The 57,671-nt window shown below is 63.1% G+C and carries 50 protein-coding genes and 1 pseudogene (2 of these 51 cut by a window edge); 38 read left to right on the top strand and 13 right to left on the bottom strand.

Annotation, left to right across the window (positions count from 1 at the left end; genetic code table 11):
* From tssF (ACTHN9_RS22260) to ACTHN9_RS22180, 17 genes are all read left to right on the top strand, one after another.
* Positions 1-570 carry the final stretch of a type VI secretion system baseplate subunit TssF gene (gene tssF / locus ACTHN9_RS22260; protein ID WP_440538943.1) on the top strand. Its footprint begins 1,194 nt before the window's first position, so the window shows 570 of its 1,764 coding nt (coding positions 1,195-1,764); its start codon lies off the left edge, out of view; it ends in the stop codon at positions 568-570.
* Positions 525-1,667, top strand: a complete 1,143-nt coding sequence (gene tssG, locus ACTHN9_RS22255) for a type VI secretion system baseplate subunit TssG (protein WP_440538942.1) — start codon at positions 525-527, stop codon at positions 1,665-1,667. The genes tssF (ACTHN9_RS22260) and tssG overlap by 46 nt, the downstream gene beginning before the upstream one ends.
* Before the next feature lie 13 nt (positions 1,668-1,680).
* Complete coding sequence (gene tssH / locus ACTHN9_RS22250) at positions 1,681-4,416, top strand: type VI secretion system ATPase TssH (RefSeq protein ID WP_440538941.1); 2,736 nt, start codon at positions 1,681-1,683, stop codon at positions 4,414-4,416.
* A 1-nt stretch (position 4,417) separates the two neighbouring features.
* Positions 4,418-6,343: a type VI secretion system tip protein TssI/VgrG gene (gene tssI, locus ACTHN9_RS22245; RefSeq protein WP_440538940.1), complete on the top strand. Its 1,926-nt coding sequence runs from the start codon at positions 4,418-4,420 to the stop codon at positions 6,341-6,343.
* Between the two features lie 29 nt (positions 6,344-6,372).
* Complete coding sequence (locus tag ACTHN9_RS22240; RefSeq protein WP_440538939.1) at positions 6,373-7,101, top strand: toxin-antitoxin system YwqK family antitoxin; 729 nt, start codon at positions 6,373-6,375, stop codon at positions 7,099-7,101.
* Between the two features lie 3 nt (positions 7,102-7,104).
* Entirely contained in the window at positions 7,105-7,491 is a 387-nt protein-coding gene (locus ACTHN9_RS22235; RefSeq protein ID WP_440538938.1) for a DUF4280 domain-containing protein, read from the top strand.
* Between the two features lie 12 nt (positions 7,492-7,503).
* Positions 7,504-7,788, top strand: coding sequence for a hypothetical protein (locus ACTHN9_RS22230; RefSeq protein WP_440538937.1), 285 nt, complete (start codon positions 7,504-7,506; stop codon positions 7,786-7,788).
* A gap of 20 nt (positions 7,789-7,808) precedes the next feature.
* On the top strand, positions 7,809-8,783 hold the full coding sequence (locus ACTHN9_RS22225) for a substrate-binding periplasmic protein (protein WP_440538936.1): 975 nt from the start codon (positions 7,809-7,811) through the stop codon (positions 8,781-8,783).
* Positions 8,784-8,831: 48 nt separating this feature from the next.
* Positions 8,832-10,109: a dicarboxylate/amino acid:cation symporter gene (locus tag ACTHN9_RS22220; RefSeq protein ID WP_440538935.1), complete on the top strand. Its 1,278-nt coding sequence runs from the start codon at positions 8,832-8,834 to the stop codon at positions 10,107-10,109.
* Positions 10,110-10,117: 8 nt separating this feature from the next.
* Positions 10,118-10,828, top strand: a complete 711-nt coding sequence (locus tag ACTHN9_RS22215; RefSeq protein ID WP_440538934.1) for an aspartate/glutamate racemase family protein — start codon at positions 10,118-10,120, stop codon at positions 10,826-10,828.
* The gene (locus tag ACTHN9_RS22210) at positions 10,825-12,252 is read left to right on the top strand and encodes a dicarboxylate/amino acid:cation symporter (protein ID WP_440538933.1); all 1,428 of its coding nucleotides are present in this window, start codon (positions 10,825-10,827) and stop codon (positions 12,250-12,252) included. Before ACTHN9_RS22215 ends, ACTHN9_RS22210 begins: the two co-directional genes overlap by 4 nt.
* Before the next feature lie 173 nt (positions 12,253-12,425).
* A complete protein-coding gene (locus tag ACTHN9_RS22205; protein ID WP_440538932.1) occupies positions 12,426-12,827 on the top strand; it encodes a hypothetical protein in 402 nt (133 codons plus the stop codon).
* Positions 12,828-12,896: 69 nt separating this feature from the next.
* A complete protein-coding gene (tssK, locus tag ACTHN9_RS22200) occupies positions 12,897-14,228 on the top strand; it encodes a type VI secretion system baseplate subunit TssK (protein WP_440538931.1) in 1,332 nt (443 codons plus the stop codon).
* A gap of 15 nt (positions 14,229-14,243) precedes the next feature.
* Positions 14,244-15,002: a DotU family type IV/VI secretion system protein gene (locus ACTHN9_RS22195; RefSeq protein WP_440538930.1), complete on the top strand. Its 759-nt coding sequence runs from the start codon at positions 14,244-14,246 to the stop codon at positions 15,000-15,002.
* A 37-nt stretch (positions 15,003-15,039) separates the two neighbouring features.
* The gene (locus ACTHN9_RS22190) at positions 15,040-19,197 is read left to right on the top strand and encodes a type VI secretion protein IcmF/TssM N-terminal domain-containing protein (RefSeq protein ID WP_440538929.1); all 4,158 of its coding nucleotides are present in this window, start codon (positions 15,040-15,042) and stop codon (positions 19,195-19,197) included.
* Positions 19,194-20,306 (top strand): type VI secretion system protein TssA, encoded by a 1,113-nt coding sequence (gene tssA / locus ACTHN9_RS22185; protein ID WP_440538928.1) that lies wholly within the window; start codon positions 19,194-19,196, stop codon positions 20,304-20,306. Before ACTHN9_RS22190 ends, tssA begins: the two co-directional genes overlap by 4 nt.
* Positions 20,307-20,820: 514 nt before the next feature.
* Positions 20,821-21,471, top strand: coding sequence for a hypothetical protein (locus ACTHN9_RS22180; protein ID WP_440538927.1), 651 nt, complete (start codon positions 20,821-20,823; stop codon positions 21,469-21,471).
* Between the two features lie 87 nt (positions 21,472-21,558).
* Here ACTHN9_RS22180 and ACTHN9_RS22175 read toward each other — a convergent pair.
* Positions 21,559-21,801, bottom strand: a pseudogene (locus tag ACTHN9_RS22175) (LysR family transcriptional regulator); the annotation flags it as partial.
* 335 nt (positions 21,802-22,136) lie between these two features.
* Here ACTHN9_RS22175 and ACTHN9_RS22170 point away from each other — a divergent pair.
* Together ACTHN9_RS22170 and ACTHN9_RS22165 are read left to right on the top strand one after the other, a co-directional pair.
* Positions 22,137-22,391 (top strand): AbrB/MazE/SpoVT family DNA-binding domain-containing protein, encoded by a 255-nt coding sequence (locus tag ACTHN9_RS22170; RefSeq protein WP_440538926.1) that lies wholly within the window; start codon positions 22,137-22,139, stop codon positions 22,389-22,391.
* Positions 22,391-22,753: a type II toxin-antitoxin system PemK/MazF family toxin gene (locus ACTHN9_RS22165; protein WP_440538925.1), complete on the top strand. Its 363-nt coding sequence runs from the start codon at positions 22,391-22,393 to the stop codon at positions 22,751-22,753. Before ACTHN9_RS22170 ends, ACTHN9_RS22165 begins: the two co-directional genes overlap by 1 nt.
* 106 nt (positions 22,754-22,859) lie before the next feature.
* Here the strand turns inward: ACTHN9_RS22165 and ACTHN9_RS22160 are convergent, their stop codons facing one another.
* Positions 22,860-23,720, bottom strand: a complete 861-nt coding sequence (locus ACTHN9_RS22160) for a LysR family transcriptional regulator (RefSeq protein WP_440538924.1) — start codon at positions 23,718-23,720, stop codon at positions 22,860-22,862.
* A 149-nt stretch (positions 23,721-23,869) separates the two neighbouring features.
* On the opposite strand from ACTHN9_RS22160, the gene mdtD reads away from it, so the two are divergent.
* A complete protein-coding gene (mdtD, locus tag ACTHN9_RS22155) occupies positions 23,870-25,294 on the top strand; it encodes a multidrug transporter subunit MdtD (protein ID WP_440538923.1) in 1,425 nt (474 codons plus the stop codon).
* Here the strand turns inward: mdtD and ACTHN9_RS22150 are convergent.
* Positions 25,265-27,220: a putative bifunctional diguanylate cyclase/phosphodiesterase gene (locus ACTHN9_RS22150; RefSeq protein WP_440538922.1), complete on the bottom strand. Its 1,956-nt coding sequence runs from the start codon at positions 27,218-27,220 to the stop codon at positions 25,265-25,267. The two genes, mdtD and ACTHN9_RS22150, sit on opposite strands and share 30 nt — an antisense overlap.
* A gap of 162 nt (positions 27,221-27,382) precedes the next feature.
* Between ACTHN9_RS22150 and ACTHN9_RS22145 the strand changes: the two genes are divergently transcribed.
* The 8 genes from ACTHN9_RS22145 (at position 27,383) to ACTHN9_RS22110 (ending at position 36,416) form a co-directional block, all read left to right on the top strand.
* The gene (locus ACTHN9_RS22145; RefSeq protein WP_440538921.1) at positions 27,383-27,901 is read left to right on the top strand and encodes a metal-dependent hydrolase; all 519 of its coding nucleotides are present in this window, start codon (positions 27,383-27,385) and stop codon (positions 27,899-27,901) included.
* A gap of 214 nt (positions 27,902-28,115) precedes the next feature.
* Positions 28,116-29,396, top strand: a complete 1,281-nt coding sequence (locus ACTHN9_RS22140; RefSeq protein WP_440538920.1) for a dicarboxylate/amino acid:cation symporter — start codon at positions 28,116-28,118, stop codon at positions 29,394-29,396.
* Positions 29,397-29,404: 8 nt separating this feature from the next.
* The gene (locus ACTHN9_RS22135) at positions 29,405-30,931 is read left to right on the top strand and encodes an amino acid racemase (protein ID WP_440539048.1); all 1,527 of its coding nucleotides are present in this window, start codon (positions 29,405-29,407) and stop codon (positions 30,929-30,931) included.
* 6 nt (positions 30,932-30,937) lie between these two features.
* Positions 30,938-32,365 (top strand): aspartate ammonia-lyase, encoded by a 1,428-nt coding sequence (locus tag ACTHN9_RS22130; RefSeq protein ID WP_440538919.1) that lies wholly within the window; start codon positions 30,938-30,940, stop codon positions 32,363-32,365.
* 105 nt (positions 32,366-32,470) lie between these two features.
* Entirely contained in the window at positions 32,471-34,078 is a 1,608-nt protein-coding gene (locus ACTHN9_RS22125) for a methyl-accepting chemotaxis protein (protein WP_440538918.1), read from the top strand.
* A gap of 21 nt (positions 34,079-34,099) precedes the next feature.
* Complete coding sequence (locus tag ACTHN9_RS22120) at positions 34,100-35,017, top strand: LysR substrate-binding domain-containing protein (RefSeq protein ID WP_440538917.1); 918 nt, start codon at positions 34,100-34,102, stop codon at positions 35,015-35,017.
* Positions 35,018-35,297: 280 nt separating this feature from the next.
* Positions 35,298-35,675, top strand: a complete 378-nt coding sequence (locus tag ACTHN9_RS22115; protein ID WP_440538916.1) for a YunG family protein — start codon at positions 35,298-35,300, stop codon at positions 35,673-35,675.
* Between the two features lie 99 nt (positions 35,676-35,774).
* Positions 35,775-36,416: a peroxiredoxin gene (locus ACTHN9_RS22110; RefSeq protein WP_440538915.1), complete on the top strand. Its 642-nt coding sequence runs from the start codon at positions 35,775-35,777 to the stop codon at positions 36,414-36,416.
* 379 nt (positions 36,417-36,795) lie between these two features.
* On the opposite strand, the gene ACTHN9_RS22105 is transcribed toward ACTHN9_RS22110, so the two are convergent.
* Complete coding sequence (locus ACTHN9_RS22105; protein ID WP_440538914.1) at positions 36,796-37,419, bottom strand: LysE family translocator; 624 nt, start codon at positions 37,417-37,419, stop codon at positions 36,796-36,798.
* 191 nt (positions 37,420-37,610) lie between these two features.
* Here ACTHN9_RS22105 and ACTHN9_RS22100 point away from each other — a divergent pair, with 191 nt between their 5' ends.
* Positions 37,611-38,531, top strand: coding sequence for a LysR substrate-binding domain-containing protein (locus tag ACTHN9_RS22100; protein ID WP_440538913.1), 921 nt, complete (start codon positions 37,611-37,613; stop codon positions 38,529-38,531).
* Positions 38,532-39,573: 1,042 nt separating this feature from the next.
* Here the strand turns inward: ACTHN9_RS22100 and ACTHN9_RS22095 are convergent.
* Together ACTHN9_RS22095 and ACTHN9_RS22090 are read right to left on the bottom strand one after the other, a co-directional pair.
* Positions 39,574-40,008, bottom strand: a complete 435-nt coding sequence (locus ACTHN9_RS22095) for a PaaI family thioesterase (RefSeq protein WP_440538912.1) — start codon at positions 40,006-40,008, stop codon at positions 39,574-39,576.
* Between the two features lie 15 nt (positions 40,009-40,023).
* A complete protein-coding gene (locus ACTHN9_RS22090) occupies positions 40,024-40,641 on the bottom strand; it encodes a TetR family transcriptional regulator C-terminal domain-containing protein (protein WP_440538911.1) in 618 nt (205 codons plus the stop codon).
* Positions 40,642-41,001: 360 nt separating this feature from the next.
* On the opposite strand from ACTHN9_RS22090, the gene ACTHN9_RS22085 reads away from it, so the two are divergent.
* Positions 41,002-42,111: an alkene reductase gene (locus tag ACTHN9_RS22085; protein WP_440538910.1), complete on the top strand. Its 1,110-nt coding sequence runs from the start codon at positions 41,002-41,004 to the stop codon at positions 42,109-42,111.
* Positions 42,112-42,194: 83 nt separating this feature from the next.
* Positions 42,195-42,845, top strand: a complete 651-nt coding sequence (locus ACTHN9_RS22080) for an NAD(P)-dependent oxidoreductase (RefSeq protein WP_440538909.1) — start codon at positions 42,195-42,197, stop codon at positions 42,843-42,845.
* Positions 42,846-43,358: 513 nt separating this feature from the next.
* On the opposite strand, the gene ACTHN9_RS22075 is transcribed toward ACTHN9_RS22080, so the two are convergent.
* The 3 genes from ACTHN9_RS22075 to ACTHN9_RS22065 all read right to left on the bottom strand — a co-directional run bounded on the left by ACTHN9_RS22075 (position 43,359) and on the right by ACTHN9_RS22065 (position 46,985).
* On the bottom strand, positions 43,359-44,354 hold the full coding sequence (locus tag ACTHN9_RS22075; RefSeq protein WP_440538908.1) for an asparaginase: 996 nt from the start codon (positions 44,352-44,354) through the stop codon (positions 43,359-43,361).
* 72 nt (positions 44,355-44,426) lie between these two features.
* Positions 44,427-45,797, bottom strand: coding sequence for a D-amino acid dehydrogenase (locus tag ACTHN9_RS22070; protein WP_440538907.1), 1,371 nt, complete (start codon positions 45,795-45,797; stop codon positions 44,427-44,429).
* A gap of 105 nt (positions 45,798-45,902) precedes the next feature.
* On the bottom strand, positions 45,903-46,985 hold the full coding sequence (locus ACTHN9_RS22065) for a GlxA family transcriptional regulator (protein WP_440538906.1): 1,083 nt from the start codon (positions 46,983-46,985) through the stop codon (positions 45,903-45,905).
* Positions 46,986-47,288: 303 nt separating this feature from the next.
* Between ACTHN9_RS22065 and ACTHN9_RS22060 the strand changes: the two genes are divergently transcribed.
* A complete protein-coding gene (locus ACTHN9_RS22060) occupies positions 47,289-48,413 on the top strand; it encodes a branched-chain amino acid ABC transporter substrate-binding protein (RefSeq protein WP_440539047.1) in 1,125 nt (374 codons plus the stop codon).
* 87 nt (positions 48,414-48,500) lie between these two features.
* On the opposite strand, the gene ACTHN9_RS22055 is transcribed toward ACTHN9_RS22060, so the two are convergent.
* Entirely contained in the window at positions 48,501-49,145 is a 645-nt protein-coding gene (locus ACTHN9_RS22055; protein WP_440538905.1) for a LysE family translocator, read from the bottom strand.
* A 120-nt stretch (positions 49,146-49,265) separates the two neighbouring features.
* On the opposite strand from ACTHN9_RS22055, the gene ACTHN9_RS22050 reads away from it, so the two are divergent.
* The 5 genes from ACTHN9_RS22050 to ACTHN9_RS22030 all read left to right on the top strand — a co-directional run bounded on the left by ACTHN9_RS22050 (position 49,266) and on the right by ACTHN9_RS22030 (position 53,151).
* Positions 49,266-49,724, top strand: coding sequence for an Lrp/AsnC family transcriptional regulator (locus ACTHN9_RS22050; protein WP_440538904.1), 459 nt, complete (start codon positions 49,266-49,268; stop codon positions 49,722-49,724).
* A gap of 107 nt (positions 49,725-49,831) precedes the next feature.
* The gene (locus ACTHN9_RS22045; RefSeq protein WP_440538903.1) at positions 49,832-50,212 is read left to right on the top strand and encodes a thioredoxin domain-containing protein; all 381 of its coding nucleotides are present in this window, start codon (positions 49,832-49,834) and stop codon (positions 50,210-50,212) included.
* A 30-nt stretch (positions 50,213-50,242) separates the two neighbouring features.
* On the top strand, positions 50,243-50,971 hold the full coding sequence (locus tag ACTHN9_RS22040; protein WP_440538902.1) for a cytochrome c biogenesis CcdA family protein: 729 nt from the start codon (positions 50,243-50,245) through the stop codon (positions 50,969-50,971).
* A 108-nt stretch (positions 50,972-51,079) separates the two neighbouring features.
* Complete coding sequence (locus tag ACTHN9_RS22035; protein WP_440538901.1) at positions 51,080-51,766, top strand: response regulator transcription factor; 687 nt, start codon at positions 51,080-51,082, stop codon at positions 51,764-51,766.
* On the top strand, positions 51,763-53,151 hold the full coding sequence (locus tag ACTHN9_RS22030) for a sensor histidine kinase (RefSeq protein ID WP_440538900.1): 1,389 nt from the start codon (positions 51,763-51,765) through the stop codon (positions 53,149-53,151). The genes ACTHN9_RS22035 and ACTHN9_RS22030 overlap by 4 nt, the downstream gene beginning before the upstream one ends.
* A gap of 95 nt (positions 53,152-53,246) precedes the next feature.
* Here ACTHN9_RS22030 and ACTHN9_RS22025 read toward each other — a convergent pair whose 3' ends face one another.
* Both ACTHN9_RS22025 and ACTHN9_RS22020 read right to left on the bottom strand, forming a co-directional pair.
* Complete coding sequence (locus ACTHN9_RS22025) at positions 53,247-54,653, bottom strand: sensor domain-containing diguanylate cyclase (RefSeq protein ID WP_440538899.1); 1,407 nt, start codon at positions 54,651-54,653, stop codon at positions 53,247-53,249.
* 383 nt (positions 54,654-55,036) lie between these two features.
* Positions 55,037-56,395 carry an NAD(P)/FAD-dependent oxidoreductase gene (locus ACTHN9_RS22020; protein WP_440538898.1) on the bottom strand — a complete coding sequence of 453 codons (1,359 nt, stop codon included), beginning with the start codon at positions 56,393-56,395 and terminating at the stop codon, positions 55,037-55,039.
* A gap of 101 nt (positions 56,396-56,496) precedes the next feature.
* Between ACTHN9_RS22020 and ACTHN9_RS22015 the strand changes: the two genes are divergently transcribed.
* Positions 56,497-57,450: a LysR family transcriptional regulator gene (locus ACTHN9_RS22015; RefSeq protein ID WP_440538897.1), complete on the top strand. Its 954-nt coding sequence runs from the start codon at positions 56,497-56,499 to the stop codon at positions 57,448-57,450.
* Positions 57,451-57,498: 48 nt separating this feature from the next.
* Here the strand turns inward: ACTHN9_RS22015 and tssF (ACTHN9_RS22010) are convergent, their stop codons facing one another.
* Positions 57,499-57,671: the 3' portion of a type VI secretion system baseplate subunit TssF gene (gene tssF / locus ACTHN9_RS22010; protein ID WP_440538896.1), read on the bottom strand. 1,666 nt of this gene lie beyond the right edge of the window; 173 of the gene's 1,839 nt are visible here — the last part of the coding sequence; the start codon falls outside the window, past its right edge; the stop codon is at positions 57,499-57,501.

Genomic DNA, 57,671 nt, shown 5'->3' with positions numbered 1-57,671 from the left:
GCCGATCCGGTATCGCCCGTGGTCTATGCGAACGTGCTCTGCACCAATCGGCGCTTGGCCGAACATGTCCCGATCGGTGCGCGCATGCTCGTCGAACGCGTGTCGCGCAATGCCCGCGTGCGTTGCCTGTACGAGCCGACGGCCCAGCGCGATCCGCCGCTCGGGAGCGAGACGCTTTGGCGGCTCGTGTCGCTGCTCACGCGCAACTATCACTCGCTTGTCAGCGGGCCGAACGGGCGGCGCGAACTGCAGGAGATGCTGTCGCTGTTCGCCTCCGACGGCCTACGCGAACAGGACCAGATTCGCGGGATCGGCCGCGTCGGCGCGCGGCATGTCACTGCGCACGTCGGCACCGATGCGTGGCGCGGCTATTGTCGCGGCACCGAGGTGAACATCGAGTTCGATGCGGATACGTTCGTCGGCGGTTCGCCGCTATTGATGGCCGCGGTGCTCGCGCGTTTCTTCGCGATGTGCACCTCGGTCAACTCCTTTGTGCGGCTCGTGGTTTGCCGTGGAGACGAGATATGGAAGCAATGGGAACCGATGACCGGTTACCAACCGCTGCTCTGATCGCCCGGCTCCTCGCTCGTCCCCACGACTTCGACTTGTTCCAAGCGATTCATTTGCTGGAGCAAGCCGAGGCGTGGGCGCGACCGCTCGGCACGGGCGATGGGACCGACGAGGCCGTGCGTTTCGCCGGTCACGTCTCGCTGGCTTTCGAGCCGAGCGATATTCGCGGCATCGGCTCGCAAGCGGTGGACGGCGAGCGCACGCGCTATACCGTGAGCACGGCCGCGATGACGCTCGCCGGCGCGGGCGGGCCGCTGCCGTTGGCGTTCACGGAATGGCTGCTCGCACGGCGAGCGGCGCGCGAGACGGCGATGTCGGATTTCCTCGACATCTTCAATCATCGCTTCCTCTCGTTCCTCTATCGCAGCCGCCAAAAGCACGCCCCTGGATTGAACGGGCGCACGCCCGACGAGGCGGCGTTGACGGCTTGCCTGGACGCGCTCGGCAACTTGGGTCTGCGCGCCGGCGAGCGCGGGCCGGGCGGCGCGCGGCGCTGGCTGCGTCATGCCGGGCTGCTGGGCGGTGCGCCGCGTTCCATGGCGGGTCTGCTGGCCATGTTGTCGGATCGGCTCGGTGTGGCGGTGCGCGGCGGCCAGTTCGTCGGCGGCTGGCGCGCGCTCGACGCGCGCGATTCGGTGCGTCTGTCGAGCGGCGGGCGCGGCGCCTCGCGTCTGAACGGTCGCGCGGTGGTCGGGCGGCAGTGCTGGGATCAAGCGGCCGGCATTCGGATCGAGTTCGTCGAGCTGCCGCCCGAACGATTCGAGGCTCTCTTGCCCGGCGGCCGGTTGCACGAGCTGACGGCCTGGCTCGTGCAGTCGTATCTGGAACTCGATCTCGAGGTGCATGTCGTGTTGCGGCCCGTACCCGGAGAAGCGGCCTGCGCGGTCGGCGGCGCGCGCGCGGCGCGGCTCGGCTGGACGTCGTGGCTCGGCCCGCTGGGTGCGGGCGCCGCAAGCGAGCGCGCGGATGGGGCCGCGGCAGGGAACGCAACAGCAAGCGCCGCCGCAAGCGCGGTCGCGCCCAAACCGCGTGCGCCCGCCCGATTCACCTTGCGCATGCCGCCGTCTTCGGCCGCATGGCGCTCATCGACCGCCTAGCCACCGAGCCATTATGGAAATCGACATTCGCACTCTGGTGAGCCGGCTCGATCCGGCCTGCAAGCATGCCATGGAGCTTGCCGCGCAACTCTGCGTGCGGCAGACGCACTACAACGTCGACGTCGAGCACTTCCTGCTGCAACTGCTCGAATCCGACGCGCCGGACTGGAGGGCGATTCTCGAGCACTTCGAGGTGGCGCCTGCGGAAGTGGGCGCGCAGCTTCAAAAAGCCGTCGACCAATTCAAGCGCGGTAACGGCCGCACGCCCGCGCTTTCGCCGAACTTTTCGCGGCTGTTTCAAGAGGCTTGGCTATTGAGTTCGATGCTGCTCGGGCAGCAACAGATTCGCTCGGGCACGGTGCTGCTCGCGCTGCTGGAGGTCGACAGTTTGCGCGGGTTGCTGATCGACACGGCGCCCTCGTTGCTGAAGATTCCGCGTGCGACGCTGCGCGAATCGCTGGCGGCCGTGCTCGCTGCGTCGAACGAAGACGGCGGGCCGGCCGCCGCGCCCGCCGCAGGCGCATCGCCAGGGGAGGCGCGCTCGGGACAGGCGCCGCTGGCGGCGATGCCGTCGGCCGTCGGCAGCGGGCCGGGCGGATCGGCGCTCGCGCAGTACACGGTCGATCTGACCGAACTGGCTCGGGAAGGGGCGATCGATCCCATCTACGGTCGAGATTTGGAGATCCGCCAACTGATCGACGTGCTGCTGCGGCGGCGTCAAAACAATCCGATCCTGACGGGCGAAGCCGGCGTCGGCAAGACCGCGGTCGTCGAAGGCTTCGCCCAGCGCATCGTGCAACGCCAGGTGCCGCCGGCGCTGCTGAACGTGTGCGTGCGCTCGCTCGATCTCGCGCTGCTGCAAGCCGGCGCGGGCGTGAAGGGCGAGTTCGAGAATCGGCTCAAATCCGTCATTGCCGAAGTGAAGGCGTCGCCCGTTCCGGTGGTGCTGTTCATCGACGAAGCCCATCAACTGATCGGTGCCGGCGGCAGCGAGGGTCAGGGCGATGCGGCCAATTTGCTCAAGCCCGCGCTTGCGCGCGGCGAGTTGCGCACGATCGCCGCCACGACCTGGGCCGAGTACAAGAAGTACGTGGAGCGCGATCCCGCGCTGGCGCGCCGCTTTCAAGTGGTCAAGGTCGACGAGCCCAGCGAGGCCGTCGCCATCGAAATGCTGCGGGGCATGGTGCCTAAGCTCGCGCATCATCACGGCGTCGAGATCATCGACGAGGCGGTGCGCGATGCGGTCAAGCTATCGCATCGCTATATCTCGGGGCGCCAACTGCCGGACAAGGCGATCAGCGTGCTCGATACGGCGTGCGCGCGCGTGGCGATCGGGCAAAGCGGCGTGCCGGAGGATATCGAAGCGCTCGGGCGCTCGCTCGAATCGGGCGAAAACCAACTGCGTATTTTGCGTCTCGAGGCGGCGACGGGCGCCGATCATGCCGACGCGATCGTCGCGTTGACGAAGCAGCTCGAGGAACTTCGCGCGAAGCATGCACGCTTGACGGAAAAGCTTTCCACCGAACAGCGCGCGGTGGAAGAGATCTTGGTTTGGCGGCGCAAGATCGCGCGGCAAGTGGATGCGCAAGAGGCAAAGACGGACGGGACGCAAGACGCACAAGCACCGGCCGAGGACGGCGAGGATGCGCAATCGCTGCTCGCCAATCTCGGCCGCCTAGAGAAAGGTCTCGAGGCTGTGCAGAACGACGAGCCGATGGTGCCGGTCTATGTCGATTCGGCGATGGTCGCCGAGGTGATCTCGGGTTGGACCGGTATTCCCGTCGGCCGCATGTTGGCGGACGAACTGCATACGGTGCTGTACCTGCACGATAAGCTGGCCGAGCGTGTCGTCGGGCAGGACGAAGCGCTCGACGCGATCGCGCGGCGCGTGCGGACGTTCCGCGCCGATCTCGACGATCCCGGTAAGCCCGTCGGCGTGTTCTTGCTCGTCGGCCCGAGCGGCGTCGGTAAGACCGAAACGGCCGCCGCGCTCGCCGATACGCTCTACGGCGGCGAGCGCAACATGATCACGGTGAACATGTCGGAGTTCCAAGAGGCGCACAGCGTCTCGGGGCTCAAAGGCGCGCCGCCCGGCTACGTCGGTTACGGACGCGGCGGCGTATTGACCGAAGCGGTGCGCCGCCGTCCCTACAGTGTCGTGTTGCTCGACGAAATGGAGAAGGCTCACCCGGACGTGCTCGAGCTGTTTTTCCAAGTGTTCGACAAGGGCGTGATGGAAGACGGCGAAGGCGTGCCGATCGATTTCAAGAACACGCTGATCCTGCTGACGTCGAACGCGGCGCAGGAAGTCATCACCGAGGCGTCGCTTGGAGGACGGCGGCCGCCGCCCGAGGAATTGATCGAGCGGTTGCGCCCGGCGCTGCTGCGCCAGTTCAGCCCGGCCTTTCTCGGCCGGCTCGTTCTCGTGCCGTATTACCACCTCGGCGATGCGCAGATCGCGGCGATCGTCGACTTGAAGCTCAATCGCCTCGCGGAACGCTTCGCGCGCAACCATCACGCCAAGTTGACCTGGGACGACGCGTTCGCGCGCGTCATCACCGAGCGTTGCAAGGAGGTGGACAGCGGCGCGCGCAACGTGGATCACATCCTCACGCAAATCGTGCTGCCGGAGCTTGCGCGCGAGGTGCTCGAGCGCATTTCGGTGGCCGAGCCGTTCGATGCCGTGCATTTGGCATTCACCGCCACGGGCGGCCTCGCGTTCAGCTTTACGGCGGAGGGCGGAGTTTGATATGCCGGGCGCGACGACGGTCCAAACAGGCAGCTTTCTCTCGGTGAGTACGCCCTTCGGGGCGGACGTGCTGTTGCTCGAGGGTTTTTCGGGGCGCGAGGCGATCTCCGAGCTGTTCCATTTCGAGCTGCGCATGCGTTCGACGAACACCGCGCTTTCGGCCGCCTCCATCGTCGGCAAAAGCGCGACCGTGACGCTGCAGACGCAAGGCGGCTCGCCGCGGTACTTTAACGGCATCGTGACGCGGTTCGCGCAGGTCGGGGCGGACGCCGCCCACGGATACTATTCGGCCGCGCTCGCGCCGACCCTGTGGCTCGCCACACTCGGCAGCGACCGAACGATCTATCAAAACCTGAGCGTGCTGGACATCGTCCAGCAAGCGCTGGCACCGTTCAACGTCACGATCAAGCAAAGCACGACGGGCACGTACGCGGCGCGCGAGTACTGCGTGCAGTACGACGAGAGCCCGTTCCATTTCGTGTCGCGGCTGATGGAAGAAGAGGGCATCTTCTACTTTTTCGCATTCGCCGACGGTAGCCATACGATGGTGCTCGCGGACAGTCCGTCCGCGCACGAGCCGACCGCCAACGCCTCGCAATTGTGGTTCTCGAGCGATTCGGTCGCGCACAGTCCCTCGGAGCGCGTGAGCGAATTCGAACTCGTGACGGGATTGACCGAGCGCACGCATATCGTCGCCGATTACGACTACACGTCGGCCGCGGTTTCCACGGCGACATCGTCGGCCTCGGGCGGCACGACCAACGGCACGCGCTACACGTTTCCCGGACGTTACGCGCAGGCGTCGGACAGTACCCGTACCGCCGATTTGCGGCTAGCGGCGCATCAGATCGGACAGCAAACCGGCAAGGGCGCGAGCGTGTGCTTCGCCCTGACGGCCGGCTCGAGCTTCACGCTGGGCGGGCATGCCAACAGCGCGGTCAATACGACCTATGTCGTGCGTGCCGTCGAGCACAGTTCGACGAACGACTACTACACGAACGAATTCGTCGTGTTTCCTTCGGCGGTGCCGTTCCGTCCGCCGCTCGTGACGCCGAGGCCCGTTGTCGCCGGCAATCATACGGCGACGGTGTCGGGTTCGTCGGGCGAGGAGATCTGGACCGATGCGTATGGACGTATCAAGGTCAAATTCCATTGGGACCGCTCGGACACTCAGAACGAGAACACATCGTGCTGGGTGCGCGTTGCGCAGACCGTGGCGGGCAACGGCTGGGGGCATTTCTTCCTGCCGCGCGTGGGTCAAGAAGTGATTGTGAGCTATGTCGACGGCGACCCCGACCGGCCGCTCGTGACCGGCAGCGTCTACAACCAATCGAGCACGCTGCCCTACGAGATGCCGTCGATGCAGACGCGCAGCACGATCATGTCGCGTTCGTCGAAAGGGGGCAGCGCCGGCAACGAAATCCGCATGGAAGACAAGACCGGTAGCGAGGAGTTGTTCGTGCACGCCCAGAAAGACATGAATGTGTCGATCGAGAACGCGCTGGCGACGACCGTGATCGCCGGTAACGAGACGCATACGGTGCAAAAGGGCGATCGGACCGTCGACGTGCAGACGGGCAAGGAAACGCATACGGTCAAGGGCACGCGCTCGCTCGATGTGACGGGCGACGAGACGCACACGAACCACGCGAAGTTTACGCACAACGTGACAGGGGATTACACGCTCAAGGTGAGCGGGACCTTGACGATCGACGTGAGCGGTTCGATCACGTTCAAATCGGGCACGTCATTCGCGAGCCAGGCCGGAACGTCGCTGTCCAATCAGGCGGGCACGACGCTCGAGAACAAGGCCGGTACGACGCTCACGATCCAGGGGCTGGAGGTGCAGGCCAAGGCATCGGCCACGGCGACGGTCGACGGCGGCGGCATGCTGGCCCTGAAGGGCGGCCTCGTCAAACTCAACTGACCCTGACGTATTTCGCTAAGCGCCACGCCATGTCCGATCTCGAATTCATGCGTTCACCGCGTTCTCCCGCCGCCCAGCCGGCGGCGGACGTGCGCGAGGTGGCCGAGCAGCGCGATGCGAGCGGCGCCGTGGTCGCACGCACGTCGCTGCTGAACGGGGTGCCGCACGGGCCGATGACGCGATGCACGCCGGACGGCACGCCCACGTTCGATGCGCACTACGCGCATGGGGTCTTGTCCGGGCCGATGCATGCATTCGATCCGCCCGGCGTGCTCGTCAAAGAAGCGCATTACGCGGACGGCAAGGAGCATGGCGTGACGACGTTGTACCAAGACGGACGAGTGGCCTTGAAACAAGGATTCGTGGCCGGGGTGCTGCACGGCGAAAGCGTGTCGTACGCGCCGTCGGGGCAAGTGACCTCGCGCCTTCCGTACCTGGCGGGAAAGCCGGAAGGCGAAGCGGTTTATTTGCACGAAGGCGTGGCGGTGCGCCGCGCGCGCTATCGAGCGGGCGTGCTCGAAGGCGAAACGCGCGAGTACGCGGCCGACGGCACCTTGGTCCAAAGCCTGCCGTATCGCGACGGCCTGCTGCACGGGACGGCGCGGCGCTTCGATCCGGACGGCCGGGCGATGGCGGAGCGCCGCTACGCAAGCGGCAAGCCGCAGGAAGCGTGGCGCAGCCTCGCTGCGCCGGTTGCCGGTGCCGCGGGCGGCTTGCCGAAGATCGTCTCGAACTTCGAAAAATGGGTGAAGGGCTGATCGATGAGCATCCTGGTCACTACCGGCACCATGCTTCAGTGCAGCTTCGGCGTGGCGCCTTCGTCTTTGAACGTACTGCCCACGCCATGCGTCATGGCGGGTGCGCCCGCCGCGACGATCATGGACAACGCGCCCATGGTCAACGTCATGCCGTTCGGCATGTGCAATTGCCCGGCGAATCCGACGGTAGCGGCGGCGACCGCGGCGGCGCTCGGCGTATTGACGCCGATGCCCTGCATACCGGCCACGGCGGCACCTTGGGCGCCAGGTTCGCCGACGGTGTTGATCGGCGGCCAGCCGGCACTGCAAAACAGCTCGAAATTGATGTGCAACTGGGGGGGCGTCATTCAAATCGTCGCCACAGCGCAATTCACCACCATGGTTCCTTAAGGACGATCGGCGATGCCCTATGTGTTCTCGATGACTGCGCGGATGGCGACGATCGCGGCGTGCTGCGTCTTGCTGCTATGCGTGCTGCTGTTCCTGCTCGGTGTCGAAATCGGCGCGCGTTACGCCGCGCCTGCCGCTGCGGCCGGTGCTGCCTCGAGCACAACCGGCGCGACCGACGCAACCGGCACAACCGCCGCCGCCGGCGCAATCGGCGGCTCGGTCGCGAGCGAACGTGGGTCCACGCCGGCGAGTGCGGACGCCGCGGCGTCTGCGGCGCCGGCTTCCAACGCTTCTTGAAACTGCAAACGGTAATCGCTATGCCTACGCTTCACTTTTACGGTCCCGCGTCGCACGGACGTTCGATTGCGGTACGGCCGCTGCGCGCGCTGGCCGCGCGTGTCGCTGCCGTTGCCTTGGCGACGAGCATCGGGCTTTTCGCCGGTGGGCATGCCGCGCATGCGGCCAATGCGGCCGCCCCCGCGCCGGCGGTGGCTCAGCCGGCCAGCGCCCCGCTCGCGACGACCTCGACCGGGCTCGTGCGTATGCCCGACGGACGCTTGCTGGCCCCCGAATTTGCCCGCATCGTGAACCGGGGCGAACTCGTGGTCGCGATGTTGGGCGTCGATCAACCGCCGTTCTTCGAAACGCGCAACGGCCGGCTGCAAGGCATCGACGTCGATATCGCCGATGAGCTTGCCGCCAAGCTCGGCGTCAAAGTGCGCTTCAACCGCGATGCGAAGACGTTCGACGGGGTCGTGAGCGAACTCGCCAACGGCGATGCCGATCTGGCGATCAGCAAATTGTCGCGCACGTTGGCACGCGCCGAACTGATCAGCTTCAGCACGCCCTACGTTCGCTTGCACCGAGCGCTGCTGCTCAATCGCTTGAACTTCGCTCAAGTCGCGCACGGCCGCCCGGCACCGGAGGTGATCCGCGCATACGACAGCACGATCGGCGTGGTGATGAACTCGTCCTATTCGCAGTACGTGCAGACCAACTTTCCGAATGCGAAAGTCAAGGCGTATCCGAGCTGGGACGCGCTGCTGGGCGGGCTCGACAAGGGCGAAGTGACGGCCGCGTACCGCGACGAATTCGAAGTCAAGCACGTACTCAAAAGCGACCCGACGGCGTCGCTGAAGCTGCGCGTCGTGACGCTGGACGATCTGGACGATCCGATCGCGATCGGGGTCAATGTGTCCACGCCCGCGCTGCTTGCGTTCGTCAATCAATTTCTTGCCGAACGCAGCAAGAAGCTCGACGTGAAGACGTTGCTGGAAGCGACCGATCACTAAAACACCCGCATAACGATAAAGACCCAAGCGCATTTCGGAGACCGAACGATGGATATGAACAAGCTTTACGCCGTGGCCGTCAATCCATGGGTGGTGATCGGCAGCCTCGCGCTCGGCAGCGCGTTCGGCTTATGGGCGCCGTTGCTCGCGCAACGACTCGACGTGATCGGCGATCTGTACGTCAACTTGCTGAAGATGACGACGCTGCCGTTCATGGTATCGGCCGTGATATTCAGTCTGCAGCGTTTGTTTCGCGACGGCGGGACGTCGCGTCTGCTTTTGCGCGTGGTGATCGTGATCCTCGGCGCGTCGGCGACCGTGGCGGTGGTCGGCGCGATCGTGCTGCTGACGATGCGACCCGGCGCGAACTTGTCGACGGCAACGATGCACACGTTCGGCGCGATGGTCGGCAGCGACGCGACAGGCACGAACGAGACGGTGATGAGCTTATACGGCACGGACACCGTGCCGAAGACGATCGGCTTCACCGATATGCTGAAGAGCCTTGTCCCTAGCAATATTTTTGCGGCGCTCGCGAGCGGCGACGCGCTCAAGGCGCTGGTGTTCGCGCTGCTGTTCGGCCTGGCCGTGGGCCGGGTGCCCGAACGCATTTCGGTGGGACTGAGCCAAGCGCTCGAGACGGTCTACCATGCTTGCCAGAAGCTCATGCATTGGCTCAGCTACCCGCTGCCGCTGATTCTGTTCTGCATGAGCGCGGCTCAGCTCGGTAAATCCGGGGTGGGGCCGCTGCACGCGATGCTGCAGTTCGTCGTGGCTTTCTTCGTCGTTGCGTTGCTGCTGCTCGTGCTGGCGGCCACGATCATCTGGAAGCGTTCGGCCAATTCGCTCGGCGGCACGCTCGACGCCTTGCGTGCGCCGTTCGCACTCGCGCTGGCCACGCGCAATAGCGCCGCTTGCATGCCGAGCATGATCGAGAGCCTGGTCGATCGCCTTGGCTTCGCCCGCTCCCGGGTGGAGTTAATGGTGCCGCTGACGGTTTCGCTGCTGCGCGTCGGACCGATGGTCTACTACGTGTGCGCGACGCTCTTCATTGCCCAGCTTTACGGCCGTCACCTCGGCGTGGTGGAGGTCAGCACGGTGTTGCTCGCGTCGGTGCTCGCGGGCTTCGCGTCGGCCGGGATGACCGGGCTCGTGACGGTGTCGCTGATCGGCATGACCTGCGTTTATTTGAGCTTGCCGTTCGAGGCCGCCTTCATTCTGTTCCTCGCGGTCGATCCGCTGTGCGACATGCTGCGCACGCTGATCCTCGTCATCGGCAACACGGCGGCCGTGTCGATCATTTGCCCTCGTCCGCTCAAGCTTTAAAGATCGCCATGGCGCTGATAGGCATCCTGGGCGGCATGGGGCCGCTAGCCACCGTCGATTTCATGGAGCGGGTGATCTCGTTGACGAGTTCGGCCGGGGCTTCGCGCGATCAACAGCATCTGGAACTGCTAGTCGCGCATTTGCCGCATATTCCAGACCGTTCGGAAGCCTTGCTAGGGACGGGCGAAAGCCCGTTGCCGGCGCTGCTGCGCGGCATCGACATGCTCAACCGCAACGAGGTGGCGCTGATCGTCATTCCGTGCAATTCGGCGCATCACTGGTACGACGCGATGCGCGAGCATAGCCGGGCGCCGATCATTCACATCGCCGAAGCGAGCGTGGCGGCGCTGCCGCCGGAGCGCCGGCGCGTGGCTGTCTTGGCGACGGGGGGCACATTTCATTCGGGACTCTATCAACGGATGCTCGCCGCACGCGGGTTCGAATCGGTCGAGCCCGACATCGCCACGCAGCGGCAGATCGATACCTGCATCGGCGAAGTGAAGGCGGGACGGATCGACGCATCGACCGAACACCTCGCGCGGGCGCTCGATTGGCTCGTGCGGCAAGGCGCGCAGGCGGCGGTCCTGGGCTGCACGGAGCTGCCGCTGGCCGCACGCCAGATGGGTGCCCCGGCGATTCCGACGATCGACAGCACGTTCGAACTCGCGCGAGCGACGGTGTCCTACGGCCTCGCGCGCGGCTGGAACATGGCGCTATGAACACGCTGCGACAACTGCCCAATTCCGCGCCGGTGCTGGTGCTGTGCATCGTGCTCGGCTGCGTGGCCGGCGCATTCGCCGAACCGCTAGGCGAAGCCGCGTATGCGATCGGCCAGGTTTACGTCTCGCTTGTGACGATGGCGGCTGTGCCCTTGCTGGTGGTCGCGATGTTCTTCGGGCTGCGCCAGCTTTTGGCGCTGCCGCGTCCGGGGCTGCGCATCGGCACCATGCTGCTGCTGGCGATCGCGCTCGTCGCGGCAGGCGGTTTCGCCGGTACGGCGGTAGGCTTCGCGACGGCGCCCGGGCTGCACTTGTCGGCTGCCGCGCATGCGCAACTCGGCCGGCTGATCCTCGCGAGCGGCGGCAATGCCGGCGAGGTGCGCATGACGTTGTTCGCGCAGGCCGGATCGGGCGCGACAGATGGCGCCTTTGCGCTGACCGATGTCGTGCCCGATAACTTTTACGGCGCGCTCGCAAGCGGCCGGGCACTCGGCATTTTGACCTGCACGATCTTGTTCGGCATGGCGTTCGCCGCGCTGTCCAGCGAGCAGACGAAGGTGCTCAACGGCATCTTCGAAAGCATCTATCGCACGCTCGAAGCACTGATCGACTACGCCAATTTGCTGTTGCCGGTGTTGGTGTTCGGCACGGCGGCTCATCTGGTGGCGCACACGCCGCGCGAGACGCTTTCCGCGATGAGCGGATTCATCTCGGTGTTTCTCGCCTCCGCGGCGGCGCTCTCGTGCGTCGCCCTCGCCGCGATCGCGCTTCGCACGCGCGTGTCCTTCGTTCGCACGATCGGATGTTTGCGCGCCCCTATGCTGGTTGCGTTGACGTCCGGCACGGCGACCGCCGCGATTCCGCACACCATCGAAGCGATGAGCGCGAAGCTCGGTTGCAGCCGGGGTGTCGCCGAACTCGTCGTGCCGTTCGGCGCGGTGTTTGTCCGCGCGGGCTCTGCGCTGTATTTCGCGCTTCTTGCTTCGTTCGTTGCGAACCTTTACGGGCATTTTCTGGACCTCGGCGACTGTGCGATGATCGGCGCCGCCGCCACCGTAGCCGCGTTCGCTTCGGCGGGCCGCAACGGTATCGGCGGCATCGCTGCGGCGGGGATCGCCTTGTCGTTGCTTCGGCTGCCCGTAGAGGCCGCTTTGGTGGCATTCGTCGCCATCGATCTGATCTGCGATGGACCGCGCAACCTGCTGAGCCTGCTGTCCACGTGTACCGTTGTCGCGCTGGTCTCGGCGGGTGTGCAGACCGACCGAGCCACCGCCACCGTGGCGACGCAGCCCGCGACGCGATATGGCGATTCGGCGATCGTGCGCCTAGCATTTACGCGAGGGCAGCTCGCAGTGGTGGCAGGCTGCGCGCTCGTGGCGGCTTCTTTGATCGTAGTCATGGGGATAGGAGTGGGGGCAAGATGATCGACTGGCGACGCTTCACGCGGCGGCCTGGTTTCGAACGAGGCGGCGCGCCGCTCGGTGGACCTGCGCGCGCGGGGACGGCAAGGCTGCGGCGGTGGGCCGCCGGGTGGTCGACCATGCTCTGCTTGGTGTGTCTCGCGGGCCTCCCGGGTCTTACGCTTACCGGCTGCTCGATGCTGTTCCCATCGGGCGACAAAGTGAAGTGGGACCAGCTCACGCTAGCGGCTAGCGAAGAAGCCAACAACGACAGCCCCATCGCGGTCGACGTCGTATTCGTTGCGGACAAGACGCTGCTTGCGCGGGTCGCCGAGCTGCCGGCGTCGAAGTGGTTCGCCGTGCGCGACGATCTGACGGGCACGTTCCCCGATGCGATCCGCTACCAGAGCTGGGAACTCGTGCCGGGCCAGCGGGTGGTGGTGCCCGGAGACAAGCTGCGCGGGCCGCGCGTGGCAGGCGTGTTCGTGTTCGCGGATTACCCCGGCCCAGGTGCCCATCGCGTGCGAGTCGAGCGATTCGATGGCCGTCTCGTCGTGCAACTGGGCGACAACGCCTTTTCCATTTCGAGTGTGAAATGACCGAGCTTCGCTGTTTTTCCGATAGTCGCCGCACCGGTTTTTGCGGTTTCCTCGTGGTGAGGTGCGTTCATGCCTGATCGACTCGTCCCCGTCGTCGAGCGCGTCGAGTGGTTCGAGGGCATGCTGCTCGCGCCGCAACACTTTCAGCTTCTCTCTGCACGGGTCGATTCGCTCGTCGCGTGGCAGAGCTTGGCCGCCGCGCCATTCAGTTGGGGCGTGCGGCGCCTCGTGTTCGACGAAGGCCTGCTGAGCGCGGGCGTCGTGCGCGTACTGGCGCTCGACGCCATCATGCCGGACGGCACCGCTGTGTCCTATTCCGCCGAATCGGTTCAGCAGGGCCGGCTGGAACTGTCGCTCGCGCCTTTCGCGGAACGGCTTGCTACCACGCAGCTCGAGATCTACCTCACGTTGCCCGTCGCCGAATCGATGCGCGGCGAGGCGCAGATGCGGCGTTTCCGGTCGGTCGCGGGCGAGCCCGTCGAGGACACCACCTCGGGCGCGCCGCCGGCCGACATTGCGCGCCTCTTGCCGAATCTCGGCCTGGAGGCGGGCGAGATTCCGTCTGCGCGCTTCGTTTCGCTGTGCCTCGGCACCGTCTACAAAGACAACGAAGTGGTCAAGCTTGGGGATCGGCAACCCCCGCTGCTCGAAGTGGCTCGCGACAACCCGCTTTGGGTGGCGGTTTCCGCGCTGCTCGGCCAGGTGCGCGGCAAGGCTGCTTTCGTCGCACGCCAGACGGCGATTCCCTCGTCGAAGGCGGACGATCGCCTGACCCAGCTCGAATTGAAGGATCGGTTGCGCAGCCTGCTCGCGGCGTTGCCGCTTGCGGAGGCGGTATTGCGCACGCCGCATCTGCATCCGCTGGCGCTCTACCATGCGCTCGCCGCGCTGCACGGTTCGCTGTCGATGCTCGCGCCGGGCGGCTTGCCGCCCGTTCCGCCGGACTACGACCATGCCGATCCGCTCGCCGTTTTCACGCCGCTGCTCGGTTCGCTGCGCGAGGCGATCGCGGAGGTGAGCGAAGGGTACCGGGAGCGCAAGTTCCGCTACGGTAACGATAGGTTCGATATCGGTTTGCAAGCCCAGTGGGTGCAGGGGCGCCTCGTGATCGGCCTGCGCGGCCAATCCGATCGCGATTTGCTGGCTTGGATGGAGGGCGCGGTGATCGGCTCCGAGTCGGTGTACCCGTCGCTGCGCAGCCGGCGCGTGCTCGGTGCCGCGCGACGCTCGGTGGAGTATGCCGAGGAGTTGGGCATCCGCTCGGGTTCCGGCTATCTGCTGTTCGAGGTCGAAGCCGATCCGTCGCTCGTTCGCGCGGGCGAAGCGCTGGTCATCGGCAATCCGAACGAAGGGGCGAGCGCGCAGCGGCCCCAGGAAATGCTGCTGTTCACGAAAGACTGACGACTCGACACGACGATGGCACGCACCCGTATTGAAACCGAAGAGCACGACCTCGCGATGGAGCAGTTTCGCGCGTTCTTCGACGAACTCGTCAAGGCGCAAAGGCGAGTCTCCGATGTGCCCGATACCGACCCGGACGAGGCCGCGCAGGGTATGTCGCGGCATCTGCTGAACGTGCTCGAGATTCAGACGCTGCAATCGCGCCGCGACAGCACGCGCTTCGATATCGAGAACGTGGCCGACGCGCGCTATCTGAAGGCCGTTCTCGCCGACGAACTGCTGCTCAACACCCAATGGGCCGGGCGCGAGCGCTGGACCTCGTACTTGCTCGAATCGGCGCTGTTTCGCACGAACATCGCGGGCGATCTCGTCTTCAAGAAGATCGAGGCGCTGCTCTCGGATCGCGAGCCGTCGCGGCGGGAAATCGCGCGCCTGTATCTGTTCGCGCTCGCAATGGGGTTCCAGGGGCGCTTTCGCGGGGCGGGCGAGCAGGCCGATGCGCGTTTGCGCAGCTACCGGGAAGAGCTGTACGAGTTCATCTATCAACGCCGTGCCGACCTGGGCGGACGCGATCGCGTCGTGTCCGAATCGGCCTATACGAATACCCTTTCCCATATCGCCCCGCGCAAGCTGCCGACCGTGAGCCGCTGGAGCGTCATGGCGCTGCTCGTGGTGGCGGCGTTGCTCGCGATATCGGAGATCTTGTGGCTGTGGCAGTCCTGGCCGGTGCGCCAAGCCTTGCACGGCGACACCGTCGTGGGAGTGAGTTCATGAGCGCCATGCATCGTGTGGCCGTTGCCGGGGTGACGCCATGTTGACGAGCAACCTGTTTCTGCTGTCGGTCGCCGTGCTGATCGCCGTCGTATTGATCGTGCTTGGCGCGGTGCTTTGGATCGCGGCGCAGAGCGCGCAGAACAAGCCGGCCGCCGAGCGCAAGATCGTCCGGTTGCGCACCGATTCGCTACGCAACGCATTTCGCCAAGCCGTCGAGCTGATCGAAGGCAACATCGCCTCGCGCAGCGAGCGCTACAACGTGCCGTGGGTCATCGTCCTCAATGAAGGGGACGACCCGCGGCCGTTGCCGATCGCGCAAGCGGGCGTGGCGAGCGTCTTGAGTTCGGAAGCGGCCAACCCGGCCGCGATCCAGGGCATCTCGTGGAACTTCTTCGATCGCGGCATCGCCATCGATATCAAAGCCGCTTACCTCGGCTCGCCCGACGACGACAGCCAGGAAAAGCCTTGGGACGAATTTCTGAGCCTGTGCCGCAACTACCGGCCGCAGCGGCCGTTCGATTCGGTGGTAGTGACGGTGCCGGCGTCGATGCTGCTGGCCGATCATCCCGACGCGCGCCTCGAACTCGAGCGCCATGCGAAGCTTGCGCACCGTCGGCTGTGGCTCGCGCAAAATCGCTTCGCGATGCGATTCGCCGTGTACGTGGTCGTGACGGGCTGCGAAGCGCTGTCCGGATTCGCCGCATTCGCGCGGGCGCTCCCCGAACCGCTGCGCGCGAGCATGCTCGGCTGGTCCTCGCCGTTCGATCTGTCGACGACCTACCAGTCGACCTGGGTCGATACGGCCATGGGCAGCATCGAGCGCGCCGTGTCGGATGCGAGCGCGGAACTGTTCACGCTCGACACGGGGATGATCGACGTTCAGGGATGTCTGTTGTTGCCTGCACGCGTCGATGCGATGCGTGCGCAGTTGCAGCTCTATGTCGACGAATTGATGCGGCCTAGCGCCTATCACGAGCCGTTTTTCTTCCGCGGGATCTATCTCACGGGCGACAGCGGCGAGTTCGCGCAGCGCGAGCAAAGCCGCCGCGCTCGCGAAGCAGGCGACGCGGCAATGCCGGAATCGCCCGACGCTTTCGATCCCTACGGCGAGCGGGCCGAGCCTCGCTTCGCGCCGGAGCCCGGCGCGGATTCGGCCGAAGACGGCGCGCGGGAGGGCAGCGGCGCGTTGAACGACCTCATGCTGCAGCCGGCATTCCTGCGCGATCTGTTCGAGAAAAAGATTTTCCTCGAATACGGATTGACGCGGCCGTCGCGCTCTCAGCATCTGTCTCGGCCCATGCTGCACCGGGCGGTGCGCTGGGGCGGCATTGTCTTGCTGGGCGGTTGGACGATCGGCCTTGCGGGCGCCACCATCGCGCTGAGCCATCGCAATCCGCGGCTCGTCGCCGCGTTGAACGAGTTGCATGCCGATTCGCAGGAGCGCGATGCGGCTGCGCGCGGCGGCGAATCGTTACCGTCGGATTGGTATCGTCGTAAGACGCTCTCGCTGATCGGCTTGAACGGCGAGCATATCGGCACGTTCTGGACCGTCTTTATGCCCGGCTCGTGGAGCATCGTCGACGATCTGGACGAGCGCGTGCGGGCGCGCTTCGAACGCGAGTTCGGCGAGATCGCGCTGACCGCGCTCGAACGCGAGATGCTCGCGCACGTGAGCCGGATGACCGGCGTGGCGAACGATCCGAGCACGGGACAACTGATTGTCGGCGACGATTGCGCGGCCCCCGCATTGGACGGCGACGCGTCGGTCGTGAGCAGCTTGGCCGTCGACGATTTGCCCGCGATGCATGCCATGCAGCGCTACGTGGGCGCAGTCGATCAACTCGATGCGGCGCTCGCCGCGATGCAGCGCTTGCAGCAGCCCTCGACGGGTAATGAAGAGGCGCTGCGGCTCGTGGTGCGTTATGCCTTCGGCACCGAGCTTCAAGGCAACGTAGCCGGCAGCCTGCGTTACTTCTATCGCGATGCTTCGCGCCGCGGCGATGCCTATGCGGCGGACCGCACCGGCGGATTGAACGTACCGGTGATCCAGCAGGCCGTGCGTTGTACGTTCGACAAAGGCGCACAGCAGCTCGACGCACAAATGTTCACGTCGAACCCGCTGCTCGCCGCGGAGCGCACGGTGACCGGGCAAATCGACGCGTTGTCGGTCGGCAGCATCGGGCTCGGCGATTTCGCCCAGACGAGTACGAGCTATCGAGCGATCGTCTCCGGCATCGACACCCAGCAAAGCCTACTGGCCGCGGGCAAGGCGGGTTGGATGCACCAGGCGCAGTTCAATCCGGGGCCCGTATGGGAGCGCACGTTCGTGCGCGCGGCGGGCAACCGCTTGCTCGGGGCGGATATCGTCGCGCGCTCGCGCGAGCGGTCCAGCACTGCGTTCCAAACGTTCGTGGCGGAAATGGCGCAACGCTTCGGCGGCCCCGACGGTGGCGTACTCTGGGTCGACAAGGATGCGCGCTACGTCGTGTCGCCCGCGCGGCTCGCGTTGCGCGATGGCCTGGCGAAGCTCTTGTCGCAACCGTTCATGGTGGCGCCGCGCCATCTGCCGTTGCCGTCGGTGCCGGACGGTTCGACCGTGACGTGGGATCGAACGCAGCTCGACCAAGCCGTCGCGCTGGGCGACGAACGCAAACACTACCTTGCCGATGGCCTGACGACGCTGCCCGACGCAGTGCGTCCCGCCGTCCAGCAGGCGCTCGACGCGCAGTTCGCGCGGCTCGTGCTCGATCAAGTCGCGTCGGCGGAGGCCGTGTCGCCGGCCGATGGCGACACGGGCAACGCGGCGTTCGATGCGGCCCGCACCCGGCTGGTGAAGATCCGGGCAGCGCTCGTGGAAATGGGCGCGAATGCGCAGGCAGCCGATCTCGATACGCTCGTGTCGAGCGACGCCATGCAACATCTTCGCCTCGTCGACAACGCGCTCGCGCAATCGGATCTGTACGCCACGCGTGCGACCGGTGGCTCCAGTAACGTCAAGCCCGTTCTCGCCGCGTTCGGCGTCAACGATCCGGCCGCGCTCAACGTCTATCTCCAACAGCAGTCGCTGCGCGCGCTCGAACTCGGCAAGCAAGCGAAGACGTACCTATCGGCGCTCGACGCTGCCGATGCCAACTCGCCGCTCGCTCAGCGTTGGCAAGCGATCGTCACCGATCTCGACCGATATCAGCTCAAGAACCCGAACAGCAGCCTGCTGATGCTCGAGCAGTTCTTGCAGACGGTGGCGGCCGATCCGAACGCCGGCGACTGTGTCGACCGCTTCCCTGCACGCCCGGCCGGTGTCGGCGGCGACTACTTCACGACGGTGCACATGCGCTTGTACGACAGCTTGCTGTCGCGCTGCGGCTCCGGTTTGGCGGATACGCTTCGCGGCGAATGGGACGGCTTCGCGCAAATGTTCAATCAAAGCGTGGCTTGGCGCCGGCCGTTCGGCGGACCGTTGCGGCCCGTCAAACTGAACGATGCGCAGGGTACGCCGGCCGACTACGGCGAACTGGGCGTGGCGCTCAAGCGCTACGAACAGGTGGCTTCCGCACTTCGATCGGCGGGCAGCGGTGCCGGCGCGCGGGCGATACGTGCGGATGCCGTGCGGCAATTCGTCGAGCAATTCGATCCGGTCGATGCATTGCTGTCGCCGCTCTATCCGGGGGCCGACGGCACGACGGCGGGCTACGACGTCAATGTCGATTTTCGTGCCGACCGCACGGCCGAGGTGGCCGGCAATCAATTGATCGATTGGACCGTGCGGATCGGCGAGCATAGCCTGTCGATGCAAGACGCGCCGCATTCGCTGCATTGGGAGTACGGCATGCCCGTTTCGCTCGTGCTGCGCTTTGCGAAGAATTCGCCGTTGGCCGCAAAGAACGATCCGGCGCAGCGCAATTTCGTGACGGACGGCAGCACGCTGACTTGGCAATTCGCCGATCCGTGGGCGCTGCTTTCGTTCGTCGCCGAACAACGTGTGGCCGATACGACCGTGCGTGCGAGCGCGGGCGGCTCGCTGTTGAAATTCGAGTTTCCGCTAGAGACGACCAATGTGGCCGATGCGGCGCTGGTCTCGAAGTATCCGCGCGGCCGCGTGTTCGTGCGAGTGCGACTGACCCCGGGCGGCAAGAAGATGCCGCTTGCGTGGCCGAGCAGCTTTCCTACTCATGCCCCGATCTGGAGTGCATCGTGAATCCCTCTGATCTGATCGAAGCCGAGTTGAGTTTTGCCGTCGATCTGCAGCCGCTGCTGAGTCCGTTGCCGGACGGAGACGGCATTGGCGTGTCGTTGCGTACGGATCCCATTTGGCAACAGATCCGCGATGCGCAACACGAGGACGACCCCTCGCTGCCGATGGGCGAATGGGAGCGGCCGCTCGTGAAGGCCGACTGGCGTGCGGTCGCATCCATGAGTGCGGATGCGCTTCGCACGCGGAGCAAGGACTTCCATTTGGCCGTGTGGCTGTGCGAAGCGTGGACTCGGCTGTATCGGCTCGAGGGGCTGATGGCCGGGGTGCAGTTGCTGAACGAGTTCGTCGATCGATTCTGGGATCATGCCTACCCGAAGATCGACGGGCAAGAGACGGACGCCCGCGCGGCGCCGCTTCACTGGATCGGCCGCCGGCTCGAGATCGTGCTGAAACTGCACGTGCCGTTGATCGGCTTGTCGGTCGAACCGGGCTTCATCAATCTCGACGATTGGCAGCGTGTCGTGGCGGCTTCGTTGCAGGACGACGACGCGCCCGCCACGCACTTGCCGCGCGAAATGCTGGATCGCGAGGCTGCACAGGGATCGAATCTGGCTTTGCTGCGGCAACTGGAGCGAACCGCCGGCACGGTGTTGGCCGCTATCGAGGAGCTATCGCGCCGCTTGGATCAGCGGTTGGGCGACGATGCGCCTAGCTTTACGCGCGTTGTCACGACGTTAGGCGAACTGCAGCGCGCGGCGCGTGCGTTGCGTGGCGATCATGCGCTGGACGAGACGGTGGCTGCGGCGTCGCCTGAAGCGGAAGGGGAGGAGATTCGAGTGGCTGGAAGCGACGATGCGCATTTGGAGGTCGATATGCAACCGCGAGCACTACCTATTACACGCGACCATATCGTCGATCGGGCGCATGCGTATCGGTTGATCGAGGATGTCGCGCGATATTTGGCCGAGCACGAGCCGCATAGCCCGACGCCTTATTTGCTGGCGCGTGCCGTTAGCTGGGGGCGCATGCCGCTGCCCGAGCTGATGCGGGATATCGTGAGTCAGGAAGGCGATTTGGGGCGGTATATGGCGATGTTGGGGGTGGAGCCGTAGGGGGCGGGGCGTTCCGATCGGTGGGAGAGGGTGGTTGTCGAGCCGAATGATGGATCTAATTCCAAAAAGTTAGGGGATCACAATGGGTGTGACGAGAGAAGCCCTCGAAAGGGCGCTGGGGGGGGCCGCACGGACGGCACGAGGTGCTCTGCACCCAACCGTTTTGCCGACGCCCATTGTGCGACCGGGACTGCCTGTCGCAACGGCGACTCGATGGTCGCATACGACCGCGGCGAGACCGGCGATTGCTTCTTCCGTATCGAGCAGCACCGCCGAAAAGGTTGAAGCTCAGAAGTCCAAGCTCCTCAGAGCGTCCGCGGAATCGGCTGCGAGATTAAAGATACATTTCGAGGCGCAACACGGCGCCGACTATAGAACAATCGGTAACGGTACTTGGAAAAAGTATTCGCCGATACACCAGAGCGTAATCAATGCTGCAACGATAGCGACTGACGTAGCGTCGAAGATGGAACCCGTAACGGGGCCGCTTCAACTATCCGATACGATCTGGCCCATGGGCGTTCAGCAGCGGGGTACGTTGGGGGCGTCTCTCGCAGGCGCTAAAAAAGGATTGTTCCGCAAACCCGAATCGATCGTGGCCGTAGTGAGCGAGTTCGCCGAACCGCTGGTGCAGGTCTTCTCCCATCAACCACCTCCCCAATGGCGGGTCGCTTTGGAGGGGGGCGCCACTTCCTTTGCCTATCCCTCATTCAACACGATCTGGCACGGTACAACCGTGCACATTAACCAAGATATCTCGAACGCACTCCAGTTACGCCATGCTCGGCAAGACCCTGAGGTTGCGGTAGACGACTGGGTGTCCGGGTGGTGCACTGTGGTCGGTTCAGGCGAACAGACGAGCCAGATCCTCCTTCGAACAAGTGGCCCGACTAGCTGGACTGCCACTGCGCCTTTACTCGACACACGATTAGGTTCTCTGATAAGAGTGACTCGGGACAGACCGTACATCGAGTATGCCAATGCGGAAGGTATCGATCTTAGCGAACACATGGAGTCCCACGCCGTGGGCTTGTTGAAACCGCCGTCAGTTGAGCTAACAGAGGAGTTTCGCAGGATTATTCGCGAGCTGCGCCTCAATGAAGAGTGGTTGGAGGAATATCACAAAATAGAGAGAGAGTTTCGGAGTAATGCCAGGCAGCTCTGACCGCCAACACGGACATATTTTAAACCGCTGCAACGGGTGCGCTGATCGCCGTTAGTCCCGCGTGGCGCATTCGTCGGATTGCCCCCCTCACTCCCCCACCCAAGACCCCCGCAGGTCGCTCTCACCCAGCAACTGTAAGAGCATTTCCGCCGGACGACTGAGCCGCTTCGCCGCCGGAGCGATGAATTCGACATCGGGCAGCGCCGGCAGACTCGCCGCATTCACCGGCTGCGACAGTCCGCGCCCGGACAAATAGTGCGCGCGAACGGTAACCCCGAGGCCGGTGCGCGCCGCCGCGATACAACCCGAGTGACTACTGCCCGTACAAACCGCTGACCGAGCATGAGCGTCATAGTCCGACGCCTTATTTGTTGGCCCGTGCGGTTGGCTGGGGACGCATGCCGCAGCCGGAGCTGATGGGGGATATCGTTAGTCAGGAAGGGGATTTGGGGCGGTATATGGCGATGTTGGGGGTTGAGCCGTAGGGGCTGGGCGTTTCGGCGGGCCGGCGGAGCGTGGTTGCAGCGGCGAATGCGGTCTGCGGCGATGAGGCGACGGAGGTTAGCCATTGGGCGTAGTTGACGCATCGATGGTCAATGTATAAACATGTTGAAACTTCGGAGGAAGTTGTCTATACTTGTTTATACGTTAATGGAGGTTGCATCATGGCAAAGACGGCAACGCTTACGATCCAGCAGTGGGGGAACAGCCTGGCGGTCCGTATCCCGGCTGCCGTTGCTCGCTCGGCTCACTTTGAGGTTGGGCAAGAGGTCGAAGTAACAACCGATGAGGTTGGCGTGACGGTGAAGCCGGTTGGCCCGCGAAAGCTCACACTCGCGGAGAAACTGGCGAAATTCGATCCGGCCATCCACGGCGGTGAGGCGATGGCAACAGGGCATATCGGCGCGGAGGTTTTCTGATGGCGGGCGCTTCGTGGGTGCCCGATCGGCGCGACATTATCTGGATTGATTGCAACCCGCAGGTCGGCCGTGAGATGAAGGATCTGCACCCGATGCTGGTGCTGTCGCCGAAGCTCTTCAATCAGCGCACGGGTATCGTCATTGGACTGCCGATGACGACGGCCCAATACAACGACACTAACCCATTTGCGATCAAGTTCAAGGGGCCCAAAAACGTCACCAGCTACGTGCTTGGACATCAACCCAAGTCATTCGACTGGCGTGCGCGTAACGCAAAGGCGCATCCGTGGAAGCGCGCACCTGACGATGTGTTCGCGGCTGCGTGTGAGCAGTTGAACCAAATCATCGCAATCGGCGACTAGGGAAACGCTGATCAATGAGGTCGTTGCATGCGCCGGCGTTCCACTGGAAGAGCTTAGTCGGCGCTTTCGTCAAATGGGGCACCCACGAAAGATGCCGCCCACCCCCTCACTCCCCCACCCAAGCCCCTCGCAAATCGCTTTCATTCAGCAACTGCAAAAGCGTTTCCGCCGGCCGGCTGAGCCGCTTGGCCGCCAGCGCGATGAATTCGATATCGGGCAGCGCGGGCAAACTCGCCGCATTCACGGGCTGCGACAGCCCGCGCCCGGACAAATATTGCGCGCGAACGGTAATCCCCAACCCCGCGCGCGCCGCCGCGATACAACCCGAGTGGCTACTGCTCGTACACACCACCTGCCAGCGAAAACCCGTTTCAGCGAGCGCATCGAGCACGACCGCGCGCGTGACGCTGGGCTCGGCAACCAGAATCAACGGCAACGGCTGCTCGAGATCGACGAGCGTACCCGTTCGCGCGATCCATTCGAGCCGCCCCGTAAACAAAGGCACACCGCGCTTATCCCCAAGCTTTCGCTTACCGATCATCAAATCGATCGACCCAGCATCGAGCAATTCGTAAAGCCGCCCCGTCATGCCGATGACGATTTCTAGCTCGACATCGGGATGCGCGTCGCGAAACGCAGCCAGCACGGTCGGCAGCGGACCGAGCGCGATATCGTCGGACGACCCCAAACGAACACGGCCCTTTAGCCGGGGCCCTCGGAATTGCGATTCGGCACGATTGAGCGCCTGCAGGATCACGCCCGCATGGGCGAGCATCGCCTCGCCATCGACCGTCATCGCCAGCGAGTGCGTGTCGCGCACGAACAGCCGCCTGCCGACGGCCTCTTCAAGGCGACGGACATGTTCGCTGACGCTCGATTGAGTCAGACCGAGCTGCCGCGCCGCTTCCGTAAAGCTATGGCAGGCCGCGACGGCGGCGAACGATTTCAACCAGACAGGATTGAGCATGAGGCGATTGTTATCGCCAACACCGATAACAGTCAACGCCGTTAGTGGGGTTTTCGATTGAAACCGATTCCAATATCATGATTGGGTTTTCACGGATTGCGTTGTACTGCCGGCTTTCGAACGGCACCGACGCACTCGAGAGACTCATCATGAACAAGGATTCAAGCCATACCGCGCTGTTGTGGATCGTCGCCACGGGATTTTTTATGCAGGCGCTCGATACGACCATCGTCAATACCGCGCTGCCGTCGATTGCGCATAGCCTCGGTGTTCGGCCGCTGGCGATGCAGTGGGCCATCGTGGCCTATACGCTCACGATGGCGACGCTGACGCCCGCTTCGGGCTGGCTTGCCGACCGCTTCGGCACCCGTCGCGTCTACTTTTCCGCCATTTTGATTTTCGTGTTGGGTTCGCTGTGCTGCGCCGGCGCGCATACGCTCGGGCAGCTGGTCGTCGCGCGCGTGGTGCAGGGCATCGGCGGATCGATGCTGTTGCCGGTCGGCCGGCTCGCCGTGTTACGCGCCGTCAGCAGCGAGCAATACGTGGCGGCGCTCGCGCTGATTTCCGTCGCGGGCCAGGTTGGCCCGATCGTAGGCCCGACGCTCGGCGGCTGGTTCGTCGAAGCCGTCTCCTGGCATTGGATCTTCTTGATCAACGTGCCGATCGGCGTAGTGGGGATGATCGCGGTGTACCGTTATTTGCCGTTGGCTTCCGGCAATGGCGCGCCGCGGTTCGACCTGGCCGGTTGCGCGCTGCTCTCGCTGTGCATGATTGCGTTCTCGCTCGCCGTCGACGCGCCGACCTCCTCGCATCGCGCCGCATGGTCGCTCGCTCTGTTCGTGTTCGGGCTCGTTGCGGCGCTAGCCTACGTGCCCCATGCGCGCCGCCGCAGTAATCCGCTCTTCAAGCTCGCGCTATTCGGCGAACCGAACTTCAGCGTGGGCCTGATAGGCAATCTCGTCTGCCGGATCGGATCGAGCGCCGTGCCGTTTCTCGTCCCGCTGCTGCTGCAACTCGAACTCGGCTATACGCCCTTGCATTCGGGTTTGATGATGTTGCCGGCCGCGCTCTCGGGTGCGGTGGCCAAGCGCTGGATCGCGCCGTTGATCCGCCGCTATGGCTACGACACGTTCTTATTGGTCAACACGCTGATCGTCGGCGCGTCGATCGTGGCATTTTCGCTGATCTCGCCGGCCACGCCCACGGTCTTGGCGATCGTCGTCTTGGCGATTTTCGGTGCGGCGAATTCGATGCAGTTCGCCGCAATGAATAGCGTGACCTTGAAAGGCCTGTCGCACGAAGATGCGGGCGGCGGCAACAGTCTCTTTTCGATGGTGCAAATGCTGGCGATGGGATTGGGCGTATCGATCGGCGGTGCGCTGGTGAAGGTGTTCGCCGATCAATCGGGCTCCGCCATCTTCGGTTTCCGCATGAGCTTCGTCTGCGTAGGCGTCATCACGCTCGTGGCCGCGCTGATCTTCCGGCGGATCGAGGAAACACCTATGGTCGTATCGGCCGGTCAGCCGGCTAGCACGACGATCCCTTTAGAAGCCGCACGCAGCAGCGGCCGCTAGAGGCTGCATCCTCTCCGCCTCCATGGCGGCGGGCTTGCCGAAGTAATAGCCCTGCATCAAGGTGCAGCCTAGCTCCGCGAGCACGGCGGCTTGACGTTCGGTTTCCACGCCTTCGATCACGCACCTGAGTTCGAGGTTGCGGCACAGTTCGACGATGCTGCGCACGATCCCCTGCGCGAACGTATCGCGCTCGATGTTGCCGACGAACGTGCGATCGACCTTGACGCTATTGAGCGGCAATTGATGGATGCAGTGCAGGCTGGAATAGCCCGTGCCGAAGTCGTCGAGCGCGATCTTCGCGCCGAGCGCGCTCAATTGCGACAGCGCCGCGCGGCCTTTCGCGAAATCCTCGATCACCGCTGTTTCAGTCACTTCGAACGTGAGCCGGGTAGGGTCGACATTGCTTCGCAGGACGGTTTGGCGAATGCACTCGACAGCTTCGGGCGAGGCGAGGTCGCGCGCCGATAGGTTGAACGAGACGCCGATCGGCGAATCGCTGCTTTCCATGAACGAGAGCGCCTTACGCAGTAACACCGACGTCAATTCGTGGATCAGGTCGCTGCGTTCCGCGATACGAATGAACGTGTCGGGCGGGATCGGTCCCAACGTGGGACTGTGCCAACGAGCGAGCGATTCGTATGAGACGATTTCGCCCGTCGCGAAGTTGAGAATCGGCTGAAAATGCAGCGTCATCTCTTGCACGAGATCGGCTTGTCGCAAGGCTTGCTCGATGCGGCCGTGCTGGCGGATCGTGCTTTCGTGTTGCTCGGAGAAGAGTGTCGCTTGCCCGCGTCGGTTGGCCTTGGCGTGATAGAGCGCGTAATCGGCGCGCTCGAACAATTGTTCGGCGGTGCGGCCGGCTTCTGGGAATAGCGCAATGCCGACCGTGGCGGAAATGCGCACGGTCGCTTGTGCGAGCGCGTACGGTTTGCGCAGCGCGTCGCAAACGGCTGTGCTGATTGCGATGAGTTCTTCGTTGGCTGTCACGCGCCCGAACAGCAATCCGAACTCGTCCCCACCGAGGCGCGCGATCTGCAATTCGTCGTTGGCAAAATCGGCCAGCCGACGTCCGACCTCTTCGAGCAAGCTGTCGCCCGCGCGGTGACCGTGCAAGTCGTTCACCTGTTTAAAACCATCCAGATCGACGATGCCGACGGCGAACCGCTTTTCGTCCGAACCGTCGTGCGCGAAATGTTTGCGTAGGCGGCCGAGAAAATGACGGCGGTTCGGCAGCCCCGTGAGACTGTCGATGTTCGCCAGGCGCTGATTTTCGCTGTTCAGCGCGAGCAACTGTTGCTGCTTGTCTTCCAGTACCTTTTTCGCGTTGACCAGATCGGAGAAGTCGCGCGAGTAGGCGAGCAACACCTGGATCATGGCGATCGCGACGAGCACCACGTTCATCGCAATCGCGACTAGCACGGCGTTACCGGTCAACGCAAAGAACACGACGAACGGACCGAGAACGATGGCGGTGAGCAGCAGTGCGGCGATGCGCACGTGCATCAGGCAAAAGATGCACGCGATCACGCTGATCGACATGTAGAACGCGACGTGTACCTGCTGGTAGGGACCGCCGTACCGGTACAGGCTCAAACCCCAGATCGTAAAGGTGACGCCGAACAGCGCGACTAGGGCGACGGTGTTTCTCATGCGCACGGCGACCTGATCGTCGCTGAGCGTGCGCAGTAGCGAGCGCCGGCGCGACCACACGTAGAGCCGCAGCGTGCAGGCCGCGCAGAGCACGAACGGAATGATCTTGGTCAGCAGAGGCGGGGCGCTATCGACGTGCGTGAACGCCACGGCGATGCTGTTGATCATCAACGTGAAGTAAAGCAGCGGCAGTTGCCGCGAGAACGCTTCGAACTGGCTGCGCAGGAGCGCAATGTTCGTTGCGTCGCTACGCCCGTATTGTCTGATCAGTCGCATTGCGAAGGGAGATTCGATTGGATTCGATGCGGATCCGCTTCAGCGAAACGCTTTCGCTCTTGTTTACGGCACATTTCGCGATTTCTAAAGGATCGACGTGCGATGGGGCGTGCGCGTTCTGCGACAATACTGTCCCTCGATTTTTTGCATTCGAACTAGCGTATGGCATCGAATAGTGCGCACCACGCCACCGGTTGGGCGGCGGGCTTGATCGCGGCCGCGCTCGTGGCCCAGGCGGGCGCGGGCGGGCCGTGGCACCTCGGCAGCCTAACGGCATTCGTGGCCGGCGTCGCGGGAGGGACAGCCCCCGATTGGATGGAGGTGGCATGGTGGAGCCGCGCGAGGCGGCTTTGGATCACGCATCGCACCGTTACCCATTGGGGGCTGGCCTGGGTCGCGGCGCTCGTTTTTGCTTATGGAGCGCTTCATCATGCGCGTCCGTACACCCCGGCACTATTCGGCTTTGCCTGCGGCGGCCTCATGCATCTACTCGCCGATTGGCCCAATCCGCTCGGCGTGCCGTGGATTTGGAAACGGCATTCGCTGAATTTGTGGAAGAGCGGACGATGCGATTTGCTCGTGGTGGCGCTGGCGTGGGTGGGCGCCGGATGGGTTGCTCGGTCGCTGTGGGAACCTAGGGTGGGGGTGTTGGTGCATTGGGTGCGGGCGGTCGCCCGCTGACGAGCAGGGCGCGAGCGACGCGACGCCGACATCCCCCACGAAGCCCACCCGCAAGGCTCTCCGATCGTTATGCGCGGCCCGCATGGGCGAATGCAGCGATCGCATCAACTCGGTTTTTCAGCGCCCTACCATCGCATCACGCTTGCTCGCCGCGACACGCAAAGCCGGCGAGGCACCAAGCCAATGTTCAACGATCGCGATGCTGGAGACCGCCGTGAAAAACCGTCTGACCTATTCCATTTTGGCCGGGATGATCCTCGGCGTTATTGTCGGGTACCTCTGTCATGTGCAGGCGGCCGACGCGGCATCCGCCAAAACGATCGCCGGCTACTTTTCGATCGTGACGGATATCTTCCTGCGTCTGATCAAGATGATCATTTCGCCGCTCGTTTTCTGCACGCTCGTGTCGGGCCTGGCCGGGATGGAAAGCGCGTCCGCGGCGGGACGGATCGGTTCGCGCACGATCGGTTGGTTCTTCTGCGCTTCGCTTGTTTCGCTTACCCTCGGTCTCGCACTTGCGAACCTGCTCCAACCCGGCGCCGGGCTCCACTTGGTTTCGACGGCGGCCGATGCCACGGCCGGGCTCGACACAGGCGGGCTGACGGTGAAGAACATTCTGACGCACGCATTCCCCACGAGCCTCGTCGATGCGATGGCCCGCAACGATATTCTTCAGATCCTCGCGTTCTCCGTGTTCTTCGGTGTCGCGCTGTCGGCGCTCAAATCGGATTCGCGAGTGAAGATCGTGGTGGATGCGATCGACGGCATGGTGCCGGTGATGTTGCGCCTGACGAACTACGTCATGCGCGCTGCGCCGATCGGCGTATTCGGCGCGCTCGCATCGGTGGTGACGATCCGGGGCCTGGATGTGCTCGTGACATACGGCAAGCTGATCGGCGAGTTCTACCTCGGGCTCGTCCTGCTGTGGGCCGTCTTGATCGGCGTGGGTTACGCGTTCTTGGGCAAACGCACCGGCGTGCTGCTGAAGGCCGTGCGCGAACCCGCGTTGCTCGCGTTTTCCACGGCGAGCAGCGAGGCGGCTTACCCGCGCCTGACCGAACAGCTCGAAGCGTTCGGCGTCGACAAGAAGGTGGTGGGCTTTACCTTGCCGCTTGGCTACGCGTTTAACCTCGACGGTTCGATGATGTATCAGTCGTTTGCGGCCATTTTCATTGCGCAGGCGTTCGGCGTGGACATGCCGCTTTCGCAGCAAATCCTCATGCTGCTCGTGCTGATGTTGAGCAGCAAAGGCATGGCGAGCGTGCCGCGTGGGTCTGTCGTTGTCGTGGCTGCCGTCGCGCCGATGTTTCACCTTCCGGTGGCGGGCGTGGCCCTCGTGCTCGCCATCGACCAGATTCTCGATATGGGCCGCACGATGACGAATGTGATCGGTAACAGCGTCGCCACCGCCGTGATCGCGAAGTGGGAAACGGCGCGCGCTAGCCGGCTCGTGCACAAAGCATCGTTCGAATCCTTGCAAGGCGAAGCGCAGTGAGTGTCGACATGCTTGCGGTCAATCGCTCGTTCGGTGTCGTCGGAGGGCTCGATGGGCTTGGCGGTGCCGATGTCTTGTTGAAACTGATCAAAGCGTCCGTGTCGCAGTCGGCGGATAGGCGCGAGCCTATCGACGTGTCGTACGAACAACGTCCGATGAAGCGCAGCGCCGACGACGCGGTAGGAAGCCCGCACTATAAGCTGCATCTCTACGATACGATCCGCGCATTCGAGAAGCGTGGCGTGACGACGGTCGTCCTTCCCAGTTTCGCGAGCCATCTGTACCTCGACGAATTGCGGGAGAACGCGACGATCGAGATCGTCGATAGGGTCGATGGGTTGCGTGCGCATGTACGCGATCGATTCCCTGGCGTTCGGCGCATTGGCGTATTGACGTCGGATTTCGTGGCGGGCAGCGGCCTGTTCGAGCGGTATTTTGCGGCCCCGGAGTTCGAGATCTTGTATCCGCGGATCGGCGAAGGCGAACACGCGAACGCGGTGACGCGGGCAGTCTACGGCCCGCAGAGCATCGGAGCCGGCAACTGGGAGGGCCGCCCCATCGATCTGCTGCGCGAGGCGTGTGCGGATTTGATCGACCAAGGCGCCGGCTTGCTGCTGACGGGGCTGAGCGAACTCGGGACGGTGGCGGATCGTCTCGGCCCGCTTCAGGCGCCGCTCGTCGATTCGAACCTGGCCTATGCGCAATACGTGGCGAACGGGCAATACGCGGCTCCGATGCGTACCTTCAAGGTCGGCGTGGTGGGCGGCGTAGGCCCCGCCGCTACCGTCGATTTCATGCAGAAGGTGGTCCGCAATACGCCTGCGCTACGCGATCAGGACCATATCAAGGTGCTGGTCGAGCAGAACCCGCAGATCCCCGATCGCACCGAAAACCTCGTCGGTCACGGGGCGGACCCGACGGTTTCGCTTTACGCCACCTGCAAGCGACTCGAGGAGGGCGATGCGGACATCATCGCGATTCCCTGCAATACCGCGCACGCATTCGTCGAGCGGATTCAGCCGTATCTGAAGGTACCGATCGTCAACATGTTGACGGTAACGGTCGACTATTTGCGCGAGACGTTTCCGACGCTGCGCGAAGTCGGATTGCTCGCTACGACCGGCACGATCGCAAGCGGTGTGTACGAGCGGTCGTTGACCGCGGCGGGACTGGAGCAGGTGACACCGTCGCCGCGATTGCAAGCGCGTGTCATGCGAGCGATCTATGGGCCCAGAGGGGTTAAGGCTGGCTATTCGAGCGGCGAATGCATGGACGATATCGTCGCGGCTTGCGATGCGCTGATGGAGCGTGGGTGCCAAGTGATCGTGCTCGGCTGCACCGAACTTCCGCTGTTGTTGCCGCAAGGGCAGCGCGTGAGCGGCAGTGGGAGAGTCGCATGGCTCGCCGATCCCACGGAGATTCTTGCGAAACGGTGCGTCGCCTACGCGCGCGGCGAACTCGCCCTCGCTGGCGGGTGCGGAGCGCGCGAGACGCCCGAAACATCCGAAACAACCGAACTATTCACGAACCTTTGAGACAACATGGCAGAACGTATCGAACACGATTTGCTTGGGGACCGCGCTGTGCCCGATCACGTCCTCTACGGCGTGCACACGTTGCGCGCCGTCGAAAATTTCCCGATTACCGGCACGCCCATCTCGCGGTGTCCGGCGTTGATCGGAGCGCTGGCCCGGGTGAAACACGCCGCGGCGCTGGCGAACAAGGAGCTTGGACTGCTCGATGCGAGCAAGGCCGACGCGATCGTCGATGCCTGCCTGCGAATCGCGGGCGGAGAGGCGCACGAGCACTTTGTGGTCGACGTGATCCAAGGCGGCGCGGGTACGTCGACGAACATGAACGCCAACGAGGTGATCGCCAATCTCGGCTTGGCGTTCCTCGGACGGACGCGCGGAGACTATCGATACTTGCATCCGAACGATGACGTCAATCTGAGCCAAAGCACGAACGATGTCTACCCAACGGCTTTGCGTCTCGCCGGCTACCAAGAGTTGATGGAACTCATCGGCACGATGGCCGAACTCGAAGCGGCGTTCGACGAAAAGGCCCGCGAATTCGCGGATGTGTTGAAAATGGGCCGCACGCAATTGCAAGATGCGGTGCCGATGACGCTCGGGCAGGAGTTCGGTGCCTACGCCGAAACGATTGCCGAGGACCGCAGGGCGTTACTCGAAGCGTCGCGCTCGCTTTGTGCGATCAACCTCGGCGCGACGGCGATCGGCACGGGAATCAACACGCATCCCGATTACGCCTCGACCGTATGCCGCCACCTCCGGCTGTTGACGGGTATCGCGCTGACGACCTCTCCCAATTTAATCGAAGCGACGCAGGACGTGGGTACGTTTCTGCATGTTTCGGGGGCGCTCAAGCGGACCGCCGTCAGGCTTTCCAAAATCTGTAACGATTTGCGCTTGCTGTCGAGCGGCCCGCAGGCAGGCCTCGGTGAGATCAACTTGCCGCCGATGCAAGCCGGTTCGAGCATTATGCCGGGCAAAGTGAATCCCGTGATACCGGAAGTCGTGAATCAGATTGCCTTCGAAGTGATCGGCAACGATATGACGATCACGATGGCGGCGGAGGCGGGGCAATTGCAGCTCAACGCATTCGAGCCGATCATCGCTTATAGCCTACATAAGAGTATTCGCCATTTAATCGGTGGCTGCCGTGTGTTGAACGCGCGCTGCATCGCGGGAATTTCGGCTAACCGTGGGCGGCTGCAGGGGATCGTAGAAGGCGCGGTGGGTATTGTGACGGCGCTCAATCCGTATATCGGCTATGCCAACGCGGTATCGGTCGCGCAAGAAGCCCTTGCCACGGGCCGCGGCGTGCGCGCGATCGTGCTCGAACGTGCGTTGCTCGACGAAACACAGTTGCTGACGGTTCTTCAGCCCGAAAAGCTGACGCGCCCGTTTCTGCCTTCCGTGCGCGTCGGCGACGCCGTTGGGGCTTAGCGCCGGCGCGGCCGTGCGCGCGCAGCGTTCGGTGAGGCGCCGCGCGGCCTGCGTCGAACGTCGTTTCCTTCTTGCGCCGACTCGTTCGGCTTTTCGGTGGCTCTCATGTTCCGCAAGGTCAAGCTCGCTTCGGGACTGCTAGCGGTTTTAGCGGCCTTTTGTCTATTGCAACTGGTAACGGGCGGGATCGGTTTTTGGGCGCTCGCTCGATCGCATCGCGATGTGACTGCACTGGCGAACGTGGCGCTGGCGCAGGTCAACGCCGTGGACACAGCCACCCGGCAATTGATGGATGCGCGCATCAACTTGGCGCGCGCCGCGACTCGGATGGTACGCGGCGGCGCAGAACCGCTCGCTATCGTGGAGCACGCGCGCGATCAACTGGCGTTGGCCGATCGATCGTTTGCGCTCTTTTCCGATGCGTCCAAGACGCGCGAGCCGCACCGTCAGCTTGCGGCAGCGCTCGCCGACAGTTACCGGAAGCTTCACGGAGCGCTTGTCGAGCTATCGCAAGATCTCGATGCGAATCAGGTCGATGCCTATTTGAACCAACCGACCCAGTCGTTCCAGGATGTCTATCTGGCCCGGCAACGGGCGTTCGTCCAATATGCCGATGAGCAAGGCCGCTTATCGCTCGATTCGATCGATGAAAGGCTTTTGTGGTTTCGCGGCGTGAGTCTCGCTATCCTTGCGGTGCTGCTCGCGGGCACGGCCGCGGTCTATCTCACCGCCAGGCGAGCGGTTGTCGCACCGCTCGACGAAGCACGACACCACTTCGAGCGGATCGCGCGCGGAAACTTGGCCGGGCCTATCCCCGCGCGCGGCATGGCCGAGATCGCCAACGTGTTCGACGCGCTATCGAACATGCAGACGAGCGTCGCGCGCACCGTCTTGACCGTGCACGATGCGGCCGATTCGATTCATGCCGGCGCCGAGGCAATCGCTGGCGGCAACGCGGCGCTATCGGCCCGAACCGAAAGCCAAGCCGCCGCGCTCGAGCAGACGGCATCGAACATGGACGAATTGACGGCGACGGTTCGCCAAAGTGCCGAGCAGACTCAGGAGGCCAATCGTTTGTCCGAGTCGGCGCTCCGTGCGACTCAGGAAGCGGCGCAAGTCGTGAAGGGCGTGGTCGACAAGATGCGCGGCATCGCGCTGAGCGCGGAGCGGATCTCGCAGATTCTATCGGTGATCGACGGCATTGCGTTTCAAACGAATATATTGGCGCTCAATGCGGCCGTCGAGGCTGCGCGCGCGGGCGAGCAGGGCCGTGGTTTCGCGGTAGTGGCCGCCGAGGTGCGTGCGCTCGCTCAACGCAGTGCGCAATCGGCGAAGGAGATCAACGCGCTTATCGGCGAATCGAATTTGCAGATCGAAGGTGGGTCGGAGCTAGTTGCGCGCGCGGGCGATGCCATGCATAGTGTTTCGATGTCGATTTCACGTGTCGCCAACATGATGGCCGATATCAGTACCTCGTCGCGGGAGCAAAGCGCCGGCATCGAGCAGATCAATGCGGCCGTTGCCCAGATGGATCGTACGACGCAGCAAAATGCGGCGATGGTCGAACAGGCGGCTGCGTCCGCTGCGTTGCTGCTCGGACAAGCCCGCCAACTCACCGAGGCCGTCGCACGCTTCGAGATGGGGAGCGTGCCAGGCGAAGTCATCCCCGGCTCGACAGTGCCGCATCGGCTGCCTGTCGGCGCCGCGACTTGACGACCTACGGATGGAGCCGATATGGAAGTCGAGTGGATCGAAGACCTGGTGGTGCTCGCGCAATATAAGAGCTTCTCGCGTGCCGCCGAGGCGCGCAATGTGACGCAATCGGGTTTTAGCCGGCGCATCCAGTCGCTGGAGCATTGGGTCGGCGCGGAATTGGTCGATCGCAGCAGTTATCCGCTATCGCTGACGCCGGCTGGCCTGTTGTTCAAAGAGGCGGCGGAAGACATTCTTCGAAAGCTTTTCGATACGCGTTCGATTATTCGTAACGACGCGCGTATTCACGGGCCCGGGCTCAAAATTGCAGCAGGCCACACGCTCTCGGTCAGTTTTTTGCCCGGGTGGTTGAACGATCTGAGCCAGCGTTTGGGCGGCGTGCGAGCGCGGGTGGTGCCGACGAACGTGCACGATTCGATCCTGATGCTCGTCAACGGCAACTGCGAGCTGATGCTCGCTTACCATCATCCCGATCTGCCCTTGCATTTGGATCCGACACGCTATGAGTACCTGACCGTCGGGCGCGACGTGTTTATGCCGGTGCGCCGCGCCAGCGGCCGTGCCAGCGGGCAAGCGAGATTGCCCGGTACAGTGCGACAGCCTGTGCAGCTGATCGGTTATGCGCCGACAACCTATTTCGGCCGTTGCCTCGCGCTCGTATTGCGCCGGCAGGACAATGCCGCGGTGTTGCAGCCTTATTTCGAATCGGATATGGCGGAAGTGCTCAAGCAAATGGTGCTCGCGAGCGACGGCATTGCGTGGTTACCGCGTAGCCTGATCGAAGGCGAACTCGCGAGCGGCGCGTTGACGAGCGCGGGGGAGCGGCGCTGGATGCTCGATTTGGAATTGCGGCTCTATCGAGACCGCAACAATACTTCGCCGCTGCTCTCGCAGGTGTGGGGCTGTCTCGGCGAGGCGCCGGCTCGTTCCGGCGATTGAATTTGCCCTAGCGCACTTGTCGCACCTGCTTCGAGATCGCTTCGAGATTGCTTGTTGACGCCCGTGCCTTTTATCGGCAAACTCATTCGCATGCTCGCTTTTTCCATTACGTCGCCGCGCCATCATCATCCGCATACCCATCGGGGTCTGCGGCGAGGAACGTGCGTGCGCTAGAAATTCGAGCAACGTATCCCACGAAGCCCCGCCGATAGCGACGGGGCTTTTTTCGTTTTGTGGGCCCGTCCTGTACGTTGTCGGCTCAATCAGAGCGGAAACCAAGATGACTGCGACTACACCGAATACGTTTGCGACACCCCTCGACTTGTACCGAGCCATTTCACGCGTTTGGTCCGGCGCTACATCGAGTCCCACTCATGCTTGGTCGCCTTCCACGCCAGCGAAGAACCATTGCAGTATCACGTCGTTGATCGTCCAGGATTATTTCGGCGGTGAGATTCTTCGCACGAGGACATCGGGTGGGACGCACTTCTATAACGCCGTCGACGGTAGAAAATGGGATCTCACGGTGAGTCAATTCGATGAGCCGATCCCCTACGACGATACGGCATCTACGCGCGAGGAGGCCATGGCCGATACCTCGCCCGAAAAATATGCGCTCCTTGCGGCGAGGCTGAGAGAAGTCATCGCTAAGAGCTGACGTCTTCCGTAATCCGCACGAACCATATTGGAACAATGCTTCCGGGCCGGCGACCTTGCTGCATTCCGCGGTGCCGTCGGCTCGGCAATGGAGCCGAATGTGAATGATCCGATGTCTATCGATTGGTCGACGATGCCCGTTCCACAGGACGACGGGGGAGTAAAGCACTTGAAGGGGCAGCCGTTGTCTGCGATCGCTTTGCCCTCGACCGACGGAACGACCGTCGACTTGAGCCGCAAAGCTGGCCGAGTGGTGATTTACGCCTACCCTTGGAAAAAGCATCCCGACGGGGCATTGCCGGAAGGGTGGTTGTCGATTCCTGGGGCCGCGGGCTGCACGCCGCAATCTTGCGCCTTCCGCGATCATGCGGAGCAAATCAAGGCCGCGGGCGTAAGCGAGATCTTTGGGCTGTCCACGCAAGACACGGCATATCAGCGCGATGCGGTCGACCGGCTGCATCTTCCGTACGCGCTGTTGTCGGACGAGCATTTGGCGTTGGCCGACGCCCTTGCATTGCCGACGTTTACCGCCGGCGGGATGACACTATTCAAGCGTTTCACCATGATCGTTCATGATGGTGTTATCGAACATGTCTTTTACCCGGTATTTCCCCCGCATCGAAATGCCAGCGATGTGCTCGCATGGCTCGAGCAGAATCGCGGTACGAGCGTGACCGCGGCTGCGAGGCGGCATGAGCATTCGATGGACGGGCCACCAATCACGCTCGCGGTACGAGCGTGACGTGACCGCGGCTGCGAGGCGGCATGAGCATTCGATGGACGGGCCACCAATCACGCCAGGCCACGTGGGTGCATCCGTTCTATTAGCAGGTGGGGAGAGAACCGACTCCTAAAGATGGGCAAACTCGTCCCAGTGCAATGACCTGTAGAAGTCTGGACGTGATTTGACAGACGGTGACAGTCGTCGGTCTCAGTTCGGCCATGAACGGTCATCCAATCAAAGTCGGAAAGGGAAAAACGAGCGTCCGCACCACGTCTGTGAAGCGACGCACGCAGTCGCCGCTGGCGCTGTCCGCCCGGCCTGTCTGCGCAATGCTCCCGGCTCGTCACTTGCCGGCGCCCCGCGGGTTAGTGATCGTGCACGTCAAAGCAGTCTGATGTTACACATCACCGCTGACAGTTCCGGCCAGCCCGGCGATCGCGAGCACGAGCAGGAATCCCGCTGACGACGCAGTGATCCACCGCTGCCGACTCTGAATCATCGGGTGTCTGCACGCGAGAATGTAGCCGCTCAGAATCGTGAAATCAACAGCGATCCAGAGTGCTGCCAGAATCGCCAGGCTCGCACGTGAATTCGATGTGATCCCAACGAACTGCGGAAAAAACGCGACGAAGAACAGAACGTCCTTGGGATTGGCAATGCCGACAAAGAAGCCTCGAAAAACAGCTGGCAATCGCTGGGATGCTGGCGTCGCGGCGTACGGTCTTTGATCGCCGGAAATACGAGTGTCGCGCCATTCGCCATACAGCGTCCGGATCGCCAGCAGCGAAACAAAAATGCACCCCGATATTTGCAGCCAGACGAGCAGGTGATCGCTGACCAGCACCACGCCGAATACCATGAGCGTCGCCAAAGTAATCAACAGCAGGCTTGCCACATTCGCACCCACTGCGGCCAAGATGCCTTGAGAGATACCCCGTCGCGCTGCTGTGCCGACCACGAGCATGACGACCGGTCCCGGCGTGGCGATGAGCAGAACGATCGCAGCAAAATAGGCGAGCAAGAGTGGACAATGGAGGTGCATGAGAGAAAGTTGATATCTGTGCTGAAATAGCGCCGTAGCAAGCCCCGCCAACGTGCGGGCTGAAATCGTGAAAGCTGCTGCAATAGGCGTAGTATTGCTGCCCTGTGCCACAGGTGAAAAACGGAAATTACTGCGCGCTTACATGACTTTTTCTCATGCGGATGTCGACGTTGAAGACGAAACCCCTTCCCCCTCTTTATGCATTGCGCGCGTTTGAGAGCGCTGCCAGGACTGGCTCGTTTACGCTGGCGGCGGAGGAGCTGAGCCTCACGCAGAGCGCTGTGAGCAAGCACGTAAAGACGCTTGAGGAGTATTTCGGCCGCAAACTGTTTGTCCGGCAAGGGCCGAAATTGAATGTCACGGCGCAAGGGCTGATGTTTGCCTCGGGGCTGAGGCGGGGATTTCGGCAAATCGAGGAAGCCTGTACGCTGTTTCGCGCTCGTCACGACGTCCTGCGACTTAAGGCGCCCTCAACGTTGACGATGCGCTGGCTACTTGATGTGCTCGCGGCATTCCGCAAGACGCAACCCGGATTCGAGGTGCAGATCACCAGCGTATGGATGGATGTCGACACCGTCGATTTCTTCAGCGAACCCTACGATTGCGCGATCCTGCTCGGTACCGGCAGGTTTGGCGAAGAGGCGCACTGTGTAAAGCTTTTCGATGAATGGTTGATCCCGATCTGTTCGCGCGCGCTCGCACCAGCGGCCCGTGCCGATCTTGCAGCGTGCGATCTCATTCATCCGTCACCCGACCGCCGCGACTGGCGCCGTTGGCTGAAAGCCAGTGGGTACCACGCCAACGTGGACACCACCCGTGGCCAGGTCTTCGACATGCTCGAGCAGGGCATCGCGGCGGCCGCTGCTGGGCACGGTATCTCGATAGGCGATCTGGCGCTCTGCGGCAACGCGATCGACGCGCGGCAACTCGTGCTGCCGTTTAAAACGGCCGTTGGAAGTGGCGACGCGTATTACCTCATCAGGCCCGAGGATTCCGACAAAGCGGCGCAGGTGGAGGAACTCCACGCGTTCCTGGAAAGCAGAATGCCAAAACTCACCTGGCCGGGTATCCAGTTCAAGACATTGAGCTAGCGCCCGAGTATTCGGTTGACTCATCGAGGCAATCGGGAAGGGGCGATTCTCGTTACGCGGATCGGGCGGCACCCGAGGGGTGACTGGCAAGCAATGCCGCGCAGCGCTCGCGCAGGAATACAGTCAATGCGCTGATTGTCGGTGTCATTTGTACACGGTGGGCACAAATCAGGTGTAGCGGTGCCGGCTCGCAGTACGCCGGGGTAGACCCATATAAGTAGCCGCCACCAGCCTCCGGTTCAGGTTACTGTCGGTCAGGCTTGACGGCCATCCAAGCACGACGTTCAACGGACGCGAGTTACCTATGCGGATCGTAAGCGTTGCCTCACCACCGTCTGTTCAAGGCTTCCGGCGTCGGCAATCTGATTCCCACCAGATCTGAACTGAACCCCATGTCAACTTCCGGCATAAAGGAGCCGGGTATTTCCGGCATATAGGCGCCAGTAGACGTGGGTAGAAACGAGCATCTTGGTGGGTTCAGGAATGGGCGTCGTTCCCACCCTGCGAAACAACGCACAGTAGGCGGGAGTCGCGAGCAGCGGCGATCCATGTCGACAGGATCAGAAATTGGCGAACGGGTTGCCGCCGCCGCCGAACCTGTCCGCCAGCAAGCGGGCCCAACTGATCACCGAAGCACTGGCACTGGACGTCGCAACGGACGCGATCGCTCGAACGGCCGTTGTCCCTTGGAAGCCGCCGTAAAAGGTACGCGTGATTGAAGGACGGCTGTGGGGCGAGATGCGCCGCCCGGACGTCGCCGGCTCGCCCGAGCGGCGCGACGGCATCGTACGGCGCAGTTCGGCCAGGAAGGGACCTTCGTTTGATCCATCGCTAAGACGTTCAGACGGCCGCGCCACTCCGCAAACGGTCATCCGGTCGCCCTCTGCCCTGTTCGCATCATCGGCAAGAGCCGGCGGTCACCTTTCAGCCGCCCTGCGGCCGGAGCACGCCGCTTTGCTGCCATTAGCGATGCGATGCGGTCGAATGCCCGCTTACAGAAACGGCGAACGAGTCTTTCCGACCTTGACCGGCCCAACGGCTCCTATCCTCTCTTCAAAAAGCAGGTTGCGGTCGCAGTCGCGAGCAGCTTTCCGTCGGAAGATTTTAATGTGCCCTCCGAGGTCGCGATGTTTCTCGAGACGTGGACCGATCGAGCCTCTGCCACCACATCCTGATCAAGCGGCACAGGACGCAACATCTTCACCTGGAGATCGATCGTGCCGTATCCAACACCAGCTTCCAGTTGCGAATGAACCGCGCAGCCGGTCGCAGAGTCGAGCACCGTCGCGGCAAAACCGCCGTGGACGCCACCAAGCGGATTGAGATGCTGTTTTCCTGCGCGGGCTAAGAGCTTTACGTACCCTAGATCGGCTTTCAGAAACGTCATGGGCACGGTCTCTGCCATCGGCGAGGGCGGCAACTCGCCTGTCACAACCGCACGCAGCAGCTCAAGACCACTCATTTCAAGTGGGTTCATTTACCTGTTCCCTTTTCAGGCTAGTACCGATCGAAAGACGACTTCCGTGAACTCATATAACGGGGCGTCGCTCTTCTCCGCGCGCATCCGCAACAGCGCACCTTCCCAACTGTTCAAAATGAATTGGGCGAGCAACGGCGCTGGCAGTCGGGTGCCGATCGCCCCCGTCGCCTGAGCTTCCGCAATGCAATCCTCGAAGAGAGCGGCCCAAGCCTTGAAATGCGTTGCGAGCCCTTCGCGGATCACCGCGCTGTGATCCGCGACTTCGAGGCTAAGGTTTCCCATCAGGCAACCTCGCAGATAGCCACCCGCCCGATAGCCGCGAATCCGCTCGTTGAAATAGGTATGCAACCGCACCAGCGGCGGCATGCTCTCGTTGGTCAGGAGCGCGCGTAGTTCGCCGACGCCCTGCGCGAAATAGACGTCGACCACTGCTTTCCCGAAGTCCTCCTTACTCGCGAAGTGGTTGTAGAAGGACCCTTTGGGCACCTCGGCTGTCTCGACAATTTCCTTGACGCCGGTTGCGGCATAGCCGGAGTCGTGCAGCAATCGGACCCCTGCACGAAGCAGGTCGTCGCGTGTATGCAAGTTTGGCTTGGGGCCGCGGCGGGCCGCCGTCTTCTGCGATTCCATCGACGTAGATCCCAACAAATAAAAATGACCGGTCGTCTTTAATTTTTAACGACCACGAGCCGCCTGTCAAGAACATCGACTCGATGCAGGCCGTCTGCCGCCCCTTCCCCAGAGTGTCCTCTCAAGCGCCTCTCGCAATGACCTGCGTGGGGGATGGAATATTGAGCGCTGCCGACAGGCGCCCCACGACTTCGTCCGAATTCGCTACACATCAGGTTGGCCTGCCGCTCTTGACAAATATAAGACGACCGGTCACTATTAATTAATAGGCAGATGCCGGATGCACTAAATGCTCCGACCCTTAGATTCGCGAACGGCTTTCGTCACCTGTTGCAGCTCCCACGTATAAAGGATCTTCTGATGTCCTCATCATCGCTTTTCACACCGCTTAATGTCGGTCGCTACTCGCTGGCCCATCGTGTCGTGATGCCTCCGCTCACGCGTATGCGCGCCGGCGCCGGGACTGTTCCGAACCAATTCGCCTCCGAGTACTACGGTCAACGCGCCAGCGAAGGTGGCCTGATCATCGCGGAAGCCACCCAGGTTGCCGCCTCCGGACAGGGCTATCCAGCAACCCCCGGCATTCATTCCCAGGAACAGGTGGAGGGTTGGCGGAAAGTGACCGACGCGGTACATGCCAAGGGGGGCGTCATCTTCCTGCAGCTGTGGCACACCGGCCGGTCGTCGCATTCGAGTTTCCAGCCGAATGGCGAAGTTCCTGTTGCACCGTCGGCGATCGCGATTACCGGTCAAACCACGCTAACCGCGAAATGGAAGTCGGTGCCGTATGAAACGCCGCGTGCACTGGATCTGGACGAGATCCCCGGGATCATCGACGCGTATCGCGAAGGTGCGCGCAATGCGATGGCCGCCGGATTCGATGGCGTCGAGATTCACGGCGCGAACGGCTATCTGCTGCAGCAGTTTCTGGACGACAGTTCAAACAAGCGCACCGACATTTACGGCGGTTCGGTCGAGAACCGCGCCCGCCTGCTCCTCGAAGTGACGCAAGCGCTGATCGAAATCTGGGGCGCCGATCGCGTCGGCGTTCGCCTGTCGCCGTTCGGCACTTACAACGATGTCGGTGATTCGGACCCAATCGGCCTCTACGGCTATGTGCTGACACGTCTGAGCGAACTCGGTATCGCCTACGTCAGCTTAATCGAGGCCCGCACGAGCGTCGGAATGGAGATTGATACCCCGCAGGAAGTCAGCCAACTTCGCCCGTTCTGGCCGGGGACCCTGATCCTCGCCGGCGGATTCACGGCCGAGTCAGCGGACGCGGCCATCCGGTCGGGGCAAGCCGACGCCGTGGCGTTCGGCAGACAGTTCATCGCCAATCCCGATCTGCCCGCGCGGCTCAAGCTGGGTGCACCGCTCAACCGCCACGACCGCGCAACCTTCTATGGCGGCGGCGCAGCCGGCTATGTCGATTACCCCGTGCTGGAGGCGGCGGACCATACGCAGTGACGTCGAGGTCCACGGCGCCACTGGTGTCGTGAGCCACGCGGCCATTCAACCAACGAAGTGCTATTTCTCAAGGGACATTGAATATGAAAGTCGTCGTTCTCTCCGCCACCGGTCAGGTTGGCCGCACGGTCCTCAGCGAACTGATCGGCCGAGGGCATCAAGTCGCCGCGGTCGCGCGCAATCCGGACAAGCTTCCCAAAAGCATCAATAGCGTTCGCGACGATCTGAGCAGCGCCGATCGAATCGCGGAAATCATCGCTGGAGCGGATGCTGTCGTCAGCGCCTTCGGGCCCCCGAAGGAGGACGCACGTTTCTTCAGCGACGTGAGTTACACGGATCAACTGGCCCACGTAATCGAGCGGGCGATCGCCGCCGTTCGCAAGGCCGGCGTTCCGCGCCTCGTCATGGCAGGCGGATGCGGCTCGCTCTGGTTTTCACCGGGCGTAACGGTGCTCGAATCCGGTCGCTGGCCGGAGAAGCTGGTTCCGATCGCGACTTCCCATGTCAAGGCTTTCGCCGCGTTGAGAGCATCGGAAATCAACTGGACGTATTTCAGCCCGCCGATGCAGATCGATCCGGGCGTGCGCACGGGCAAGTTCCGCCTGGGTGGCGATGACCTCATCGTGGACGACCAGGGCAAGAGCTGGGTCTCCTTCGAGGACTATGCGGTTGCTCTGGTCGACGAACTGGAAAAGCCTGCACACGAGCGCGCGCGCTTCACGATCGGTTACTAAGAAGTCCGCATTGGGTGTCGTGTTCGGCGCCCAATGCTTTGCTGTGCCGGCGACGGCTCTCGGAAGGCGATCGGCCTTTCACTATGGATAATTGACTGTCCCTTGACCGCTTAGCCCCGGAAAGCGACATCGGAGCCATTGCGATCGAGCAGCGGCAACGGATCGGAACTACGCATTCGCTTGATTCCACTGCGATCCGCGACCGCCGAGACGCGAATGTCGGAAATGTGCCGCAGCGCTACCTTACAACCGTTGACTGCAGAACGTCGGTTTTGGCCGATGAACCGCGGCCCGACATGAACGCCCAAACGGCCGGTGTACCCTGGAAGCCACCTTTAAGGGCGCGAGCGACGCTAAGGCTGTTGTGGGGCGAGCGCCGACTGTCGCCATTTGCATGGCTGAGCTGCCTTCGCCGGATCTGACGCCGTCCGCCCCGATGACGTCCCGACCTATACAGATTATCGGGCGCTCGATGCGCCCATATACCCGCAAACTTGTTAATGCAACACGGCATTAGTACCGATGAAAAGCGGCCTGCAGAGCGTCCCGTTCCTTCGGCTCGCCCGACATCGCAAGCATAAGCAAGATGCGCGCTTTCTGCGGGACTTGATCGTCGACGACGATCCAACCGTAGTCGCTGTCGGGCTGCGCCCCGTCGCGAACGACCACGCCGCTGCCCGTGCGGGATGCGCGTACCACTTGCACGCCATCGCGTGCCGCCCGGCGGAGCGCGCCGACGAGATGTTCGGCGACGTTGCCGTTGCCCGTACCGGCATAGACGAGGCCATCCGTATTGCCGAGGAAGGTGACGATCGCCTGTTCGTCCAATGCCCCGTAGGCATAGACGATATCGACCTTCGGCAGCGATTCGATCCGATCGATCGACCAAGGCGTCATGACCGTATGGTCTCGCGATGTCGTCCGGTAATAGCGAGGCTGTCCCTCCACGACATAACCGAGCGGACCGTACGGCGATCCGAACGCTTCGAGCTTGAAGCTGTTGGTCTTGACCACATCGCGCGCGGTATGAATTTCGTCGTTCGAGACGACCAGCACGCCCCTGCCGCGCGATGCCGGATGCCCGGCGACGCAAATCGCTTCGTAAAGATTGAGCGACGCGTCGGAACTCATCGCGGAAGGCGGGCGCATGGAGCCAACCACCACAACCGGCTTTACGCTCTTGAGCGTGAGATGCAAAAAGTAGGCGGTTTCCTCGATCGTATCGGTGCCGTGCGTGAGAACGACACCGTCGACATCGGCATCCTCGAGCATGTCGGACACCCGCTTGCCGATCAAGAGCAAATGTTCGTTATTGAAGTTTTCCGATCCCGTTTGCAGGAGTTGTTCGGTACGCAGGTTGGCTAGCGCGTGGGCTTGCGGGAGGACGGCGAGCACCTCGTCGATCGTGAGGACCGAACAGGCGTAGGCGGCCGTGTTGGCATGGCTGGCACCGCGACCGGCGATCGTGCCGCCGGTGCCGAGCACCACGATATTGGGTTTGTCTCTCATGCGAAGTCGATTGTCGATTGCGTGACGGCGGTTGCGTTGAGTTGCGTTGCGCTGCTTCGTCAAAAACGCGAATCAATCGCGTGCGCGACCGGACCGATGCATCGCGAACAGACCAGACAGCGAAGGATTCGGATTTTTTTCGAACCAACTGGTGAGCAGGGCTGCCGAGCCCGCCGCGAGGGTGAAGCCCAACGCGCCGTGCCCCACATTGACCCATAAGTTCCGATACGGCGTGGGTCCGATGATGGGAGTGCCTTCGGGTGTCGCGGGGCGTAGCCCAGTCCATGGTGTGACATCGGCGCAATCGGCCGTGGCCATCGGAAAGAGTGCGGCGGCCTGCGCCCGCAAGGCGGCCAGACGCGAAGGATCCAAATCGAGCGAATACCCGTCGAGATCGGCCATGCCCGCCACCCGGAGCCGGTTGCCTAGACGTGCGTAGACAACTTTGCGCGCGAAGTCGGTCACGCTCAGCGAAGGTGCGACCGTGTCGGGTTTCAACGCATAGGTCAGGCTGTAGCCCTTGAGCGGGTAGATCGGCAAACGCAGTCCCGCCGTCGAGAGCATCCGCGCCGCGCCCGGGCCCGCCGCGACGACAATGTGCTCGGCATCGATCGCGGCGCCGCCAGTTAGGGCCTCGATGCGCCCGCGACCGTGTTCGCGCAGCGCATCTACTCGTGTGTTCATCAGAAAATGCACGCCGCTTGCGCGCAGGCTATGCTCGAGCGCTTTGCAGAATCGATAGCAATCGGCCGTCTCCTCGCTTCGCGTGTAGATGCCGCCGGCGAAGTGGCCTCGTGCGCTTGCGAGGGCCGGTTCGAGCGAGACGCACGCATCGAAGGTCAGCGCCTCCTGCTCGCATCCGAGCGAACGCTGAAAGCCGAGTTGATCGATAGCGTTCTTCATGGTCCGAGCATCGCGATGCAAGACGAGCTTGCCGGACGGGGAGAAATCGAAATCGGCATCGGGTTCGTCGCGAAGGAACGCGTGAACGAGCGAGCGGCTGGCGAACGATAGCGCCAACAATTTTTGCGTGGTGAGGTTGCTGCGGCGCTGCGTACAAGCGAGGGCGAACTTCAAGCACCAGCGCCATTGATCGGGGTCCGCCCCGAGCCGTAGGCGCACGGGCGCATCGCGGCGCACGAGCCATGCGGGCAACTTGGAAAGCACGCCCGGACCGGCCAGCGGTGCCACATAACTGTAGGACAACTGACCGCCGTTGCCATGACTGGTTTCGGACGCGACATCGCTATGGCGATCGACCACCGTCACCTGATGGCCGGCACGATTCAAGTAGTAGGCGCTCGTGAGTCCGACGACTCCCGCCCCCAGCACCGCGATTTGCATCTGTTTCGTTCCATTGGTTTGCGGTTGTTTGCACGAGGCGCGCAGGGCAGAGCGCCGCGGCCTCGACAGCAATGTACGCGCGTGCGGTGCCGAGCCCATTGCATCGATCGGCAAAAAAATAGAAGAAAGGCGACAACGATAACGATAACGGGTGCGGGTGTGGCAGCGCGGCCCCGGCGCGTTAGCGCGGCCCGGCCCCGGGCGTCATCCGGCGGCCGTCGCCGTGCGCGCGCCGCGCAGCTTACCCGGGGTGACGCCGTAGGCTTCGCGGAAGACGCGAATGAAATGGGCGGAATCGGCGAAGCCGCACTCGTAAGCGATATCGGTGACCTTGCGCGAGGTATTGAGCAGCATCCAGCGCGCGTAACGCAAACGCATGTGCCGATAGAATTCGTTCGGCGACATGTTCATTTCGGCCATAAACGCACGCTCGAGCTGACGCACGCTCGTGCCGATCATGTTCGCGATGACGGCGATCGTCAGCGGCGCTTCTAGATTCTCCTCCATGAGCAACGCGGCGTGGCGCACGGCCGCGTCTTCCACCGAAAGATAGCCGAGCGCCCGGCGCCGTTCGATGAACGACGAGCCGGCGCTGCGGCTCACCGTCATTTGATGAATGACTTTCGAAGCGCGGTCGGGCCCGCAATGAAGATGGACGAGACGCGCCGCTAGTTCGATGACGGAGATGCCGCCGGCGCACGTGACGCGATCGCCGTCGATCAGGTAATCGGCGTGCGTGATGACGCGTAGCCCCGGAAACATGCCGCGGTAATCGTCATAGTGAAAACTATGGACGCAGGCGACATGATCCGCCATGAGCCCGGCACGCGCCAGCACGAAGCTGCCCGTGCAGATCCCCACAAGCGGTACGCCTGCCCGCGCGGCGGCTTGCAGGTAGTCCCAATAGCGCTTGTCGACCTGTTCCAAATGCGGGAGCAGCCCGCCGATGGCCACGACGTAATCGAACTGGCTCACATCGGGAAAGACCGACTGCACGGGGATGGCTATGCCGCAACTCGATTCGACCGTACTGTTTTGCGCGCCGATGGTGGTCCAGATGCAGCGCAACTGGCGGCTCTGGTCGCCGCGGTCGGCGGCGTGACGTAGCGCGTCGCAAAGGCCGCCGAGCGACAGTAAGGGAAAACGCGGCCATAGAAGAATTCCGACGTTCAGCTCCGGCCCGGAGCGGGAAGGTACCGATTCGGGGGCACGCGAAAGCGCGTCCAATCGCTCGACCAGTTCGTGAGCGGGAGCGGTATCGGCAGGGGGATCGTTTGGCGGTTTCATGCTTGCGGCGGCGAACGCGACGTTCGCATTCTATCGAGCGGCGCGGCCCCGGTCGACCGTGTCGCATATCTTCTGTTTTCTGGCAAATCGGTGCAATGCCCTCTCGTTGTGTCCGCATAAATTCGGTCCCGTCATCTCGATCGATGGCGCCGCGTGGTTCACGAACGATGCGATGGGGGCGATCCGAGCGATCGTCGATGGAAGCGAGTGAGACGGGCACGGCGGGACATGCGTTTTTCGTCGCCGGGCCGTAACTAGGGATGAGGTAGCGCGATGAGCAAGAGCGTAGGGTTGGGCCGCGTCATGGCGGCCGTCGGGTTGGCGGGCGCGCTGGCGGCGGCCTCGGTCGACGCGGCATACGCCGACGAGACCGTGAAGATCGGAGAGGTTGCGCCGGTGACCGGTCCGGCGTCGTACCTTGGCAAGGATACGGAGAACGGTGCACGGCTTGCCGTGGAGGAAATCAACGAAAAGGGGCTGGTGGTCGGCGGCAAGAAGGTCGTCCTGGCGCTGGACGCGCAAGACGATGCCGGCGATCCGCGTCAGGCGACTCAAGTCGCGCAGAAGCTTGTCGACGACGGCGTCGTGGCGGTAGTCGGCCATATGAATTCGGGCACCACGATTCCCGCTTCGAAGATTTACAGCGATGCGGGCGTCGCCCAGGTATCGCCGTCCGCCACCAATCCCGCTTATACGCTGCAGGGATTCAAAACCGCCTACCGTGTGGTGGCCACCGACGCGCAGCAAGGCCCCGCACTGGCCGACTATGCGAAGAAGACGCTCAAGGTGAAGACCGTGGCGATCGTCGACGATGCCACGGCTTACGGGCAGGGTCTAGCCGTCGAATTCGAAAAACGCGCGAAGGCCGACGGCATCGCCGTGATGTCGCACGATGCGACTAACGACAAGGCCACCGACTTCCGAGCGATCCTCACGAAGATCAAGGGCGAACAACCGGACGCGATCATGTACGGTGGGCTCGATGCGACGGGCGGCCCGTTCGCCAAGCAGGCGAAACAGCTCGGCATGCGCCAAACGATTCTCGCGGGCGACGGCCTATGCGCCGACGATCTTGCCAAATTGGCGGGCGACGCCGCGGACGATGTGATCTGTTCGATTGCGGGTGCGCCGCTTGCCAAGATGCCGAAGGGGCCTGCTTTCACGGAACGTTACGAGAAGCGGTTCGGGACGCACCCTGTCCTCAATTCGCCGTTTGCCTACGATGCGGTGTATGTGATTGTCGAAGCGATGAAGCGCGCCGGTTCGACGGCGCACGACAAGATCCTCGCCGCGATGCCGGCCACGAACTACCAGGGCGTGCTCGGTCAGACGCAGTTTGATGCCAAAGGGGATCTGCTGCACGGGACGATTTCTCTTTATAAATACGTCGGTGGCAGACAGACGCTGCTGGATTACGTGAAGAACTGATCGTGCGCGGACAAGGTATTCGCCGCGTATCCGAGGGGGTGCACCCGCGCCTTCGGAGCGCGCATCCGAAGACCGCTTACAAGGCGGTTAAATCAGATGACGCAGCCCCGTCGCCAATTGAACGGCGCCAAAAATGCCGATGACGAGTGCAGACAATCGTCCGATTGTCTGCATGAACGAAGCCGGCATCTTTTTCCCTGCGGCGGCTGTTGCGCTGCTCAGGCAAAGCCACCAGGCGGCCGAGCCGACGAACACGCCGGCCACCATCGGCACCACGGTTTGCCAGCCGGTGCCGGCCGTGCCCGTACCGGCGCTGGAAAGCGGCCCGAGCGCGGCGAATACGCCGATGAACGACACGATCGTCATGGGGTTGGACAACGTCAATCCGAACGTCGTGAAGAAATCTCGCGCCAGCGACGTGCGCGGCGCGACGACCGTTGCCGCAGCCGGAGGCGCCGGGCGCTCGCGCACGATGGCGAAAGCGAGCCACATGAGGAATGCTCCACCGGCAATCTTGAGAAACGCGCTCAATCCGGGCAGCGCCGTCGCAATGCCCGCGATACCGAGCGCTCCGAGCAATCCGTAAAGCGTGTCGGCGCCGGCGGCGCCCAAACCTGTCGCGAAGCCGGAGCGAAAGCCGCGGCTCAGGCTTCGCTGGATGCAGAGCAGGCCGATCGGGCCGACCGGCGCCGCGATGGAAAAGCCGATCGTGACGGATTTGATGAATAGCATGGGCATCATCCCGCGATGGAAGGCGTGAGGAAGAGGGAAACCATCGTAGACGAGCGCTAGCCGCCGAAGAAGAGGACTTTTAAGGCAGAATGGACCGCTGACCTTAAAAACTTTATCGCCATGGACGACCTCGATTGGAAGCTCCTGTCGCTATTGCAGCGCAACGGGCGCATGACCTATACGGAATTGGCGCGCCAAGTCGGTTTATCCGTGCCGGCGGTCACGGAACGCGTGAAGCGCCTAGAGGAAGGCGGGGTGATAGAAGGCTATGCGGCGCGCGTCAATCCGGCTGCCGCGGGCTATTTGGTGACGACGCTGATCGCGATCACCGTGCCCCAACCGGCCAAATCGAAGTTTCTCAAGCTGCTGGAGACGATTCCCGAAGTGCTCGAGTGCCACCACGTGACCGGCGCGGACTCCTACATCATGCGGCTCGTCGCGGTCAGCATGGCGGATTTGGAGCGGTTGATCGGCAGAATCAATCTCTATGGCGAGACACGCACGTCGATCGTCATGTCCACCCCGCTGACCGAACGCCCGTTGGCACGGCCGCCCGTCGAGCCGAAGAAGGGGCGCTGAAGGCGCTTTCCTTACTTTTTCTTCATGAAAGGTTCAGTTGATCGCTGAAAAGGCGCGCTGGTAGTCTTTGCCGACATCGCAACGATGCCACTCACTAGGAGAAACGAATGAGATTTGCGCGCGTCCTTATCGGAGCCCTTCTGTCGGCGGTCAGCATCGGCGCATTGGCCGAAGTGAGTCATTTCGATCAGCAGACTTACGACGAGCTGCGTCGGGAAGGCAAGCCGGTGGTCGTTCACACGGATGCCACTTGGTGTCCCATCTGCAAAAAGCAGAAGGACCTACTGTCCTCGATCGAGCAGGAGCCGCGATTTCGGGACGTCACCGTGCTGGTTGTCGATGTCGATGCCGACAAAGACCTCATGCAATCGCTGCACTTGACGAAGCGCAGCGTCTTCATCGCCTATAAGGGCGACACGGAGGTCGGCCGCTCGATGGCGGATACCGACAAAGATTCGATCGAAGCCCTGTTCGCGAAGACACTTTAAAACCGGCTCGATTCGAATGGGAGCGTGCTGATGGCGTTCGGCTTCGCAACGTACGCGCTGGGCTACTTGTCCGGCGTGCTGTCCACACTGTCGCCCTGCGTATTGCCGCTACTGCCGATCGTCCTCGGGAGTGCGCTGGCATCGGGGCGATTCGGGGCACTGGCGCTGACGGGGGGCGTGATGCTCTCCTTCAGTGCGATTGGGCTCTTTCTGGCGACCGTCGGCGCCACGCTGGGATTGAACGAGGACGCGTTACGCTACGTTGCGGCACTACTGCTGGTTATTGCGGGTGGCGTCTTGATGGTGCCCGCGCTTCAGCATCGCTTCGCGCGCCTCGCCGGCGGCCTGTCGGGGCGTGGGGAGACCTTGCTTCGCCACTTCAATCTCGGGGGAAATGGCGGTCAATTCATTATCGGCACCACGCTGGGTGCGGTGTGGAGCCCTTGCATCGGGCCGACGCTCGGCGCGGCGCTCGCACTCGCCGCGCGGGGCAGGGATCTGAGCCACGTGGCGATGCTCATGGCGATCTACGGCCTCGGCGCGGGCACGCCCATGCTGCTGCTCGGCTCGGTTTCGCGCGCCGCGGCGGGCCGCTGGCGTGGGCGGCTCGGGTCGTTCGGCAAGGCGGGGAAATATGCGCTCGGCGGCATGCTATGTCTGCTCGGCGTGCTGACGTTGAGTGGATTCGACAAGACGCTCGAAGCCTTCGCGGTCGATCATTCGCCCGCCTGGATGATCGATTTGACGACTCGCATCTGAAGGCCGCAGACGCTTGAAAGTCGATGTACGCGCGTTGGGCGCATTCGATCGCGCGCTGTCCGGGTATGCTTGGGTTTTTGCGAAGGTCGATACGCTGGGTCACGGACAATGCGCATTCTGATTGTTGAAGACGAAACGAAGCTTGCCCAGGCTTTAAAGGAGAGCCTCGAGTACGAAGGGTTCGACGTGGATATCGCTCACACGGGCGAGGATGGGTTCTTCCTCGTGAACGAACGCCATTTCGATCTGATATTGCTCGATGTCATGTTGCCCGGGCGCGACGGGTTCGATGTTTTGTCGACGCTTAGAAAGCGCGACTTGCAAACCCCGGTCTTAATTCTCACCGCCAAGGACACCGTCGAAGATCGCGTTTCGGGCTTGGATCGCGGCGCCGACGATTATCTCGTCAAACCGTTCGCCGTTCCGGAGTTGCTGGCGCGCATCCGGGCGATGCTTAGGCGGGGGCGCGGGGAGCAGCGTGCGGTGGTGCTCAAAGCCGCCGATCTCGAGATGAACGTAGTCACCCGCGATGTCCTGCGCGGCGGGCAAGCGATCGATCTGACGGCAAAGGAATTCGAACTGCTCGAATACTTATTGCGGCGCCAGGGCACGGTCGTCACGCGCGAAATGCTGGCGCGCGACGTCTGGAACGTCTCGGTCAGAGCGGTGCCGCTGGACAATGTCATCGATGTCCATATGACACGGTTGCGCAAGAAGATCGACCAAGGCTTCGCGTACCCGGCCATTCATACGATCCGCGGCGTGGGGTTCATCTTGCGGGAGCCGAACCGATGAAAGCGTGGGCGGGCACGATACGCTGGCGCTTGACCTGTTGGTATTCGCTATCGATCGTACTGATCTATCTCTTGTTCGCGGGCTGCGTATTCCTGACGTTTCGATCCGGCTGCGTAGCGCAGTCGCGCGCGCGGTTGAACGGCGTATCGGCTCTGCTGACGAACGCGGTTTCGCAAGCGCCCGGCCGCTTGGCATCCGTCGAAGAAGCGTTGCCGGGGTGCCTCTTCTATGTTTCGGCGGCGGGCGGGCGCCTCGTCCATGCCAGCGCCGCATGGACGCGCACGGGAATGTCGGCCCCCGCGAATGTCGATGAAGGCGGGTACGCGTTTCGCGTGTCGCCATCGGGACGGCACTATGCGATACACGAGGCCTCGATCCGGATCGATGGGCGCGCGTGGCGGATCGGCGTGGCCGAGGACGATCAGCAAACCGTCGAGAATCTGCACCGGTTGCTATGGGTGCTGCTCGTCAGCGTGCCGGGGATGTTGCTCGTCAGCGTGCCCGGCGGCTACTTTCTGGCGGGACGGCTCCTTTCTCCCGTGGACGACATGGCACGCCAAGCCGAATCGATCACGGCGGACGGTCTTTCGCTGCGGCTTCCCGTCGGCCGGCGACGAGACGAACTCGACCGCCTGGCGCGGGTATTCAATGCCACCTTGGATCGGCTCGAGAGTGCCTTCGATAAGCTGCGTCGATTCACGGCCGATGCGTCCCATGAGTTGCGCACGCCATTGGCGGTGATTCGAAGCCAGGGAGAGAATGCGCTGAAAGGCGAAGCCAGCGCGGCATCCCACGAAGAAGCCATCGGCAGCATCTTGGAGGAAGCGCAGCGGATGACGCGGCTACTGGAGGGGCTGTTGACCTTGACACGTGCGGATTCGGAACGGCCCGCGTTGAATGTTCAGAACGTGAGGCTAGGCGAGGTGTCGTTGGGTGTAGTCGATTGCCTGCGCGTCTTGGCCGAAGAGAAGACGCAGCGGCTCGCATTTCGGGAGGAAGCCGAACTCGACGTATTGCTCGACCGTCCCACTTTCGAACAAGCATTGATCAACCTGGTCGGCAATGCGATTCAATACACGCAGCCGGGAGGGCAGATCGTCGTGCGCGTGCGGCGTGGCCCCGATCTGGCCGCGCTGGTGGAAGTGGAGGACGACGGGCCTGGTATTGCGGCCGAGCATCGCGACAGGATCTTCGAGCGCTTCTATCGGGTCGATCCAGCGCGTTCCAAAGCGACGGGCGGCTCCGGGCTCGGGTTGGCCATCGCGCGCTGGGCGATCGGGCTCAACGGCGGTACGGTGCAGTTCGAGGCCAAGCCAGGGGCAGGTAGCTTGTTTCGTATCGCATTGCCTGGTATGGGCGATAGCGTCGTGGCCCCGCTGCGATAGCCGTGCTTGGCGTTGCGTAAAGACGGGGCGACATGCGCGACGGATCGCTCAGACCCCGGCGCGCGAGGGGGCTAGTTTTCGACCGTCGTTGGTTGTCAGGCCACGGCCTTCGATTCGCCCGCGTCATATTCGACGCGATTTCGTCCTGACGTTTTGGCGCGGTAGAGCGCCGTATCCGCGCTCGCGAGCAGAGCGGACGGGTCAAGTTCGGCACGCGAAGCGCTCGAGGCCTGCCCGATCGACACGGTGACATGCCGCACGCTCGGTCCCGGCCCGGCCAATTCCATCTCGGCGACCGAACGCCGCAAGCGCTCCGCCGTCGCCATGGCGGTGAGGGCGTCGCATGCCGGAAGCACGATGACGAATTCCTCGCCGCCGTAGCGGGCGACGAAGTCTTCTGGATGCATTAACGCCTTGTCCAGCGTGTGCGCGATCCGACGAAGGCATTCGTCTCCGGCAAGGTGACCGAACGCATCGTTATAGGCCTTGAAGTGATCGACGTCCACCAACAAGAGGGCGAGCGGCAACGCGGACGTGCCAGCCTGCGCCCACTCGCGCGGATAACGCTCGTCGAAATAGGCGCGGTTGAATACGCCTGTGAGCCCGTCGCGCACGGAGAATTCCTTGAGCGAGCGGTGTGCCTCGGCGAGCTTCGAGTAAGTCCGGCTCGTTTCGTACATCAGCATGCCGAGGAGCGCGCTGGCCGATACCATCGACGCGATGCGGGCCGCGTACCATCCGAGGCTATAGCGCGCGCCGGCGCCGAGCATCAGCGCGATATCGGCGAGCCCGGCGAACAGCGCGACCGCGAGCCAGAGGTCCATCAGCGTGCGCAGTCTCGTGACGAACAGATGGGTCCCCAGCGCGGCGAAGCAAGTCGCCGTCACGGAGAGCATGACCGGGCTCAGTGCCAAGTGCCGATACGATCCGCCGCTGACAACCAGGTCCGGCAGCAGGTCGCGCGCTCGTGCGGCGTAGCGGCACAATGCCCCCGAGCCTACGATCGAGCTGCCGATCATGAGGAGTCCGTACGATCGCCGCTTGGCGGGATCGGTCCGCGGTCGGCCCCTGGCCGCCAGCGCGAGCGTGACCAGCACGGCGAATCCGCCGCGCCAAAGCAGCCAAATCCAAATGGCCGTTTGCCGCCCCGTACCGAGCGAGTGCGCGGCAAAAAACACACCGGGATAGAGGGCCAGGTGGAATGCGGCGGCCACGCTGACGAACGCGGATGAACTCGCCAAGGCAGCGAAATAGAAGCGCCCGGATGCCTGGTATTGCGTCCACAGCAAAAATGCTGTCAATCCCTCCGTCAGCACCACCGAGGTCGCGTAGATCGGCACGAACGCGGGCACGACGGCGAGCGGCACGGTGAGGTACGGCCATGCCGCCAGTGTGACGCAAAAGACGATAACGGCCGCGATCCCGACAGCCATCCGGTGGCTTCGGTGTGTGGGCACTTGGATCAGCGTGGCTTCCATTGTCCGGTCTTGCTGTGGGGACACCGTGGTCCATCGAGATTGAAATGGCGAAGCATCGCGGCCCCACGTGCCTCGTAATCTTTCAAAATGCTTTCGTTCGATTGCATCAGCCCCCGAGGCTCGCGGATCGGCGGCGCTCGATGCTGAAGATCGGAGTTCGCAGCGCAGGTGAACTCCCCTGTACAACGGCAGATGGAGGGAAATCTGAAGGGCGCGGGTGCGGCGCCGCGGCGAGAAGGGGACGAAACGAAAGGCGGTCGCACCTAGTCAGGACACTAGCGCGCACCGGCGTGCCGTCGGCGCCATCGGTGCTTGGCGCAGCGATGGCCGAGCGGCAGCGATGGGCAGCGATGGGCAGGCGCCGCGGCGACGATGGCTGCGACGCCCGCTGCGGCCGCGCTAAACGGTCAATGCAACTTGATCGACGGCTCGTTCCAGCCGCGCAACCAGTCGCCGATCGATCGAAGCAAGGTGCGCTTGGTGCCGTGCAAACCCAGCAGATGCTTGCGGTAAAGCACCTTATAGAGGCCCGATGCGGCCAAGCCGTCGACGATCAGCGAGCGGCGATGCACCCCGAGTTGCCGCTGAAAGAGCGCGCCGGCGTGGCCCAGAGAGACAACTGTGCCCGCGTCGTGGAACGTGAAACCGGCGATCGTCTTTCCGGCGAGGCGTCGTGCAAAGCTCGCGCTCAGATACACGGCTTGCTGGTGAGCCACCTGTGCACGCGGCGGCAGAACGCGGCTCGTACCGTCCGACGAGCAGGCGGCGCAATCGCCGAACGCGAAGATATGCGGGTCGTCCGGCGTTTGCAGCGTTTCCGTGACGATCACCTGGTTCGACGCGTTCAACCTCAGGTTGCCGATCTCGCGAAGAGCCGCGGGCCCGGCGACCCCGGCGGCCCAAATGGTGATGTCGCTGGCTAGCCGGTCGCCCGTCGCCGTCGCGATACTGTCGTGCGCGACCTGCGCGATACGCACGCCCGTCAGGACTTCGATGTGCAATTGCCCGAGTTGGGCGTGGGCGCGCGTCGCAAGCCGTTCGTCGAGCGCAGGCAGGATGCGCGCGCTCCCTTCGATGAGCCGGATGCGGACGTCGCGATCGGGAAGCAACGACTTGAAGCGATATGCGGCGAGCTGATTGCTCGCGTGCCGCAATGCGGCGGCCAATTCCACGCCGGTCGCGCCTGCTCCGATCACGTTGATGCAGATGGGCTGCACCGGTTGCTCTGGCCGCTGCTCCGCCAAATGGTTGGCCTTTGCGCAGGCAGCGAGAAACTTACGCCGAAAATCCTCGGCCTGTTCGACGTTTTCGAGCGGAAGCGCAAACTGCGATGCGCCGGGCACGCCGAAGAAATTCGTCACGCTTCCCACCGCGAGCACGAGATCGTCGTAGGGCAACACGCGCTGCGGCAAGATTTCGACGCCGTCCGCATCGAGCACGGCGCCGAGCGTGGCGAGCCGTTGGATCCGATCGACCTGTTGCAGTTCGCCTTGAACGAAATGAAAGCCGTACTGACGCGCCTGCGCCGCGTATTCGATGGTATCGGACGCCGGATCGCGATGGCCCGAGGCTGCCTCGTGCAGGAGCGGCTTCCAAAAATGCGTCGGGTAGCGATCGACTAGCACGACTTCGGCGAGTCCCTTTCGCCCGACTGTGCTGCCCAGGCGTGTGGCCAATTGCAGGCCGCCGGCGCCGCCGCCGACGATCACGATACGAGGCACGCACGTCGCGCGATCCGCCACGGGGGTGAAGAGTGCGTTGTTCATGGCAAGGCTCCACTCAGGATGCGATAGGGATGTCGGCTTTCGAGATTCGACGATATAGTCCTGGTTGGGTAAAGACAATTTAATGTTTATAGGCGACCTATATGTATTCACTTATAGGAAAGGCTGCGACGTTCCGCCAACTGAAGGCGCTCGATCAGGTGGCGAGGCTCGGTAGCGTGTCGCGGGCGGCGGAAGAACTCAATCTCACCCAGCCTGCGGTTTCGCTGCAGATCCGATTGCTCGAAGAGGCGGTGGGCGCGGCACTGCTACAACGGGTGGGACGCGGCGTGCAGTTGACCACAGCGGGGGAAATCGTCGGTCGTTATGCGCGGGAGATCTTGCATTTGTGGAGCGAAGCGGCCGACGAGGTCACGGCGCTCACGGGGGTGCTCGGCGGTACGTTGCGGATTGGGGCGATCACCACGGCGGAATATTTGATCCCGCCGTTGCTCGTCAAATTCACGGAGACGCGGCCTCAGGTCAAAACGTATTTCAAGGTGGGCAATCGAGAGGACATCGTTCGCATGCTCGCGGCGCACGAAATCGATTTGGCCGTCATGGGTAGTCCTCCCAAAGAGTTGCGCACGCACGCGGTCGAATTCGCGAAGCATCCGATGGTGTTCGTTGCCGCGCCTGGGCACGCGTTGATGCGACGCAAGCGGGTGGCGTTGAAGGATATCGAAGCGGCGCACCTACTCGTGCGCGAGCGCGGCGCAGGGACTCGGACGACCGTCGAGAATCTGTTCAAAGCCTCGGGCCTGAAGTTCCATTTGGGATCCGAGCTGTCGAGCAACGAAGCGATCAAGCAGATGGCCGAAGCGGGCCTCGGCATCGCGTTTCTTTCTTTACACGCTTGCGCGCTCGAATTGCAGGCGGGGCTGTTGGGGCCGCTACCGTTTCCCGGCAATCCGATCGAACGGGAATGGTACGTCGTCACGCTGGCGGATCGCCGCATCTCGCAGGTAACGGGGCTGTTTCGAGACTTCTTGATTAAACAGGGCGCGCCCGTGATCGACGATTTGATCTCGAGATCGACGCGGCGGGCGCGCAAGTGAATGAGAGCGGGACGCGACTAGCCGCGGCAGTCGCCGCGACTAAGTCCGTTATCCCAAAGCGAACTCCGCGGGCCCCAACTGCGGGTCGCCGTGATAGATCTCTGTGCCGAGCTTCGACGTCACCACCAACTCAATGCAGTCTCCCTGCGCGAACCGCAAGAAGAAGCGCTCCATCATCTGTGTGAATGTGTGGAGTGGGTGGCCCGCGAACGCGGTTGCGT

The organism is Trinickia sp. (genome assembly GCF_051953405.1).
Taxonomy (GTDB): Bacteria; Pseudomonadota; Gammaproteobacteria; order Burkholderiales; family Burkholderiaceae; genus Trinickia.
This window is presented reverse-complemented; position numbering and strand designations above follow the sequence as displayed.

Bases quoted from the DNA above. Each gene is read 5' to 3' on its own strand.
- tssG (WP_440538942.1), top strand. From the start codon at position 525: ATGGAAGCAATGGGAACCGATGACCGGTTACCAACCGCTGCTCTGATC.
- tssH (WP_440538941.1), top strand. From the start codon at position 1,681: ATGGAAATCGACATTCGCACTCTGGTGAGCCGGCTCGATCCGGCCTGC.
- tssI (WP_440538940.1), top strand. From the start codon at position 4,418: ATGCCGGGCGCGACGACGGTCCAAACAGGCAGCTTTCTCTCGGTGAGT.
- ACTHN9_RS22240 (WP_440538939.1), top strand. From the start codon at position 6,373: ATGTCCGATCTCGAATTCATGCGTTCACCGCGTTCTCCCGCCGCCCAG.
- ACTHN9_RS22235 (WP_440538938.1), top strand. From the start codon at position 7,105: ATGAGCATCCTGGTCACTACCGGCACCATGCTTCAGTGCAGCTTCGGC.
- ACTHN9_RS22230 (WP_440538937.1), top strand. From the start codon at position 7,504: ATGCCCTATGTGTTCTCGATGACTGCGCGGATGGCGACGATCGCGGCG.
- ACTHN9_RS22225 (WP_440538936.1), top strand. From the start codon at position 7,809: ATGCCTACGCTTCACTTTTACGGTCCCGCGTCGCACGGACGTTCGATT.
- ACTHN9_RS22220 (WP_440538935.1), top strand. From the start codon at position 8,832: ATGGATATGAACAAGCTTTACGCCGTGGCCGTCAATCCATGGGTGGTG.
- ACTHN9_RS22215 (WP_440538934.1), top strand. From the start codon at position 10,118: ATGGCGCTGATAGGCATCCTGGGCGGCATGGGGCCGCTAGCCACCGTC.
- ACTHN9_RS22210 (WP_440538933.1), top strand. From the start codon at position 10,825: ATGAACACGCTGCGACAACTGCCCAATTCCGCGCCGGTGCTGGTGCTG.
- ACTHN9_RS22205 (WP_440538932.1), top strand. From the start codon at position 12,426: ATGCTGTTCCCATCGGGCGACAAAGTGAAGTGGGACCAGCTCACGCTA.
- tssK (WP_440538931.1), top strand. From the start codon at position 12,897: ATGCCTGATCGACTCGTCCCCGTCGTCGAGCGCGTCGAGTGGTTCGAG.
- ACTHN9_RS22195 (WP_440538930.1), top strand. From the start codon at position 14,244: ATGGCACGCACCCGTATTGAAACCGAAGAGCACGACCTCGCGATGGAG.
- ACTHN9_RS22190 (WP_440538929.1), top strand. From the start codon at position 15,040: ATGTTGACGAGCAACCTGTTTCTGCTGTCGGTCGCCGTGCTGATCGCC.
- ACTHN9_RS22180 (WP_440538927.1), top strand. From the start codon at position 20,821: ATGGGCGTTCAGCAGCGGGGTACGTTGGGGGCGTCTCTCGCAGGCGCT.
- ACTHN9_RS22170 (WP_440538926.1), top strand. From the start codon at position 22,137: ATGGCAAAGACGGCAACGCTTACGATCCAGCAGTGGGGGAACAGCCTG.
- ACTHN9_RS22165 (WP_440538925.1), top strand. From the start codon at position 22,391: ATGGCGGGCGCTTCGTGGGTGCCCGATCGGCGCGACATTATCTGGATT.
- ACTHN9_RS22160 (WP_440538924.1), bottom strand. From the start codon at position 23,720: ATGCTCAATCCTGTCTGGTTGAAATCGTTCGCCGCCGTCGCGGCCTGC.
- mdtD (WP_440538923.1), top strand. From the start codon at position 23,870: ATGAACAAGGATTCAAGCCATACCGCGCTGTTGTGGATCGTCGCCACG.
- ACTHN9_RS22150 (WP_440538922.1), bottom strand. From the start codon at position 27,220: ATGCGACTGATCAGACAATACGGGCGTAGCGACGCAACGAACATTGCG.
- ACTHN9_RS22145 (WP_440538921.1), top strand. From the start codon at position 27,383: ATGGCATCGAATAGTGCGCACCACGCCACCGGTTGGGCGGCGGGCTTG.
- ACTHN9_RS22135 (WP_440539048.1), top strand. From the start codon at position 29,405: ATGCTTGCGGTCAATCGCTCGTTCGGTGTCGTCGGAGGGCTCGATGGG.
- ACTHN9_RS22130 (WP_440538919.1), top strand. From the start codon at position 30,938: ATGGCAGAACGTATCGAACACGATTTGCTTGGGGACCGCGCTGTGCCC.
- ACTHN9_RS22125 (WP_440538918.1), top strand. From the start codon at position 32,471: ATGTTCCGCAAGGTCAAGCTCGCTTCGGGACTGCTAGCGGTTTTAGCG.
- ACTHN9_RS22120 (WP_440538917.1), top strand. From the start codon at position 34,100: ATGGAAGTCGAGTGGATCGAAGACCTGGTGGTGCTCGCGCAATATAAG.
- ACTHN9_RS22115 (WP_440538916.1), top strand. From the start codon at position 35,298: ATGACTGCGACTACACCGAATACGTTTGCGACACCCCTCGACTTGTAC.
- ACTHN9_RS22095 (WP_440538912.1), bottom strand. From the start codon at position 40,008: ATGAACCCACTTGAAATGAGTGGTCTTGAGCTGCTGCGTGCGGTTGTG.
- ACTHN9_RS22090 (WP_440538911.1), bottom strand. From the start codon at position 40,641: ATGGAATCGCAGAAGACGGCGGCCCGCCGCGGCCCCAAGCCAAACTTG.
- ACTHN9_RS22085 (WP_440538910.1), top strand. From the start codon at position 41,002: ATGTCCTCATCATCGCTTTTCACACCGCTTAATGTCGGTCGCTACTCG.
- ACTHN9_RS22080 (WP_440538909.1), top strand. From the start codon at position 42,195: ATGAAAGTCGTCGTTCTCTCCGCCACCGGTCAGGTTGGCCGCACGGTC.
- ACTHN9_RS22075 (WP_440538908.1), bottom strand. From the start codon at position 44,354: ATGAGAGACAAACCCAATATCGTGGTGCTCGGCACCGGCGGCACGATC.
- ACTHN9_RS22070 (WP_440538907.1), bottom strand. From the start codon at position 45,797: ATGGGCTCGGCACCGCACGCGCGTACATTGCTGTCGAGGCCGCGGCGC.
- ACTHN9_RS22065 (WP_440538906.1), bottom strand. From the start codon at position 46,985: ATGAAACCGCCAAACGATCCCCCTGCCGATACCGCTCCCGCTCACGAA.
- ACTHN9_RS22060 (WP_440539047.1), top strand. From the start codon at position 47,289: ATGGCGGCCGTCGGGTTGGCGGGCGCGCTGGCGGCGGCCTCGGTCGAC.
- ACTHN9_RS22055 (WP_440538905.1), bottom strand. From the start codon at position 49,145: ATGCTATTCATCAAATCCGTCACGATCGGCTTTTCCATCGCGGCGCCG.
- ACTHN9_RS22050 (WP_440538904.1), top strand. From the start codon at position 49,266: ATGGACGACCTCGATTGGAAGCTCCTGTCGCTATTGCAGCGCAACGGG.
- ACTHN9_RS22045 (WP_440538903.1), top strand. From the start codon at position 49,832: ATGAGATTTGCGCGCGTCCTTATCGGAGCCCTTCTGTCGGCGGTCAGC.
- ACTHN9_RS22040 (WP_440538902.1), top strand. From the start codon at position 50,243: ATGGCGTTCGGCTTCGCAACGTACGCGCTGGGCTACTTGTCCGGCGTG.
- ACTHN9_RS22035 (WP_440538901.1), top strand. From the start codon at position 51,080: ATGCGCATTCTGATTGTTGAAGACGAAACGAAGCTTGCCCAGGCTTTA.
- ACTHN9_RS22030 (WP_440538900.1), top strand. From the start codon at position 51,763: ATGAAAGCGTGGGCGGGCACGATACGCTGGCGCTTGACCTGTTGGTAT.
- ACTHN9_RS22020 (WP_440538898.1), bottom strand. From the start codon at position 56,395: ATGAACAACGCACTCTTCACCCCCGTGGCGGATCGCGCGACGTGCGTG.
- ACTHN9_RS22015 (WP_440538897.1), top strand. From the start codon at position 56,497: ATGTATTCACTTATAGGAAAGGCTGCGACGTTCCGCCAACTGAAGGCG.